Annotated in this window: 41 protein-coding genes, 1 tRNA gene and 1 pseudogene; 15 read left to right on the top strand and 28 right to left on the bottom strand. The window is 36.4% G+C overall.

All coding sequences use genetic code 11. The annotated features are described in order from the left end of the window. Positions 1-232: 232 nt before the first annotated feature. The 9 genes from BLS89_RS08780 to BLS89_RS08740 all read right to left on the bottom strand — a co-directional run bounded on the left by BLS89_RS08780 (position 233) and on the right by BLS89_RS08740 (position 7,356). On the bottom strand, positions 233-541 hold the full coding sequence (locus BLS89_RS08780) for a VanZ family protein (protein WP_092737586.1): 309 nt from the start codon (positions 539-541) through the stop codon (positions 233-235). A 64-nt stretch (positions 542-605) separates the two neighbouring features. After that, on the bottom strand, positions 606-983 hold the full coding sequence (gcvH, locus tag BLS89_RS08775) for a glycine cleavage system protein GcvH (RefSeq protein ID WP_092737584.1): 378 nt from the start codon (positions 981-983) through the stop codon (positions 606-608). A gap of 183 nt (positions 984-1,166) precedes the next feature. Then, on the bottom strand, positions 1,167-2,822 hold the full coding sequence (locus BLS89_RS08770; RefSeq protein ID WP_092737582.1) for a ribonucleoside-diphosphate reductase subunit alpha: 1,656 nt from the start codon (positions 2,820-2,822) through the stop codon (positions 1,167-1,169). A gap of 23 nt (positions 2,823-2,845) precedes the next feature. Beyond that, positions 2,846-3,820, bottom strand: a complete 975-nt coding sequence (locus BLS89_RS08765) for a ribonucleotide-diphosphate reductase subunit beta (RefSeq protein ID WP_092737580.1) — start codon at positions 3,818-3,820, stop codon at positions 2,846-2,848. A 340-nt stretch (positions 3,821-4,160) separates the two neighbouring features. Continuing rightward, positions 4,161-4,703, bottom strand: a complete 543-nt coding sequence (locus BLS89_RS08760) for a threonine/serine exporter family protein (protein WP_092737578.1) — start codon at positions 4,701-4,703, stop codon at positions 4,161-4,163. After that, entirely contained in the window at positions 4,690-5,469 is a 780-nt protein-coding gene (locus BLS89_RS08755) for a threonine/serine exporter family protein (RefSeq protein ID WP_245688960.1), read from the bottom strand. The genes BLS89_RS08760 and BLS89_RS08755 overlap by 14 nt, the downstream gene beginning before the upstream one ends. A 57-nt stretch (positions 5,470-5,526) precedes the next feature. Continuing rightward, positions 5,527-5,892: a preprotein translocase subunit YajC gene (gene yajC, locus BLS89_RS08750; protein ID WP_092737588.1), complete on the bottom strand. Its 366-nt coding sequence runs from the start codon at positions 5,890-5,892 to the stop codon at positions 5,527-5,529. A gap of 15 nt (positions 5,893-5,907) precedes the next feature. Continuing rightward, positions 5,908-6,438, bottom strand: a complete 531-nt coding sequence (locus BLS89_RS08745; RefSeq protein ID WP_092737574.1) for a DUF1573 domain-containing protein — start codon at positions 6,436-6,438, stop codon at positions 5,908-5,910. 12 nt (positions 6,439-6,450) lie between these two features. Further along, positions 6,451-7,356: a transcription antitermination protein NusB gene (locus BLS89_RS08740; RefSeq protein WP_092737573.1), complete on the bottom strand. Its 906-nt coding sequence runs from the start codon at positions 7,354-7,356 to the stop codon at positions 6,451-6,453. 260 nt (positions 7,357-7,616) lie between these two features. Between BLS89_RS08740 and BLS89_RS08735 the strand changes: the two genes are divergently transcribed. Beyond that, positions 7,617-9,275 carry an ABC transporter ATP-binding protein gene (locus BLS89_RS08735; protein WP_092737571.1) on the top strand — a complete coding sequence of 553 codons (1,659 nt, stop codon included), beginning with the start codon at positions 7,617-7,619 and terminating at the stop codon, positions 9,273-9,275. A 104-nt stretch (positions 9,276-9,379) separates the two neighbouring features. Further along, a complete protein-coding gene (locus tag BLS89_RS08730) occupies positions 9,380-9,718 on the top strand; it encodes a DUF3276 family protein (RefSeq protein ID WP_092737569.1) in 339 nt (112 codons plus the stop codon). 54 nt (positions 9,719-9,772) lie between these two features. Here the strand turns inward: BLS89_RS08730 and BLS89_RS08725 are convergent. The 10 genes from BLS89_RS08725 to leuS form a co-directional block, all read right to left on the bottom strand. Continuing rightward, positions 9,773-9,846, bottom strand: a tRNA-His gene (locus tag BLS89_RS08725). A gap of 36 nt (positions 9,847-9,882) precedes the next feature. Next, the gene (bshB1, locus tag BLS89_RS08720) at positions 9,883-10,608 is read right to left on the bottom strand and encodes a bacillithiol biosynthesis deacetylase BshB1 (protein WP_092737568.1); all 726 of its coding nucleotides are present in this window, start codon (positions 10,606-10,608) and stop codon (positions 9,883-9,885) included. Positions 10,609-10,661: 53 nt separating this feature from the next. Next, a complete protein-coding gene (locus BLS89_RS08715) occupies positions 10,662-12,335 on the bottom strand; it encodes a tetratricopeptide repeat protein (RefSeq protein ID WP_092737566.1) in 1,674 nt (557 codons plus the stop codon). A gap of 104 nt (positions 12,336-12,439) precedes the next feature. After that, a complete protein-coding gene (locus BLS89_RS08710; protein ID WP_092737564.1) occupies positions 12,440-13,318 on the bottom strand; it encodes a PstS family phosphate ABC transporter substrate-binding protein in 879 nt (292 codons plus the stop codon). Continuing rightward, complete coding sequence (locus BLS89_RS08705; protein WP_092737587.1) at positions 13,308-13,505, bottom strand: C4-dicarboxylate ABC transporter; 198 nt, start codon at positions 13,503-13,505, stop codon at positions 13,308-13,310. The genes BLS89_RS08710 and BLS89_RS08705 overlap by 11 nt, the downstream gene beginning before the upstream one ends. Positions 13,506-13,570: 65 nt before the next feature. Then, complete coding sequence (locus tag BLS89_RS08700; RefSeq protein WP_092737562.1) at positions 13,571-14,416, bottom strand: energy transducer TonB; 846 nt, start codon at positions 14,414-14,416, stop codon at positions 13,571-13,573. 25 nt (positions 14,417-14,441) lie between these two features. Then, a complete protein-coding gene (locus BLS89_RS08695; RefSeq protein ID WP_092737560.1) occupies positions 14,442-14,987 on the bottom strand; it encodes a biopolymer transporter ExbD in 546 nt (181 codons plus the stop codon). Between the two features lie 7 nt (positions 14,988-14,994). Next, on the bottom strand, positions 14,995-15,600 hold the full coding sequence (locus BLS89_RS08690; protein ID WP_092737559.1) for an ExbD/TolR family protein: 606 nt from the start codon (positions 15,598-15,600) through the stop codon (positions 14,995-14,997). 84 nt (positions 15,601-15,684) lie between these two features. Next, complete coding sequence (locus BLS89_RS08685) at positions 15,685-16,551, bottom strand: MotA/TolQ/ExbB proton channel family protein (protein WP_092737557.1); 867 nt, start codon at positions 16,549-16,551, stop codon at positions 15,685-15,687. 267 nt (positions 16,552-16,818) lie between these two features. After that, a complete protein-coding gene (gene leuS, locus BLS89_RS08680) occupies positions 16,819-19,632 on the bottom strand; it encodes a leucine--tRNA ligase (protein WP_092737555.1) in 2,814 nt (937 codons plus the stop codon). A 234-nt stretch (positions 19,633-19,866) separates the two neighbouring features. Between leuS and BLS89_RS08675 the strand changes: the two genes are divergently transcribed. Beyond that, entirely contained in the window at positions 19,867-20,619 is a 753-nt protein-coding gene (locus BLS89_RS08675) for a glycosyltransferase family 2 protein (RefSeq protein ID WP_092737553.1), read from the top strand. 167 nt (positions 20,620-20,786) lie between these two features. Next, positions 20,787-22,322, top strand: a complete 1,536-nt coding sequence (locus BLS89_RS08670; RefSeq protein ID WP_092737551.1) for a Do family serine endopeptidase — start codon at positions 20,787-20,789, stop codon at positions 22,320-22,322. A gap of 55 nt (positions 22,323-22,377) precedes the next feature. Here the strand turns inward: BLS89_RS08670 and BLS89_RS08665 are convergent, their stop codons facing one another. Genes BLS89_RS08665 through BLS89_RS08645 form a run of 5 tightly spaced genes read right to left on the bottom strand, consistent with a single transcriptional unit; the run spans position 22,378 to position 28,967 of the window. After that, the gene (locus tag BLS89_RS08665; protein ID WP_092737549.1) at positions 22,378-22,998 is read right to left on the bottom strand and encodes a TetR/AcrR family transcriptional regulator; all 621 of its coding nucleotides are present in this window, start codon (positions 22,996-22,998) and stop codon (positions 22,378-22,380) included. 42 nt (positions 22,999-23,040) lie between these two features. Next, on the bottom strand, positions 23,041-23,889 hold the full coding sequence (locus tag BLS89_RS08660; protein WP_092737547.1) for a glycosyltransferase family 2 protein: 849 nt from the start codon (positions 23,887-23,889) through the stop codon (positions 23,041-23,043). 13 nt (positions 23,890-23,902) lie between these two features. Further along, positions 23,903-25,789, bottom strand: coding sequence for a M1 family metallopeptidase (locus tag BLS89_RS08655; protein WP_092737545.1), 1,887 nt, complete (start codon positions 25,787-25,789; stop codon positions 23,903-23,905). 37 nt (positions 25,790-25,826) lie between these two features. Beyond that, entirely contained in the window at positions 25,827-28,343 is a 2,517-nt protein-coding gene (gene porW / locus BLS89_RS08650; protein ID WP_092737543.1) for a type IX secretion system periplasmic lipoprotein PorW/SprE, read from the bottom strand. A gap of 57 nt (positions 28,344-28,400) precedes the next feature. Further along, positions 28,401-28,967: a Maf family protein gene (locus BLS89_RS08645; RefSeq protein WP_092737541.1), complete on the bottom strand. Its 567-nt coding sequence runs from the start codon at positions 28,965-28,967 to the stop codon at positions 28,401-28,403. A 1,026-nt stretch (positions 28,968-29,993) separates the two neighbouring features. On the opposite strand from BLS89_RS08645, the gene BLS89_RS08640 reads away from it, so the two are divergent. From BLS89_RS08640 to BLS89_RS08625, 4 genes are all read left to right on the top strand, one after another. Beyond that, the gene (locus tag BLS89_RS08640; protein WP_092737539.1) at positions 29,994-30,536 is read left to right on the top strand and encodes a Riean_0653 family protein; all 543 of its coding nucleotides are present in this window, start codon (positions 29,994-29,996) and stop codon (positions 30,534-30,536) included. 23 nt (positions 30,537-30,559) lie between these two features. Further along, positions 30,560-31,576, top strand: a complete 1,017-nt coding sequence (locus tag BLS89_RS08635) for a hypothetical protein (RefSeq protein ID WP_092737537.1) — start codon at positions 30,560-30,562, stop codon at positions 31,574-31,576. A 9-nt stretch (positions 31,577-31,585) separates the two neighbouring features. Then, positions 31,586-33,754 (top strand): esterase/lipase family protein, encoded by a 2,169-nt coding sequence (locus BLS89_RS08630; protein WP_092737535.1) that lies wholly within the window; start codon positions 31,586-31,588, stop codon positions 33,752-33,754. A gap of 209 nt (positions 33,755-33,963) precedes the next feature. Next, positions 33,964-34,995, top strand: coding sequence for a GDP-mannose 4,6-dehydratase (locus BLS89_RS08625; RefSeq protein WP_092737533.1), 1,032 nt, complete (start codon positions 33,964-33,966; stop codon positions 34,993-34,995). A gap of 322 nt (positions 34,996-35,317) precedes the next feature. Here the strand turns inward: BLS89_RS08625 and BLS89_RS08620 are convergent, their stop codons facing one another. Together BLS89_RS08620 and BLS89_RS11125 are read right to left on the bottom strand one after the other, a co-directional pair. Next, positions 35,318-35,569, bottom strand: coding sequence for a hypothetical protein (locus BLS89_RS08620; RefSeq protein ID WP_092737531.1), 252 nt, complete (start codon positions 35,567-35,569; stop codon positions 35,318-35,320). A gap of 79 nt (positions 35,570-35,648) precedes the next feature. Beyond that, positions 35,649-35,912, bottom strand: a complete 264-nt coding sequence (locus tag BLS89_RS11125) for a DUF2238 domain-containing protein (RefSeq protein WP_245688958.1) — start codon at positions 35,910-35,912, stop codon at positions 35,649-35,651. A gap of 531 nt (positions 35,913-36,443) precedes the next feature. On the opposite strand from BLS89_RS11125, the gene BLS89_RS08610 reads away from it, so the two are divergent. The 7 genes from BLS89_RS08610 to BLS89_RS08580 all read left to right on the top strand — a co-directional run bounded on the left by BLS89_RS08610 (position 36,444) and on the right by BLS89_RS08580 (position 43,190). Beyond that, entirely contained in the window at positions 36,444-38,591 is a 2,148-nt protein-coding gene (locus BLS89_RS08610) for an endonuclease MutS2 (RefSeq protein ID WP_092737530.1), read from the top strand. A gap of 64 nt (positions 38,592-38,655) precedes the next feature. Continuing rightward, positions 38,656-39,639 (top strand): gliding motility lipoprotein GldB, encoded by a 984-nt coding sequence (gene gldB / locus BLS89_RS08605; RefSeq protein ID WP_092737529.1) that lies wholly within the window; start codon positions 38,656-38,658, stop codon positions 39,637-39,639. Between the two features lie 11 nt (positions 39,640-39,650). Then, positions 39,651-39,977: a gliding motility protein GldC gene (gene gldC / locus BLS89_RS08600; protein ID WP_092737527.1), complete on the top strand. Its 327-nt coding sequence runs from the start codon at positions 39,651-39,653 to the stop codon at positions 39,975-39,977. 10 nt (positions 39,978-39,987) lie between these two features. Next, positions 39,988-40,536 carry an L-threonylcarbamoyladenylate synthase gene (locus tag BLS89_RS08595; protein ID WP_092737525.1) on the top strand — a complete coding sequence of 183 codons (549 nt, stop codon included), beginning with the start codon at positions 39,988-39,990 and terminating at the stop codon, positions 40,534-40,536. Positions 40,537-40,557: 21 nt separating this feature from the next. Next, positions 40,558-41,772, top strand: coding sequence for a low temperature requirement protein A (locus tag BLS89_RS08590; RefSeq protein ID WP_092737523.1), 1,215 nt, complete (start codon positions 40,558-40,560; stop codon positions 41,770-41,772). 83 nt (positions 41,773-41,855) lie between these two features. After that, positions 41,856-42,470 (top strand): outer membrane beta-barrel protein, encoded by a 615-nt coding sequence (locus BLS89_RS08585; RefSeq protein WP_092737522.1) that lies wholly within the window; start codon positions 41,856-41,858, stop codon positions 42,468-42,470. Positions 42,471-42,491: 21 nt separating this feature from the next. Next, positions 42,492-43,190 (top strand): 3'-5' exonuclease, encoded by a 699-nt coding sequence (locus BLS89_RS08580; protein ID WP_092737520.1) that lies wholly within the window; start codon positions 42,492-42,494, stop codon positions 43,188-43,190. Here BLS89_RS08580 and BLS89_RS08575 read toward each other — a convergent pair. Further along, complete coding sequence (locus tag BLS89_RS08575; protein WP_092737518.1) at positions 43,187-43,600, bottom strand: hypothetical protein; 414 nt, start codon at positions 43,598-43,600, stop codon at positions 43,187-43,189. The genes BLS89_RS08580 and BLS89_RS08575 overlap by 4 nt on opposite strands. A 209-nt stretch (positions 43,601-43,809) precedes the next feature. Further along, positions 43,810-44,008, bottom strand: a pseudogene (locus tag BLS89_RS11120) (IS1595-like element ISIse1 family transposase); the annotation flags it as partial.

Below are 44,008 nucleotides of genomic sequence, written 5' to 3'. Positions count from 1 at the left end.
CACTACTTCGCCGCTAACCATCCCTGATTTGCGAGTGCAAAAGTATAACCTTTTTCTAAACCTACAAAATATATTACAAACTTTTTTATTATAAATATATTAAACCACTGATTATTAGATTGAAAAATTTTAGACAAAAATATTTTTAACCCTATTCAAAGGTTATTTTAAGACTCAATCAAACTCTTACTTTTCTCTCGGGAGAATATTGACTTAATTCAAAAGCTTTATTCTATGGGATTTTGATCAGATTTTGTTTCCTCATTATATAATATATTATATAGCCTATTGTAATTCCTATTGCATCTGAAACGACATCCATCGCTTCCATTCCTCGCCCTAATTTCATTTCGTCCTGTAGAATTTCGGTAAAAAAACCATAAGAAAGAAGTATCATAAAAAAATAAAAAAAGGTAAATCTGGGGAAGGATAGAATAAAGAGTAACCCCAATGCTGCAAAAATGGAAAAATGAATCAACTTGTCTAAGCCTGAAAACATAAACCAATATTCATGGTTCTCTTCTCCCGGTTTGAGAAGCATATAAGTAAGAAATGCCCAATAAATGGGCAATATCTTACGGGATAACTTTGTTATTTTTAAGTGACTAACCAATTACTTCTAAATATTGATCCGCAGACAACAACTCTGAAAGATCCACATCCGAAGCTACAGAGACCTTTACAATCCAGCCTTTTCCATAAGGATCCGAGTTGAGTAACTCTGGCTCGTCTTGTAGGGCTTCGTTAAATTCTGTAATAGTTCCCGAAACAGGAAGAAATAAATCTGAAACCGTCTTTACTGCCTCTACACTTCCAAAAACATCTCCTGCTGCAAGGCTATCATCTACCGTATCTACATCTACGAAGACTATATCGCCCAGCTCTCCTTGTGCAAAATCTGTAATTCCCACTGTAGCTACATTTCCTTCAATTTTCACCCACTCGTGGTCTTTTGTGTACTTTAATTCTGATGGTGTATTCATTCTTGTAATATTTTTTTTTCAAATTTATGCTAATTTCTGATATAGACAAAATTTTATGCCACTATTTCATCATTATATCATTCAGTATTTTCTCTGATACGCTGAGAATGGGCTGTAAAGACCTCTTTACAGCTCACTCTCCCAATTATATAATCTATTTAATCTCAATTCGAATCAACTTTTTTATGCTTCACAAGAGCTGCAGCTAACGAAATTGACCATTAACTCTTTGGACACCGATGAACTTCTCTGGTAGTATAGAGTCTTGATTCCTTTTTTCCAAGCCTCTATCATCAAATAATTGACATCTTTTATTGGCATTGTACTTGGTATATTTAGGTTAAGCGACTGTGCTTGGTCTATATACTGCTGTCTCTGTGCTGCTTGTGTGATAATTTCCATAGGAGAAATCTCTTTGAATGTTTTAAACACCGCTTTCTCTTCGGCAGTCAACCCTTCCAAATGTTGTACAGAACCGTGATTCAGCATAATGCTCCGCCACACTTCTTCATTATCCATTCCTTTTTCTTTCAGCAGTTTAGCCATATATTTATTTTTACGCATAAAGTTTCCTTTCGCCAAACCCGCCTTGTAGTAATTAGAAGCAAAAGGTTCTATTCCCGGTGAAGTTTGCCCTAAAATAGCAGAGCTTGAAGTGGTAGGAGCTACTGCCATCGTCGTCGTATTCCTTAGCCCATAACCTTTAAGCATCTCCGGCTCTCCATAAATACTTGCTAATTCCCTTGACGCCATTTCCGCTTGTTCCTTAATATGCTTAAATGCTTTAGCATTAAACTGCATAGCTTCGAAACTTTCAAAAGGAATCATATTTTTCTGCAAATAAGAATGGTAGCCTAAAACGCCTAAGCCAAGTGCTCTATGCCTCATCGCAAATTTTCTCGCAGACTGTAAATGATAATTGCCTTCTGTTTTTTCTATAAATTCAGACAATACGGCATCTAAGAAATATATGGCTAATTTAACGGCATTGGTATCTTTCCATTCGTCAAACAGCTCTAAATTCATAGAAGACAGACAACAGATGAACGATTCGTCTATCGTAGAAGGCAGCATAATTTCGCTACAAAGATTAGAGGCGTTAATCATCAGTCCGGCATCTTTGTAAACCTGTGGTTTGTTTCTATTGACATTATCTGTAAAGAAAATATACGGCAATCCTTTTTGCTGACGGCTTTCCAGTACTCTTGCCCAAATTTTTCTCTTCTCTACATCACCATCAATCATATCTTGCATCCAATAATCTGGTACGCAAACACCTATGAACAAATTTTGAATAGAGCTGCCAATGTCTTTTATCTGCAAAAACTCCTCAATATCGCCGTGGTCTATATCCAAGTAGGCGGCAAATGCTCCTCTCCTTACACCACCTTGACTCACTACATCCATAGCGGTATCAAATAATTTCATAAAAGACACAGCTCCCGAAGATTTGCCATTATCGGTAACCGCTGTACCTCTATGACGAAGCTCTCCAAAATATCCGGAAGTCCCCCCTCCTATTTTGGTCTGCATAATCACTTCTCCCAGCTTGTGGGTAATCCCCTCTATACTATCCGGAATGTGAACATTAAAACAAGATATAGGCAACCCTCTCTGCGTCCCCATATTGGCCCATACCGGTGATGAGAAACTAATCCATCCTTTAATAATCATTTCTTGGAAAGCCGGCTGCAGCTCCGGTTTGTATAAACGCTTTGCCGCCGCTGTCGTAATTCTCTCTATGGCTCCGCGAACAGTCTCTCCTTTCAGCAAGTAGCCGCGGTTGAGCATTTGTTCGGATTCCTCATTAAGCCACCATATCTCGTCTTGTTCTTCCATTTTTTATTTTTATATTATCAATATTAAAATAAATCATTTGCCGTAATGCTTTTATCATGTTTGGTATAATCCACAGGTCTTTTGGCAAAAAAGTCGTCTAAGCTGTTAGCAAAAACTTCTTCCTCAAACCAAACCATCGGTTTATACTGTTCCGAAGTAATATTGTATTTAGACTGCATTCCTATTTTCTTAAGAGAATCATCTACTCTGTACTTCATAAAATTCAGCAGATTTTCTTTGGACACTTTGTCTATTTCTCCGAGTTCAAAAATCCAGTCTAAAATATCGTTCTCCAATTCTAAAGACTCATCTACCAATTCATAAATTTTATCAATATCGCTGTCTGTAAGCAGATTTGGCTGCTCTTCTCTTATTTTATTAATTAAGAAAATTCCGGCATTTGCGTGTATTTGTTCATCCACGGAAGTCCAAGCGATAATATTGGAAACATTCTTCATAAAGCCTTTGAATCTCGTAAAAGATAAGATAATGGCAAATTGGCTGAACAAGGAAACATTTTCAATAAGTATTGAAAACAACAACAGCGAAGAAACATACTCTTTCGGCGTTTCGGAATTGGCGTGTTTCAGTACTTCTGTAAGAAAATCTATTCTTCTTTTTACCGCTGGAATTTCCACCACATTCAGGAACTCGTCATTATAGCCTAATACCTCCAGTAAACGGGAATAAGCCTCAGAATGCCTAAACTCACATTCTGCAAAAGTAGCTCCCAATCCATTAAACTCCGGCTTTGGAAGATGGTTGTAAAGATTCCCCCAAAAGGTCTTTACAGAAACCTCTATCTGAGCAATGGCTAAAAGTGCATTCTTTATCGCGTTTTTTTCGTGTGGATAAAGTTGCGAATGAAAATCCTGAATATCCGCAGTAAAATCTACTTCCGAATGCACCCAAAAAGACCTGTTAATAGCCTCTATAAATTGCATAATCTCAGGATACTCAAACGGCTTATAGCTTATTCTTTTATCAAAAATGCCCATAGTTAGTTTTTATTTAAAATTAACGAATTCCTTAGTCAGAACAATGTTCTATTTTCCAAAACAGACCAAGCAAACCATCAAAAAAAACAATGAATAATTTGCCTTTCATTAGGCTTACAAAAGTAGCAAATGAGTCTCAAAGATAAAAACTAAAACCCACATAAATATGCTATAATTTTGGTTTTTAACAGCATAAGTTTTCCACAATAATAAAGTACCCCATCTAATCAAGTTTTATTACATTTCTAATTGTAATAAACAGACTTTAACACAAACCAACACCAAACAACAAAAAGTAAAATAATGAAAAACAAATACTTAAAACCAAACAAATATTTAACTAATGAGATCTGTATTTTCTTTTGACATCAATAACTTTCTTCTTGAGGAACTTGTTCAAATCTTTATTCTTAACCGTATTAGTATTAAATATAAGAATGGGCAATACCACCCCAAATGCCAAAACCAAAAGAACAAAAATAGCATTCAAGCCATTACTTAATGTAACAATAAGACTTTCGAGAGTTGCCTCTACGCCAGCTTTTAACGAAACAATATTGATAATTCCAATCATAAATTCATACCCTAAAGTTCCCGGAATCATATTAATAACAGCGGGTATCGTGAAAACAATAGGCGGCGTATGCACACGATGGGCAAAGTAAATTCCTAAAAGCCCTATTCCAGACGCACCGATCAAAGAAGCCATTACTAACTGGTCTGGAATTAAAAATTTGAGAACAATGGTCTTTAGCCCAAAACCAATTCCGCCCAACAAAGCAACCGCCCACATTGCTCTTTTCGGCGTATTGAACAATACTGCAAAACCGACAGAAACGACCGCAGCCCAGACCACTTTAACAACCATATCAACCTCCTGCATATGAAAAATACTTAAATATAAATACCGCAAAATAATATCCCACAGCAATCATAAATACCAACATACTACCAAGTGCCACCCGGGCCCAGCCGGATACAATATGCCCTTCTAATAAATCTAAACACCCATTGATAAGAGGTACCCCCGGAATCAGCCACAATACACACGCTGTAAGAGCTGCCGCACAAGAACCAAACCCCAAAAGAACAGCCATCTGAACCACAGAAGCAGAAACGAATGCAGACATCAGACATATCATAAACGGGTTATACCGTTTCTTTATCAAAAATAGTTTTACCAAAAAACCTATACTTCCCGCCAAAAAAGCAATAAAAAACTCTTCATAATTGCCGGAAAAAATCATACAAAGCGCTCCCGTAGCCAAGCCTATCCATATCATTTTGGTCCATTCTCCGTAATGAGGCTTTCTTTTAATATCAGCAATCCGAGCCTGTATCTCCTCATACTTCATATTTTTTTTGAAAATATCCCAAGTGAGGATACTTATCTCTGTAATAAGATTGAAATCTACACCATGACTTTTTACTGTTTTTATTACAGTTTCTGAGTTTCCTTCGGCATCCGTAATAGTAAGCATAATGCCCGAAAATGAAAAGAATATTTCCGTATTATATCCATAAGTATCTGTTATTCTCAGTACATTTCTCTGCGTACGCGTAGAGTTAGCCCCGTTGGATATCAGCAAAATAGCAACCTCTGCCACTAGGGAGGCTGCTCGTTTTATGTCTATGTGATGCGTTTTCACGATACATATCTAATTAAAAAAGCAGACCCTCGAAAGCCTGCCGTTAAATAGAAAATTTTATTTCTTAGTTTCTCCCTTTTTAGAATCTTTAGGTGATTTTTCTTCTTTCTTATCGGGAAATCTATTCTGTGTAAATTCTTTGGATATTGCAGCTTTTTCGAATTTCAATTTTCCTGCCATTGTCTCCAGAATAACACCATCATCGGTTACTTGAGAAACCCTACCGTGAATGCCCGAAGTAGTCACCACCATTTTACCGGGTTTAAGGCTGTTCTGAAAGTTTTTTTCTTCTTTCTGCTTTTTCATCTGGGGTCTTATCATAAAGAAATAGAAAAAAACAAACATTACTGCAATCATACCAAAAGTTGGCAACATAGACGGTGCTTCCCCTTGTGCTTGTAGTATTACGAATAAATGAGTCATCATATATAATTTTAATTATTTAATATTAGCTGTGAAAGACAATGTGATAGGTGTTTTCTCTGTATTGGTATAGACCAATGCAAATTTATTTTGTACCCCCAAAAAGCTGCTTGTGTTGAATTTCAGGGTTATTTTCCCTTTCTTTCCAGGCAGTATAGGGGTCTTGGTAAACTCGGAAACAGTACAGCCGCACCCTGGTTTTACTTCTGAAATAATCAAAGGTTTTTTTCCTGTATTACTAATTTCAAAAGTATGAGAAACTATAGATCCCGACTTCACATCCCCAAAATCAAAATTAGGTTCTGACAAAGCTACCATAGTTAATGGCTTGCTCTGAGCCTGTTTCACTAAATTCTGATCGCCTTGCGTCTCTTCTAATGTCGGCATATTAGAGAACAACGGCCCATCTACTCCTCCAACTTGTGTAGAGTCGTGAGTAGCACTATTTTCACTATCTGCCGTATTCTTTGATGATTTTTCACAAGAAAGTAATGCAAACGCACCACATAAAGCAACAGCTCCTATCTTTAGTGATACTTTTCTCATATTTTTATGTTTTTATACTCTATTAATTTCATTTGTATATTTCCCCAACAATCCATTCACAAAGACTTGGCTTTTATCCGTAGAAAAAGCCTTAGCAATCTCTATATACTCATTAATGATAACCCGAGACGGTATAGATGGGAAATAGTCCAACTCCGTAAAAGCGGTAATGATAATCACCCTATCCATCAATGAGACTCTATCCAAATCCCAATTCTGAAGACGGGCTTCTAATTTTTTTTCAGATTCTCCCCAATGAGATATCCCATAAAACAGCAGATTTCTCGCGAAATCTCTATCCTCTTGATTTTTAACCACCCTTATAAGTGTGTGGGTAGGCTCGTTTTCTTTCATAAAGCCTATGGTTTTTTGTATCATAGAATTGGCAATATGAAAATCATCAGCCCAATTCATATCTATGTCTTCTAAAAGCTCGTGGAAAGCCTCGTTTTCTGCAATGAATTTTAAGAAAAGCTTACCTATAAACTTCTGGTCTTCATCAAAAGAATTTTCCTGAGAGGCCATATAGTCTTGATACCTTTTGCTGGCAATAATTCTTTGAAATGTTTTCACTAAAAAATCATCGTACAAGCTCCACTTAAGGTCTTGATGCTTCGAGGTAAAAGACAACCTTTCCTGATTACTCTCTATCCTCTCTAAAATCCGATTCTGAATAAACTTCAGATTGGGATTGATATCCTTTTCTGTTTTTATGTATTTTTCTTTGGCAATTTCTACCTGCTGCTCTGCCAAATCTCTGAGCGCCACCAAAAAATTGAGCTGATAAATATAGAGATTATAAATTTTCTCAATATTTCTAAACATTTCCCTCTCCACCTCTACATTATCACGAGGGTTTTGGCAATATGCGTATAAGGTCTGTACTACTTTTTCGCGTATTTGTCTTCTTCCTAACATTTCAAAGATCTTTTTCGGGGCAAATATAATCATTTTAGCCCTAAATAAATAATATTCTCCATTAAAAATACTACAAAAATTCTATATAGCCATCACTCTATCGTATAAGAAGTTTTCAAAACAAAAAAATCAAAAAATCAAAACACATACAGAAGCACATTAAAACCCAATAAACCTTGGTAAAACAACAAATGATATGATAAAATTTCAAACTAATTCTAAGATATTTTTAAGGTAATTTTTACTACTTTTGCCACAGAATGAAATCTCTAAAAACTTTAAATCCTTATTTTTGGAAATATAGAGTTCTCTTATTTTGGGGACTTGTCTTTATCATAGCAAGTAACTTTTTTGCTATCTACCAAGTACAATTCATTGGAAAGACAGTAAATGTTATTCAAGATGTCTTGTCTGACAAAAACATCAAAAAAAATGCTCTTTTCAGAATATTGCTAATCAATGGCGGTATTATTGTGGGAGCATCTGTACTATCGGGGTTCTTTAGATTTATGATGAGGCAAACTATCATCGTTTCGTCAAGAAGAATAGAATACGAACTGAAAAACACCATCTACAAACACTATCAAACACTCTCCCTTACCCAATACAAAGAAACTACCGTAGGAGACCTTCTCAATAGACTGAGCGAAGATGTCGTAGCGGTAAGAATGTATCTGGGACCCGGAGTAATGTATATCGTAAACCTATCCGTATTACTGATTATCACTTCTATATATATGATAAAAACGGATATCCAAATGACCGTCTGGACACTTATCCCACTTCCTATATTATCTTTTTTAATTTACAAAGTAAGTTCCATCATCAACAAAAAATCTAAAATCAAACAAAAAAGTCAATCTGATGTTTCAGCTTTCGTGCAAGATAGTTTTTCCGGAATAAGAGTTATAAAATTTTTTAACAAAGAAAAATACATAGAAAAACAATACGGTATAAAAGTAAAAGATTATCAAGATAAATCTTTGGACCTTGCAAAAACAGAGGCTTATTTCTTTACCATAGTATTATTTGTAATAGGTTTACTCAATGTAGTAATTCTCTACATAGGAGGACACAAATATATCAACAACGAAATGAGCGTGGGAACTATCGCTGACTTCTTTATGTACATCAACATACTCATATGGCCATTTTCGATGGTCGGATGGGTAACCTCTGTAAATCAAAGAGCTGCCGCTTCTATGCAGAGAATCAACGAATTTCTGGATAAAAAATCAGAAATAAAAAACACCAACCACAGCCGCTACGATATAAAAGGAGATATTGAGTTTAAAAATGTTAGCTACACCTATCCCAATACAGGCATCAAGGCTTTGGACAATATAAGTTTTAAGGTAAAAGCCGGCGACTCCCTTGCCGTAATGGGAAAAACAGGAAGCGGAAAATCTACAATAGCGCAATTGCTGTGCAGACTCATAGACCCCGATGAAGGCGAAATCCTAATCGATGGAAAAAATCTTAAAGAACATAATCTGGAAGCATACAGAGACTTCATAGGCTATGTCCCTCAAGAAAGCTATCTATTTTCTGACACCATCAAAAACAATATAGGCTTCGCAGTAGAATCTCCTACAAATACTCTAATAGAAGAGTATGCAAAAAAAGCAGACATCCACAAAAATATTGTAGAGTTTAAGCTGAAATACGATACAATGGTAGGCGAAAGAGGCGTAATGCTCTCCGGCGGACAAAAACAAAGAATCTGCATCGCAAGGGCTTTAATCAAAAAGCCCAAAATCATCATTTTTGATGACAGTCTCTCGGCATTAGATACAGAAACTGAAAAAAATATTTTGAATAATATCGCTTCAGATATGGATAAAAGTACTTGCATTATCATCACTCACAGACCTTCAAGTGCTCAAAATGCCAAACAAATACTCAATCTTAGTGATTGATTATAAGCACAAAAACCACTTTTTATAAAAAATAAAATATTTTGTTTTGAGATTAACAAAAATATTCTATATTTGTTACTTGATATTTCTTAAATTTTGATGAAATGAATGATTACAATGACAAGCACCGCGAAAATGAAATTTTCACTAAGGTATTAAAAGCAGGAAGGAGAACATATTTTTTTGATGTTCGCGAAACCAAAGCAGGAGATTACTATCTTACTATCACTGAAAGTAAAAAACACATAGGTGATTCCGGAGATGTAAGTTTTGAAAAACACAAAATCTATCTTTATAAGGAAGATTTTAATAACTTCTCTGCAATGTTTAATGAAGCTGCCGAGTTTATCATTAAAGAAAAAGGGGAAGATGTGATTTCTGAGAAGCATAATAAAGATTTCAATAACAAATCTTTTACTATAGAAAACGGCAACGAATTATAACACTTCCTTTGAGAACAAAAAAAGCATCTCGATGAGATGCTTTTTTTGTTTTAGGGTGACTGATCGGGATCGAACCGACGACCTTCAGGACCACAATCTGACGCTCTAACCAACTGAGCTACAATCACCGTTTTGAGTGTGCAAATATAATACTTTTTAACAAACTACCAAACTATTCCGTCAAAATTTTTCATTGCTATCAGTTTTTCTGTAGTAAAGCCCTCTGCATAAGTAACTCCCGATAATCTTCCTAAATCTTGAGCTCTATAAGTAAGACTTTCCAAAAAATCCTTTGTTGCAATAGGCGTAACCGGTTCTGTAGACTTAGGATCATAGAACTGTGTTTTATAAGCCAGACAAGCTTCTATTTTTTTGTCCAAAAATGACGAAATATCAATTACAAAATCTGGCTCTATATGTTTCCACTGAATATAATGAAAGACCAATTTAGGACACCAAGGCTCTTGTGCTTCTCCCCCACTCTTCGTTTCAATTTTTCTCAACCCTGAAAGGAAACAAGCGTCTGAAATCAGCTTAGCTGCTTTGGCATGATCCGGATGCCTATCGTCAATTGCATTGGCAAAAACTATTTCCGGGCGGTACTTTCTTATTTTTTCTACTATTCTCATTTGGTACTCCTCTGAGTTTGTCAAGAAGCCATCTTTCATTTTTAAATTTACACGCTCTTTTACCCCAAGAATTTCGGCTGCCTTTTTTGCCTCCTCAGCACGCGTTTCCGCAGTTCCTCTTGTACCAAGCTCACCCTGCGTAAGATCTGCAATCGCAACGGTTTTTCCTTCCGAAATCAGCTTTGCAAGCGTACCTCCACAGCCCAATTCTACATCATCAGGATGTGCACCTATGGCTAAAATATCTATTTTATCATTCATAATTTAAAATTAAAAAACTTCCTAAGCAGAAAACTTAGGAAGCAAAATACTTTCTATTTGGCAGTGCCTTGCTGGGCATCTCCGGTATCAATATTGGCATTTATATATTTTAATAAATTTTGAGCTTCGCTGTAATCCGGATTTATTTGGAGAGACTTTATAACATAGTCCTTTGCTTTTACCCTGTCTGTATCTCTTTCATAATAAGCTACTACAAAGTAAGCATAGGATATCATATCTTTATTTTTGTCTTGCTCGTCTTGCGGCTGCGTACTCATCATATCTATATATTTTTGATATGCCATTTTTGCAAAATCATCTTTTTTAGCTTGTTGGTAAGCATAGCCTTGGCTATAATATGCAGGTGCCCAAGTAGGTAATAAAACAATCATTTTTTGCCAGGTAGAAGCTGCCCCATTCCAATTTTTAGCCTCTTGGTAAGCTATAGCCAATTTATACAAGTTATCCGAATTTTTAGGGTCTGCGGCTATTTGTTTTTTCAAGGCTTCAATTGCCGGATTGGTAGGCCCTTCATCTGAATCCATATTAGCACCGCTTACTTTTGCTAATTCCTCATCCCAATTGAGCGTAGTATCTTTGGCTGCTTTTGCTATATTTATTTTTTGTAAAGCCTGTTGCATCATTTGGTTTTTCACAGACTGGTCTTGTGCCTTTTGAGCTTGTGCGGCATATATAAGCCCCACCAAACCTTGATCCGCCGATAATACTCTGTCTGCTGAAGCTTTACTTACAAATATATCTATATTTTGCTTAGCTTCATCATATTTACCTTCATTATAGAGGATATAGGCTTTCAGCTTATATTTGATAGAATCATCTACCTTGTCAAATACTTTATCTAATATTTGATTAGACTCTTGATAATTGCCATTTGCAAAATATAATTTAGCGACAGACAAGAGCGTCTGCGGATCTTCATCTGCATATTTTAAATAATTTAGCAAATCTGCAGCGGCTTCATCGTGCTTTTGGTATATGATATGGTAGTTTGCCAACGCTTGATAAACAGGTGCGTAAGTAGGATCTACGGAAACCGCTTTCTGCATATTTTCCATAGCTAATTTCCACTGGCTCGCCGCCATCCAAAGAGTTGCCATTCTGGTATATACGGAAGCTTTGTTTTTGGCTACCATAGCAGCATTGTCATAGGCTGTCATCGCATCTCCGGCTTTTTTCTTCAATCGGTATGCATCTCCCAAAGAATAGTAATAATAGTCAGGAACTTTACCCTCTTTATCTTTAGCTCTTTCTATGGCTTGGTTTATATATTGAATTGCTAAATCGGGATTATTATTCTCCGGAAATAGAGTGAGTGCTTCTCCGGCACGAAATAGAACTTCGGCGTCTTTACCTCTGGATTTCTGCACAATTTCTTGTATATCCGTAAGCCCTGATTTATCTCCTTTTCCCAATTTCACGGAAGCCAGCCCAATCATATCCAAATAAGGTTTTTTATCTGCTTCCGCACCTTTTTGAAAGTACGATTTTGCTTTATCTAAATCGGGATAATTCTGTGTAATATACACATTTCCAAGATAAAAATAATTTTCTGATGAAGGTGATTTCTGAACTAACTGATTAAATACCTCTTTCGCCTTAGTATATTTATGTGCATCTGCATAGCTCAAACCTTCTTCTACTGTCTGAGCTCCTAAAGAGGCAAAAAATAAAACACCTATACTCCCTAAAAACAATTTCTTTTTCATACTATTTTAATATTCTTAATTATACTTATTCTTTAATGTAATACAACTTCACAATTATTAGACCAAAATACGAATTATTTTAATCTTAATAAAAAAATCAAACATTATCTCATTTGAACTTCTCTTTTATAAATATTATAAGGCTGCAGTCCATCGTGGGCCACCACAATCTGACCAAGCTGAGTACACGAAAAACGGATCAATCCATTTCCCACTCCAAAAAAGCCTTCATTGGTAATAAAATACAAAACCCGAGAGAAAGGATATTCAAAATACCTCATAGTCACAAGATTGGGTTCGTAGGCTTTCCCATTATTTTGAGAAATTTTTAATACCTTGACCATCTCTTTTAACTTTTGAGTAAGCGGAAAATGCTCCCTACTTAAGGTATTATAGCTTACCACTCCTATTTTGCCAGGGTATTTGGACAATTCTTCTATTATTTTCACATCTCCCCCTTTTATTGTTCCATAGCTAATTTGGTCTCTATTGAGTTTTAATTTTTGAGTAACCAAAGAAAAGTTAGCCCCATTGGAACTATCAAAAATAAAATCTTGATGACCATTAACCAACTTATTTCTAATCTCTTCCACAGAAAGAGAATCAAGTTCAGAATCTTTAGGCACTACAAAAACAGCACCATCCAAAGCAAAATTAGCGGGCTCTAATTTCATATCTACTTTCTGTTTGTAGGCTTCTTTCTCATCACTGCTTAGAGTTTTAGACATTACAGCCACCTGAGCTTTATCATCAAGTAAATCCAAAAATCCTTCATTTTCTTTTTTGTATTTTACAATAATTTTTGCTTCTGGATAAAGTGCCATATAGCGTTCGGTAAGGGCTCCCGTAACATTGGCAAAAGTAGAATCTGCCACCAAAGTAATTGTCCCATGCTGAGGCGTATCTGCTTCCTTTGCTTTTTTACAAGACGACAAGAATACAGATATTAAAACAAAACATAATATGATTTTTCTAAAAGCCATCTTCTCTACTTTTTTTTATTCTATAAATTGCTCTCGCAATTCTGAAAAAACCATACAATACCATAAGCCCTCCCAAAGGATAAGCCTCCATATCATCAAGCTTTATTGCAAAAAACTTATAGATAAGCACCTCCGCACCGAATGCGATATACATAATTCCTGCTAATATAGATAGATAATTAAACATAGCAACAAATATAATAAAAAAAGAGAAGCCTGAAAAGACTTCTCTCATAATGTTTGTTATTTTTTTTAAGACTCAAACTGCATCTTAACCGGCAATCTAATTCTATAACGAACCGGATGCCCATTAATTTTCGCTGGAGTCCACTTGGTTTTAATAGATCTCACCGTTCTCTCAGCTTCTCTATTAAAGTCACTGTTAGAACCTGTAGCTTTCACCTGAGTAACGCTGCCATCTATCTCTACAATAAAAGTTACCACAGTAGAAATAACACCATCCTCACCGTCCATTACATCACGATCAAAATCTTCCTGAAATCTATTTCTAAAACCTTCTATACCTCCTTTACCAAAGCTAGGCTCTTGGTCAACAGCAGTATAAACCTCTGTTTTACTCGGAGTAACCTCTGCAATCGCCCCTTTACCTGTGGAAGGTGGTGCAGGTGGCGGCGTATAAGCTGGAGCTTTTACCCCTTTTTGATCCACCAATCCCGTAGTAGTCTTTAACTGTTCACTAATAGGTGGTGGCGGTGTTTCTACCTCAGGAACCTTTGTAGGCTGTGGTACAACATTTTTGATAACCTCTATTTTAGGCTCCTCCTTTTTAGGCGGAGGTGGTGGTGGAGGCGGTTCCTTTTCTTTAGGCTGCTCTACTATAGGGTCTGGCTCATGCACATCCAAAAGTTTAATATCCACAACTTGTTTCTTTGGAGCGTTCATCTGCTTTATCTTCAGAATAATCAATGGAAATAAAGCAATGATTAAAAATATAATAGTCCCTATAATAAAAGACTTGGTAAGAATATATCTATAGCTTTTTCTTAAATCGTAAGCCCCATATTCTTTATTTCTGTGTTCAAACACAATTTCATCAAAATCAAATTTAGATTTGTGTTCTAAATATTCCTCACTCATTTTCTTTATTATTTAAGATTAGCTATTATTTTCCTCCTGATTTCTGTTCGTAAACGGCTTTTTCCCAAGGTTTGATATCGGTAACCCCATATCTTTCATTCTTAAGTACTGCCATATCGTCCAAAATATCAACGAAATTCTTATACACTGCATCATCAGTAGGCTCTATAATCACCGTAAATTTACTTTGATCTTTTGCTCTACTTTTAGCATCCTCGATTACCTTAGTAATCCCCTCTCTATCATAGTTAGATTCTTGTAAGCTACTTACATTAAGCCCGTCTTTGTCTGTTTGATGATAGTAGATTTTATTATTCTTACCTATAATTACAGTAATTGAGTTGGTAAGGTCAATCTCTGTAGGAGGTGGTTTCGGCTGATTTTTTTTAGGTTTTGCCGGAAGACCAAGATCCATTACATTAGGTTTAGAGAAAGTCGTCGTAAACATAAAGAATGTAATCAATAGAAAACCCAAATCCACCATAGGTGTCATATCCACCCTTGTATTCTGCTTCTTGGAACGGACTTTGCCGCCCTTTTCGCCTTTGTCTTGTACTTGTACTTCTGCCATTTTTCTATTATTTTCCTCCTGCTTCCTGAGTTGTGATTAACCAAAATTTATAAAAATCAATATCTCTCAATCCTTCAAATAAGTCTTTCACTTTAGAATATTGGGTTGCACCGTCTCCTTTTATAGCAAGTTTATACTCCGGATTGATAGCTAAACTCTGCTGCACCCAATCAATGACTTGCTTATTTGCACTGTCCATAGGAATCCCTGTAGGACTCTTATACGCTTTTTGCTCATCTTCAGGTAAATCTAAGAAACTCTTCAATTGGTTCATTGGGACACCAATACTTTGAACTTTGGCAAATGCCACTCTTTCTTCACTGTTAAATGAAATCCCATATTTTTTACCCATTGCTTCCAACAGCTGTATTCTCTCTGTCCCGTTTTCTACAGGCTGAAAAAAGAATCTACCGTCTTGAGTTACATCTACCGTCATCAGACTTGTTTCCGGTAGTAATTTATCAGATATAGAAGATGGCGGCTGTATCTTTTCCACATCCGGTTTTTTAAAGTTTGTGGTCAAGATAAAGAAGGTAAGTAGTAGGAAGGCAACATCACACATCGCCGTCATATCTGTTACTACACCATGTCTTTTTGGTTTGACTCTCGCCATTTTTTTCTGTTTTTATTCATTAAACTTCTTATACTTTTCGCAATACGAATATTGCTAAAATCTTGAGCTGTTATTCTACTACTATTAGTGGAATTCAGCGAAAGACTGCTGGATAGACATTCCTATTTCGTCTATTTTGAATGTTAATCCATCTATTCTGGAAGTAAAGTAGTTATAAAGGATAATCGCGATAGCCGATGTACTAATACCTAATGCTGTATTGATCAACGCTTCTGAGATACCGATTGATAGAGCTGCAGCATCCGGTGTACCACCACCAGATCCAAGTGCAAAGAACGCCTTGATCATACCAATTACTGTACCAAGTAAGGCTACCAATGTAGCTACTGTACCAAGTGTAGAAAGAATCATCATATTTCTTTCAAGCATAGGCATTTCTAATGTTGTAGCTTCTTCTAATGCTTTAGTAAGTGCAGCCATTTTTTGCTCTTTGTTAAGCGTTGTATCCTTAGCCAATGCTTTATAAGTAAGCAACCCTTCTTTTACCACATTCCCTACAGAACCTCTCTGAGAATCGCATAATTCTATAGCTTCGTCTATTTTATTTTGATTCAATAATCTTCTGATTTCAAGAACGAAGCTGTCTAAGTTTCCTTTTCCTGATGCTTTCCCGATTACGAAGAAACGCTCAAAAGAGAATATAATAACCGTAATCATAAACAAAATCAAAATGTGTACAATAGGACCACCCATATAGATAATCCCCATAAAGGTCTCTGGATGGATTTCCTTTAATGGCACATCCGAAATTGCCACTGATAAAGATTTCGCTATCCTTTCATCCACTTTAAAGTTACTTGGATTACCCAATATAAAAATATAAATCCCCAATGCTATAACATATAGAATTGGCAATACAAAAGCTGGGTTTAGCCCACTCTTCTTTTTAGCAATTACTTGCTCCTCTGTGTTTGAAACATTCATTTCCATACTAAACTAAATTATTAAGTTATTGTTATTTCTTTCAGGTCGTAAAATAAAGTTAAAATATTTAAAAATGCAAGAAATATTTTCACGAATCTCAAAATTTATTTTTTTGAGCGAAAATACGCCTTACATTTAAAATATTTTTTTTTATGATTTTTATCACTTTCACCTCCTTTATTAAAGTTTATTATTGTTTAAAAAATTTTACAGCTGTTTTTATCAAGATTTATTATCTTATTTTTTTTATTAAATTAAGCTCATTAAATCTTCTTAACACACGATATTGATGATTTTTTTGGGCACTACAATGATTTTTTTGGGCTTTTGGTCTCCCAAATATTGCACTACGCGATCATCTTTAAGTGCTATTTCTTCTATTTCTTCTTTTGACAATGATGCCGAGAGCGGTAATTTGAATCTCATTTTACCATTAAAACTCACCGGATATTCTATCTCATCTTCCACCAAATAGCTTTCGTCAAGCATAGGAAAAGGCTCGTATTCCACTGAAGTTTTATGCCCTGAGAGATGCCATAGCTCCTCGCAAATATGCGGTGCATAAGGCGATATAATAACAGCTAATGGTTCTAAAATTTTACGCTTGTTGCATTTCAGCTTCTGAAATTCATTTACAGCAATCATAAATGAAGCTACCGAAGTATTGAATGAAAAATGGTCTATATCAAAAAGCACCTTCTTTATAAGGGTATGAAGGACTTTATATTCCTCTTTACTTGGCTCCTCCTCCGAAAGCATAAAATCGTCTCCGTCAAAATAAAGATTATAAAACTTTTTCAAAAAACCATAGACCCCAGAAAGTCCCTGTGTATTCCAAGGTTTACTTTGCTCCAGAGGTCCTAAAAACATTTCGTACAAACGAAGGCAGTCCGCACCGTACTCTTCGCATATATCATCCGGATTTACCACATTGTACTTAGACTTAGACATTTTTTCTACCTCTCTCTCCGTTATGTACTTATCGTTTTCTAAAATAAATGTAGCTTCCTTAAACTCGGGTCTCCAATTCTTGAATGCCTCTGTATCCAGTTCATCCGAAACACCTTTCAATAAGCTTATATCTACATGGATTTTCTGTGTATCGTAATCTTTTGCCAAGCCTTTGGACACAAATTCATTAGTCCCGTTCACACGAAATACAAAAGCACTGGTTCCTAATATCATTCCTTGGTTAATCAATTTTTGAAAAGGTTCTTCCTGAGAAATATAACCTCTATCTTTGAGGAACATATTCCAAAATCTGGCATAGAGCAAATGCCCTGTGGCATGCTCACTTCCTCCTATATAAAGATCCACTTGTCCCCAATAGTCAGCAATACTCTTATCGCAAAGCAAGTCTTGGTTATCTGGGTTCATATACCTTAGGAAATACCAAGAACTACCCGCCCAGCCTGGCATCGTAGAAAGCTCCATTGGGAATACTGTTTTATAATCTATTAAATCAGTAGAGACCACCTTATCGTTTTGTTCGTCCCAAGCAAATTTTTTAGCATTCCCTAAAGGCGGATCTCCGTCTTCCGTAGGTAAATATTTCTCTACCTCTGGTAGTTCCAGCGGCAGTGCAGAGATAGGCAAAGTATATGGCATTTCTTCCTTATAATATACAGGCACCGGCTCTCCCCAATACCTCTGGCGAGAAAATATAGCATCTCTCTGTCGGTAGTTGATAGTACCATAGCCAATACCTCTCGTTTCAAGCTCCGAAATTATTTTAGCCTTAGCCTCTTTATAATTAAGCCCGTCCAAAAACATAGAGTTTACGCAGACACTATTTTTAGAATCAAAGGATTGCTCCTGTACATCTTCGTCTGTTTCTACAACCTTAATAATCTCTAATCCGAATTTTTTTGCAAAGCGGTGGTCTCTATCATCGTGTGCCGGTACTGCCATCACCGCACCGGTACCATAGCCCATCAAAACATAATCCGAGATATAAACCGGTATTTCTTTGTTGGTAAACGGATTAAGGACATACGCACCGATAAAAGCGCCGGAAACCGATTTTACATCTGCCATTCTGTCTCGCTCTGTCTTTTTAGAAGTTGCTTCTATATACAGCTCTACCTCCGCTTTTTGGGCATCTGTGGTAATTTCTTTCACCAATGGATGCTCCGGTGCAAGCACCATAAATGTAGCTCCAAAAATAGTATCTGGGCGCGTAGAAAAAACCTCTATCTCGTGAGCCCCATCATTGGTCTTAAAGGTAATTGACGCCCCTTGGGATTTTCCTATCCAATATTCTTGAGCATCTTTAAGAGGCTGAGGCCAGTCCAAAGTATCCAAACCCTGCAACAAACGCTCCGAATACGCCGTAATACGCATACTCCACTGCATCATTTTTTTCTGAAACACGGGATAGCCTCCTCTTTCGGATTTACCGTCTTTCACCTCATCATTCGCAAGTACTGTTCCCAGTGCAGGACACCAGTTTACAGTAGTTTCAGCCCTATACGCCATTCGGTAATTAAGTAGAATATCTTGTTTATCTGCCTCCGAAGCTTGTTTCCATTCTTCTGCTGTAAAATCCAATGCCTCATTTTGAGCCGTATTCAATCCTTTCGTTCCTTGCGCTTCAAAATGCTTTACCAAAGTATCTATAGGCTCTGCCTTATCATTATCCTTGTTATACCAGGAATGGAATAATTGTATAAAAATCCATTGTGTCCATTTATAGTAAGAAGAATCGGAAGTCCTTATCTCTCTGCTCCAGTCAAATGAAAAACCTATTTTCTTTAATTGCTGCTCATATCTTTGGATATTATTTTCCGTAGTAACAGCAGGATGCTGTCCTGTCTGTATGGCATACTGCTCAGCAGGAAGCCCAAAACTGTCATATCCCACGGGATGCAAAACATTATACCCTTGGTGCCTCTTGAACCTCGCATAAATGTCCGATGCAATATAGCCCAGCGGATGCCCCACATGCAACCCTGCACCCGAAGGATAAGGGAACATATCCAAAACATAAAACTTAGGCTTATCCTTTTGGTCTCCCGTTTTGTAGGTTTGGTTTTCTTCCCAATATTTTTGCCACTTCCTATCTATTTCTTGATGATTATAAAACATAAATAATTCTCATTTTTTAACATTATACACAAATAGCCAGCTACAAATTTAATATTTTGAACATTAACAGACTCACTTATTTTATACTTTTTTTGAATATAAATAATAATATACAATGGAAAGTAATTTTCAAGAATAGACTTTATCAACTATTTTTCAACAACTTAAAATCTCCAACCACGATAATACTCAGAATATTTTAAGAACATCGTATCTTTGCAAAAAAATAGACCTATGCCGGAAGTTTCCATCATCACGCCTTGCTATAATTGTGCTCAATTTATCGAAGAGACGATACATTCGGTTCTCGCACAAAAATTTACCGACTGGGAATGGATTATTACCGATGATAAGTCTAAAGATAATTCTACATCCATCATCAAAAAATACCAAGATCCCCGCATAATCCTTATAGAATCAAAAGAAAATGTAGGGGCAGGACAAGCACGAAACATTGCACTTGAAAGAGCTTCCGGCAGATATATTACTTTTTTGGATGCAGATGATTATTGGACTCCAGACTTCTTAGAAGAGATGGTAGGCTTTATGAAAAAAGAAAAAGCGGAACTCGCCTATTCCAACTATGCAAGATGTGATGAGAACCTCTCTCCCACTATTGCCGACTTCCATGCAGATAAAGTTGTAACTTTCGGCAATCTCCTGAAAACCTGCCGCCTTTCGTTACTCAGCTCTATGTACGACAGCCAAAGAGTGGGCAAAATATTTTTCCCAAAAGGAAGCAAACGCGAAGACCATGTGATGTGGCTAAACCTCTTAAAAAAAATACCGGAAGGCAAACCACTGCCTAAAACAATGGCAAAATACCGTATGCACGCCAGTAGCGTATCCCACAAGAAAACTAACATTATAAAAGACCAATATTTGGTCTATAAAGATTTTATGCATTTTTCTACCCTAAAATCCCTTTACTATACCGCCCACTGGGCATTCAATGGTTTTCTGAAATATTCTAAATGGTTTAATTAGACTGCCAAGACTTCTCCTAAAAAAATGCTAAAGCTCAAAAATCATTAAAAACTGATAATTACTGTTAAATATTAGTTAAATTACACCTAAACAGAAACAAATCAACAAGCAAATACACTAATTTAGCATAATATTTGTTAGTTAATCATCATAAAATTTATAAGAAAATGAAAAGCACACTAAAGAAATTTATTCCATTAGCGGCAGTAGGAATATTCTCTGCGGCTACTACTGTAGGAACATATCAGTATTTTCACAAAGATGAGCACAATAAAATTTCCGACAGCTCGTACTTCACAAGTGCAAATAACGGAACATTGGCATCATTGGGTGCTTATCCCTCTGATAACTCTTTTGTAAATGCTGCAAAAAAAACAGTCCCTGCTGTGGTTACTATTAAAAATTATCAAAATAGGGCAAACTACCAGGCTCCTGATCAAGACTTGTTTGATTTCTTTTTCGGGGATCCTTTTAGAAGAGGCGGACAAACCCAACCAAGGACCGCACCACAACCTCAAAGAGGCGACATTCCAGCAGGTCTTGGCTCCGGAGTTGTCATCTCACCTGACGGCTATATCATTACCAATAACCATGTTATCCAAGGAGCTAATAAATTAACCGTTACTCTTACCAACAGAAAAACCTACACCGCAAAAGTGATTGGTTCTGATCCGTCTTCGGATATTGCCCTCCTTAAAATAGATGAAAACAACCTCCCTTTCTTAGCTTTTGCTGATTCCGACCAGCTGCAAGTAGGACAATGGGTATTGGCGGTAGGAAACCCTCTTGGGCTCAACTCTACCGTCACTGCTGGAATTGTCTCTGCAAAAGGAAGAAGCATCAATATACTCGGAAGACAGTCCAAAACGCCTATCGAGAGCTTTATCCAAACCGATGCCGTCATCAACAGAGGTAATAGTGGCGGAGCATTGGTCAATACCAACGGAGAATTGGTAGGTATCAACTCGGCAATATCTTCCTCTTCCGGTTATTACGAAGGCTACGGCTTTGCAGTACCTTCCAATCTTGCTAAAAAAGTAGTAGAAGACATCAAAAAATACGGTATCGTACAGAGAGGGTTCCTCGGAATAAGTATAGTAGATTTATCCGACTCTATGGGGGTACAGGAATACAACAAACAATACAAAACCAACCTCAAAGCAAACGGCGGTATCTACATTAGAGAGGTACAAAGCAATAGCGGTGCCGCAGATGCAGGATTGAGGAAAGGAGATATCATTACAAATATTAACGATAAAAACATTAACGACTATGCCGATCTCTCTCTTGCAATAGGCAGCGAAAGACCAGGCGATGTAGTAAACATAACCTACCTAAGAAACGGTAAAAAAGAAACAGCAGATGTTACGCTGAAAGACCTAAATGGTAATACAAAAACCAGAACAAAAGACCAGCTAAGCGTTACCGAAAAACTAGGCTCCAAATTCCAACCGCTAAGTGACGACAACAAAGTTTACTACGGGCTAAAAAGCGGCGTTGTCTGCACAGATGTAGATTCAAATGGGCTATTAGCCTCTAAAACAGGTATCGACAATGGTTATATCATCACGGAAGTAAACGGCAAACCCGTAAACTCCCAAAAAGATATTGAAAGTGTTCTAAAAAACTATAAAGGCAATGTATCCATAAAGTACTTAGATGAGTACGGAAGACTTACCAGCAGAGGATTCGTAATGCCATAATACAATTTCCATATACAGAAAAAACCACTTCCTGATTTAGGAAGTGGTTTTTGTTTTATTCATCATAGCCTAAAAGACCAAATATCATTGCCCTCAAATAAACGCTATTCTTATGCTCCAACGCTTCTAAGTATTGTGCATTTTGCGGTAAAAATCCTTGATAAAAATCTTTATTCCAGATAGAAAACATAAGCGTACCAATGATACTTGCCAAAAGCTCTTCTGCCTTGGCTGCTTTCTTAAAATGCCCTGCCGCTATGCCTTTCAGTATAATATCATCTACCCTGTCTACAAACAAAGCATAAAGTACCGTAAGGGTTTCCGCAAGATTGTTCCGGATGCTCACTTCCTGCAGTCCAATATTATGAAAATAACTAAGCCTAAGAATCTGCTTTACCAAAAAAGAAATAATTTCCGAAATCTGTATGGGCGGACCAGCATAGCTTATCGTCTGTATAAACAGACTAAACCTCTCACCTATTTTCTCTGTACAATAACAATACAAAGCCTCCATCATTTTATCCTTAGAACCAAAGTGATAATTAATCATCGCGATGCTTACATTGGCCTCTTTGGCAATATCCCGTACAGAGGCATTCTCTACCCCATCCTTTATAATCAGTTTTTCTGCAGCTTCTAAGATGTTAATTTGTTTTTCATTAAACTTTTCTTGCATTTCATTCAGCTTAAAAAGAAATATATATTGCGAGTACAGGACTCAAGATTTAAGAAATATTTTGTTCAGCATCTGTTTTCGGCGGTATTTTCGGATAAAGGCAATTTCTTCCGAGGTAAGCTCGTGCTGGTGGTTTTGCCGCCAATATGTTTTTATAATGACAAAAAACGCTTTCGGCGAACGATTTTTAAGGGCTGATTTTAATGCAGAAATAATAGCCAACGGAATATCCAACCCTATATTGTAAAAATATTCGCCTAACTTTTCTGCTTTTTTACTTTGGTACTTATATGCTGTAGGTCTTATTTGCTTTACATAGATAGACCGGTCCACAAAAACGCGATAGCCGTACATCTGTGCCAACATCACATCAATATTATCCCAGCCCAATGTCGGGCGGATGCCTTTCATCTTTTGAAAACATTCTTTTCGGTAAGATTTTATCGCTCCTCTGATATGGTTTTTGTTTGCCACCGCCTCGTGCAACCAAACACCATTATGCTCTATATAGAGCAATCCCGATGCCATTCCCACATCATCATTATCGGTATAGATATCGTTCAGCCTCTGCAGATAGTTTTCAGGGAAAATAATATCTGCATCAAATTTACAGATAACCTCAATATCCTCAAGAGACTGCGTATCCAGTCCTTTATAGAAAGTCCTTACCACCTTAGCACCGGGCTGATGCTCCGATGGCTCCAAATGAAGCACAGAGAATCGGTTATGGCATTGTGCAAAATCATCGATTAGCTTTGGGGTATCGTCAGACGAGCCGTCATCTACAAGGACGACTCTGAAATCGCGATAGGTCTGCGCTTCTAATGACTGCACACACGCCAAGATACTCCCTGCCTCATTATGTATCGGAATGACAATCAAAAACCTCATACAAAAACAGGCTTTATTTACCTTGTACCATTACTTGGGGGTTATTATTTCCCACTTCTATAAAATTATCCTGAGGATTGATATCCGCCAATCGCTGCGTGAAATCTATCCCCATTGCTACAAGCTCATCTTTGGTAAAAGGAATATCAAACTGGTAAATCTTGTCCGTCCACCGCCAATCCTTCAACACTTGGAAACTTCCAAAATAGTCATTTACTTTTGGAGTTCTCATCATATTGAGCGGGATATTGTAAGTGACGATTTTCTTGTCCTTAGTAAAGACATTAAAATCAATAGGCATCGGTACGCCGCCCTTGTTCTCTAGAGTAATGGTCGTAGAATTGGCATTATACTGAACATTTTTTATAGCGTAGTCTATCGTCTTCTTGGTGTTAATCCAATAGTGGTAAAACCATTTTAAATCCATACCGGAAACATTCTGAGCAATATGAAGGAAATCTTTACCATTGGGGTGTTTCAGATGCCAAACATCATAATATTTTTTCATTACTTGTTTCAGCATGTTCTCGCCCATTATATAGCCCAATTCTACCAAGAATAATTCCCCTTTGGTATAAGATGCCACGGAATAGGCTCTTTCCGAATCGTGGTGATCTCCAAGCCAGCCGGCAGGTTCTTCTTTTCCTGTTTTCACGAAACTAATGTAAGAATCTACGACACCTGCAAAAGGATTTGGTTCTTTCGTAGGAAACAGCGTATACATTGTATAATCTTCTGCATAGCTGGTAAAGCCTTCGTCCATCCAAGGTCTCATACTTTCATTAGTGGCAAGTATCTGCTGAAACCAAGAGTGTGCCCCCTCGTGAGCCATAAGCCCTACAAGTCTTGATAAACTTGACGCCTCCCCCAAAACCATAGAACACATACCGTACTCCATTCCGCCATCACCGCCTTGTATAAAGGCATAGCTCGGATACAGATATTCTCCAAAAGTACTATTCATAATTTGGTAATATTTGGTAAGGTAAGGCTTCAGCTCTCCCCAATATTTTGTTTTTTCCGATTTTTGATAAACCAAATAAATCTTTGGTCCATCCGGAACGACAAAAGATTCCACGGTATAATCAGGGTCTGCCGACCAAGCAAAATCTAATATGTTTTGAGCTTTCCAGTGCCAAGAAACTTTCCCCTCCGAATCGGGATTTAAGGTATAATTGACATCATAGCCTTTTACCCGCTTAGGATTCTGCAAAGTTCCTCCTGCTCCTATTATGTAGTCTTTGTTTATTTTTATATTGACATCAAAATCTGCAAAAGGCTCGTGAAACTCTCTCCCTACATAGTCGAAAGCCGCCCATCCTTCATAATCGTATTCAGAGACTTTTGGGTACCATTGTGTCATCGTCATTTCTATCCCTTCTTTGTTTCGTCTTCCGGCACGCCTGATTTGTTTAGGAATATTGGCATCCCATTCCATTGAAAACTCCGTAGAAGAATTGGGTTTTATAGGATTATCGAGATAAACTTTCATTATTGTTCCTTGGATTTCAAACTTCAGCGGCACATTGTTTTGTTTGATCCAATGAATATTTTGTACCCCTTCCTCATTGGCCGGAATTGACGACAGACGAGAGATTTTGCTTCCCTTAGCATCCAATGTCGTCAATCGTGAATCTGCTTCATCTCCTTGGTTATGAACTTTAGCATCCATCATAGAACCTGCCTTAAAAGCATTCCAATACAGATGGAAATAAACGACTTTCAGTTCATCCGGAGAGTTATTGGTATATTTAATGTTTTGGTATCCCTTGTAGGTAAAATTTGCCACATCTACATCGATATCCATCTTATAGGAAACATGCTGCTGATAGTAATATGGTAATTGTGCAAAAGAATAAAAAAAGGCACAAAATAATAGTGTAAATAAAAATTTATTCATTTTTTGTATTCTAAAAAATTATATAGTAAAGTAATTATTAATCATTTTCTTTAAAATCATCAGGCGGTCTCGGTGGCTTGAAAGTATTATTTTCGTTATTTTCCAATTCTATAACCTCTTGATCACCCTCATCTACCTCGTATACTTCAGGGGATGTTTGTGTTTCTTTTTTCTTTTCAATCTGACTATTTGACGATTTTATTTTGGCTTCTAAAGGCGTATCCAAATCACTTTTGAGATAATTCAACATTTCTTTAGCCTTTTCTCCTTCGGAGGTATTAGGATAATTGAGAGCTATCTGCTGAAGCTGCAATATCATAACCTCTTTGCCGGCAGTTTTCCCTGTAACAAAGGCTTTCAGTAAAGCAAACTTAGGGATGAGGACATCCTTAGAATAGGTTTTCATTGCAGCGTCTATTGCGGTTCTGCTTTCGTCGTATTTCTCTTCTTCATAGAGATTGTAGGCTTCGGTATAAGTATTCACTACTTCCGGCGAAGATTTCAGAAAATCAGTCCGCTTAGGATTTCGTACAAACTCTGCATAAGGGGTGTAAGGAAATTCGTCGAGAATTATTTTTTTTGCTCTGTCTGCGACCTCTTGATTTTTTTGATAATTAATAGAAAACAGCTGATATAACGCTTGCAGCTTAACCTCTTTTTCCGGATTTTGCCTGACTAAATCCAAAAGCGTTTTATTAGCCATTTTAGTATCTGCAAAAAGACTTTCGTACATTAGCCCAAGTCCTAAAGACGCCGTATCTCTATCCTTTTTCAACTGATGGATTTCTTTCACATCGGTAGGGATTTTTTCAATATAATATGCCGCTTCAAAACGACGTGAGTTTTTCTTTTCGGTGACCCCCATCGCCTTATCTTTCAAGTCTTGGATAGAAGAAATCCTTTTCACAGAATAACGCCAATTATCTGCCAAACTTCTGTCTCCCCATATTTGTTTGAAGTTTGCTTTTCCTTTGGAAACCGTTCCTGCATTTGCAAAATAAAAACCTCTGCTCTTTCCTCCAAAATCCATAAAACCATCTTGTACCTGACTACTGCCAAATATATTACTGAAACTATTGGTCTCTGCGTTTTGGTTTCGCTCTTGTGCCAACTTCATTTTGGCTTCTTCGGCGGCCTCTTCAGCTTTTAGTTTTTCAATATATTTGGTGAAAAATACCTTACGCTCTGCATCTGTCATTTTGGTAAGTGCTAGTATGCTGTCGTTTTTTTTGATTAAATAATAATTTTGAGATAATTTTTTAATGTTTTCCGCTCTCTTTTGCAGTGCTAATTTCTCCGGCTGGTAAGTCATCGCTGCCACCGCACTATCAAAATAAACACCTGCACCAAGATAATCATCATTTTTAAGCCTCCTCTCTCCCATTTCGTAATACACCAATCCCCGAATCTGCGGATCGGATTCTTTGAGCTTTAAAGATTGTTGAAAGAAAGCCTCGGATTCTTTTACTTTACCTGCTTCCTTCGCCATTAGCCCAAGTGCATAGTAAAATTCGTTTTTTCTAGACTTATAGATGCCCTTACTTCCTATCTTTTCGAGGTAACGCTCGGCGGCTTCATAATCATCGGATTGAGCTTTGTAAGATTTTGCTATCTCTATCATAGATTTTACTTCAAACTCAAAATCATTTGCTTTTTTATAAGCTGTCGAAAAACTTTCCCGTGCTTCCTCATTTTTTCCCAAAGCCAATAAAATCTGTCCTCGGAGAAAAGCGATTCTACTTCTCAGTTTACTGTTTTTATTCAATGCATAAGCGGCAGACAATTCATCTGCAGCTTCCTCTTTTTTACCCCAAGCCAAAAGATTTTCGGCGTTAAATATTGATAAAGTACGGGCATATTTATTTTTAAGCTTTTCGGATTCTAATGCTTTAAAAATTTCATCGGCACGGTAGTAATCTTTCATTTTAGTATAGATTTTCGCCTGATAAATCTTTGCCAAAGGCATTCTCTTATCATTCTTCATATGAGAGAAAATATAATTAAGAGCATCTAATGCCTGTAAATATTTGCCTTGATAGAGCCGCGATTTACAAAGGAGGATACTTGCATTAAATATTTCCTTGTTTTTCTCCTCTCCGCGAAAAAGCATAGAGTGCTGGGCGATCGCTTTAAGAGCCTTAGCTTCTGCTATTTGGAGTATCGTTACCGTACGCTTATTGTTTCTTGGCGAAGGGGTTTCATCGGGGGACAAATCTATATCTTTTATTCTCTCTCTTCTCGGAGGTATGAAAGCATTATCTCCGCCATTTTCCTCTGGAGAAAAGTCTGCTGCCTGAGTGTTCCCTCCGTCTTTTTCTTTTCTTGCATCATCTTCGTATGTAAATATCGAAATATAAGGCTCATAGAAATTATCTTTGTGGGTCTTATCTCTATTATTCGTCTCCGTTTCCAAAGCATCTTTGGAGTTAAAGAGCGTATTGTAATAGGTAAAGAAAGGCTGCATCACTCTGCTGGATGCCGCGTTCTTTTTTGCGGAACAGCCTACTGCCAATACCGATATTACCGCTATGAGGTAGTAATCATATTTTTTCATCTATGTCTTAGATAACTATTTTATTTGTTTTTTATTATAAATTTTTGGTAAAAATAATCATTTTTTAGGAATCATATCTTTTAGCACAGAATAAACCAAGTGCGTAGGCAGCCCCATTATCGTATAGAAGCTCCCCTCTATCCTGTTAATCTTCGCCATACCTATCCACTCTTGCACGCCATAAGCCCCCGCCTTGTCGTAAGGCTGAAATTTATCAATATAATAATCTATTTCCTCATCCGAAAATGATGACATAAAGACCTCCGCAACATCGGTTTTTGTGATTGTTCTATCCTTATGCCTAAGACATATCCCCGTATAAACACGATGCACTCTGTCCGACAATCGCCTCAGCATATTCTCTGCCTCCCCACGATTTTTAGGCTTTCCCAAGATCTCATCATCTGCCACCACAATGGTATCCGCCGTGAGAAGTATTTCATCGTCCTCCAAAGCGGTATAAGCATTGGCTTTCAGCTCTGCCAAATATCCCGCTATATCCTGCACCGGCAAGTCCTGGGGATAGACTTCCTCAAGGTTTATAGAAACCACCTCAAAAGGGTAACCTAAAGACTCAAGTAATTCTTTTCTTCGGGGAGACTGCGATGCTAAAAGTATTTTCATAGCTCAACTTAATTATTATTTTGCAAAATAAACGAATTTCAAACCTTTAATCCTATAGTTAGGTAAAATTAGTTAAAAAAATAAAAACAGAGAATTTATTTCACCATTATTCAATCCACATTCCGCAGTAGATTTTTTTATTTTTTTGGGCGTGCCGGCTCTCCTATGCACTTGGCAGCCTCGCCACCGTCGGGCTATCCGCTGCAAGTCCTCGCTCGTACCTCGCTGTGGGCTTTTCGCTTCTATCCCTCATGCGGCCACCCGCCTAAGCCCAAGAGAACATTCCCGTGAAAGAAAAAGTCTGCCAACCGCAGGTTTGCCGTCGGCCTTTCGCCTATATCTTTTTTTTTTCGTTCCTCAAAAAAAAGATGCCGGCTCTATCCCTCACGCAGCCTACGCACAAGCCCACGGAAGCGTATGCATTGAAAAATGAGAGCGAACCATGAAAGAAAAAGTCTACCGACCGCCAAGTCCAACCGTAGGTCAAAATGTTATGTACAAACTTTATACGCACTGTCTTTAGCCTGGGAATCGCAAGCGTTAAAAAACTGAGCACCAAAAGCTAAAAGATTTAGAACTCGCTCGTGCCTCGCTCAAACAGTAAATCTTTCTTAACGCTTTTGGTGCTCAGTTTTAGCTGAGATTCCAAGCCTTGAACTTTTGGTTCTTTTGTTTCAAGACAAAAGAACGAATAAAAATAAATGTCATTTCCTTTTTCCTTAAATCTAACCTAGCGTAGTGGTTCGGCGAAACCGATAAAGCCAACTAAAAAATAATGAGCCAATCCCTCACGCAGGAAAAGCGCTGGTGATAAGATTTTTAGATTTGAGATAGCAAGATTTTGGAGATTACCGAAATCCTTGGGTTCTGTTCCTCTGCTCAACTTGCATTGTCTAAATACCTCGATTACACCGCCAACCAATGCCGGAACTTTGTATATAATATCCGTTACAATATTTAATTCATATATTTATTGCACAGAATATTTAGTTTGTTTAACTTTACCACAAACAAAAATACATTATTATGAAACATTTATTTTTAATGGCATTTGTAAGTCTATTACTTACCGGATGCCGACAGAGAGATGCTAATCCCAACATCCTGCCACCGGCTACTCAGACTGGTGAAAATACTGGCGGATGTTTGGTAGATGGCAAAGTATGGGTTGCGACTAAACATTATAATCAATTGGTTGCAACGAGAGTGAGTGTTAGCAGAGGCTATTCTGATATTTATATTTATTTACAAAGTGTAAGAGGTGGAGTTGGCGAAAAAAGTGATATAATTATAAAGCTAAAAAAAATCAATTTAGAATTAAATAAAGAATATAGCCTTACACAAATTAATGACTCGATAAATGCAGAGGGAGGATCGGCAGAATACGAAAATAATATTCTTACTGGACCATATTATAGAACTAATAATAAAAACTATACCGGTAAAATAAAAATTACTCGTTTAGATACCGAAAAACAGATTGTATCAGGACTATTTGAGTTTGATGCTATAGATGAAGATGGAAATGTTGTCCATATTAAAGACGGTAGGTTTGATCACAGATTCTAATTACTATTATAATTCTTATAATTATGAAAACAAAACTATTTATTGCATTAGGAATTGCCATATCTACTGTCTCTAATGCACAAGTTAGAGATGTATATTCTACGAGAAGTCTTTCATTACCACAAGAGGCTGTCGTAGAAGAAAATACTATACAAAATGTATTTAGAAATTTGGACAAATCTAAAATACAGACAGGCTTATTATTAGATGCGGCTATAGAATTTGCTGATTTAAAGAAATACAATGGAACTCCTACCGATAGTTCATATACAAATGCTAAAATAGTAGGAGATATATACAATACCATTGTGATGAGTAAGATATCATCTAATAGAGGAACAATGAAACCTCCGGCTGATTTTCATAACGAATGGTTTAATTCTCAAAGTATTGATATACTTCCTGTTGCAGGGGTATATTATAAATATAACAAATTCTCAGAAAGTAATAACGATCAATTTTTGATAAAATCAAAATCGTCAGAAAATAGAACTGCTAATGTTTCTACAAGAACACTCACAATAACTTCTGATAAGACGGTAAAAGATTTATATGTTAATGGGGTGTGGCAAAATCCTTATGAGATAGAAAAGGTATTTGCTATGGCACCTATAGCCAATTCGCATAACAAACTTAAGTTTAAAGTAACTTTTCCTGAGGAATTATTCCAAAGTAATTATGCTAATGAAATTTCTAAATTAGAAGTAAAGTTTTCCGATAACGAAAATTTTAAAACAGTAAACGCTGAACAGCCAATGCTTGTAAGCTATCCTGCTATAGGAGAATATACTTGGACTTACAAACTTACATTAACTAATGGACAAATATTATACTCCAAAAATAAATTTTCAATTACGGATGATTTGGGGAAATATGTGTTAGATGAAAATAATGACACTACTTCAAGAACAATGTATAGGTATAAAAGGATACAATTAGAAAACTTCCAGTATTTCATTCCTTTTCCTCCTATGGTAGTTAATAGACCCAAATTAACACTATACATAAAATATCGTACAGGACAAAATAAAATAAAATAACCATTTATAGTGGTAGAAGGTTTTGATTCGGGGCATATTACAGCACCAAGAAAAGATGGAGGAGAAAATACTATTAATAGCTTTTTTATTAGTGTTAAAAATGGTTCAACACCTTTAAAATATAAACTAGAAGACTATGATGTTATTTATGTAGATTTCGGTATTGGCACAACCTATATACAGAATAATGCCGAACTTCTAAAAAAAGCTATACGATGGGTAAACCAACATAAAGTGGGAACAGAGAAAAATATCGTATTAGGGCAGAGTATGGGTGGATTAGTGGCAAGATATGCTTTAAAAGATATGGAAGATAAGGGAGAAAATCACGACACAAAACTATTTATTTCTCACGATTCTCCTTATCTTGGAGCTAATACGCCGTTAGGGGTTCAATATATGTTAAGAAATATGTCAAAAACATTTCTTAAATCGCCTATTGTTGCAGGGATAAATTATGTTGTAAGTCCAGTTATTTTTGGTGTTCCTGTAAGTGAAGTATTTACCGTAGCAGATACTCCAGCTTCAAGGCAAATGCTTATTAATTATGTAGATAAAAACTATAACATTGATAACTCTGTTCATAATGCTTGGCAGGCTACCCTTAAAGCCAAAGGCTATCCTCAGAAGACCAGGAATGTAGCCATTTCCAATGGTAGCGAATGTGGTACAGATCAAAACATACAAGACTTAGTAACTATGCACGCTACAAGTAAAGGTTGGTTCATAGACCCTGTGGGAATATTATTAGGAGGTCTTCAGATTGATTTAGGACAAATTATTTTATCTGCATTACCCGGAAGATCTAGATATCACTATGATTTTGTGGTAAGACCTATGACAAAACTTAATGAAAACAAAGAATTGTATAATGGTAAAATTGTATATAGAAAAGATATTCTTTGGTTTATCAAAGCACAAAATACTTTGCTATCAGGAAGTAACTATCAACCAAGAGGTATCTTGTCAATAGATAAGTATGGAGGAGGGAAGTTTAAATTTCCAAAGATAGCTTTACCTAAGTTTATTAAAGGGGATTTTAATACAAATTATTTTTCATTTGTTCCAACCCCTAGTGCTTTAGATTATAAAAAAGGGAATAAAATACTTACAGAAGAAGATTATCAGAAATCATTTTCACCAGTTGATGACATTAATGACACTCCTTTTGCGAATTTTGTAGCAGAGCGAGTAGTAAATAGTGAAGAATTTGATCACGAGAATAAAAACAATAATTTTCATATTAATTTCAGCGATAGAAACGGTCAGTTTATTATCAACCAACTTTCGGAAGATCCTGTTCTACAGGATAAAAAACTAACAGCTAGTTATCTATGTGGTAGTAAAATAAAAATTGGAGGAGAAGATATTCAATGTGAAAATAAAAATGCCGTATATACGACTGGTTTTGCTCCATATATATATTGGTCAGTAAATAAAGGTTCTAATCTTATTGATATCACAAGTCCTACTAATCAACCTCAAATTAGTTTTACACCAAAACCGAGAGTTAGCGGATTAGTAGAATTACAAGCCCGTTTATATGGAGATAATGAAAGTAATACTATCAAAAAAAGAATATGGATAGGAAATCCTCGTATTACTATTGTGGATGAGCCGGATAATACAAATTATGTTACTTATAATGTAGAATCCCTAGATAGAGAGGCTAGTTTAGAAGATCAAGGTTTAACATCAGAGAATGTTATATGGAAAAGAATGGACACGGGAGCAATGAGATATGGATATGATTACTTTACTATATTTCCTAATTATAATAGTAAAGGTTTTAGAGTAGAAGTAGAGGCAACAAATAAATGTGGAAAAGATTTTGAAGCAACGCATATACATCCAACAAAAAAAAGATGTAATGATTTTTATATGATTACAAAGGTTAGAGGTAATGATTATACTGTTTCAAGAAGAATAATTGATGATCCACATTGCCCAATAGATAGAAATCCTTTTCCTTATATGAGAGGCTCTAATATTAATAGAACTAACGCAGTTGATACTGATTATAATTACTATATTATTGTAACAAATAGTTTAGGAAATATCATAATTAATAAAAGAGGGAAAGATTTTAGTCTATCAAGTGTCCCTATGGGAAGTTATTTTGTAAAAATTGTCAAAGATGGTAAAATAATTGCCAGTCAAACTCTTATAAAAAAATAATAAGTAATTTTAATAAAAACTGTGTCTATAAATTTTATGGACACAGTTTTTTAATAAATACTATAACATTTTTTTGAATTAGTAAAACTCTATTAAGTCTTAATAATTTTTACCGCCTTAAAATCTTAAATTTTAGAACATATTGGCACTTCTATTTTACTTTATATGATTATATTTGCTAAATTATTTTTTTCAAGTAAGTCATTAAAATGAAATATTTAGTTACAGGAGGAAGCGGATTTATTGGTTCACACTTGGTGGAACAACTATTGAAAAAAGGACATACCGTTATTAATATTGATAACTTCGACGACTTTTATTCCTATAAAATAAAGATAAGAAACACTTTAGAGTCCTTAGGACAAAACCCCGATTTTCAATACCACTCCAAAGACGAAGACATCGAAAAGATAGTATCAGAAACGGCATCAGACACTTACCGATTATACCGTCAGGATTTAAGAGACAGAGAAGGTTTGGAAGAAATTTTCCGCAAACACCAGCCCGATACCATCATCCACCTCGCAGCGTTAGCGGGGGTTCGTCCATCTATCGCCCGCCCTATGGAGTACGAAGCGGTAAATATACAAGGAACTATGAACCTGTGGGAACTCTGCAAAACCCTTGGCATTAAAAAATTTATTTGTGCATCATCATCAAGCGTGTATGGCAACAATGAGAAAATTCCTTTTTCCGAAACGGATTTTGTGGACAATCCTATTTCTCCTTACGCCGCTACAAAAAAATGCGGCGAAATCATAGGGCACACTTATCATCATCTTTATGATATTGATATGATTCAGCTGAGGTTTTTCACCGTGTACGGACCGAGACAGCGTCCGGACTTAGCAATACATAAATTCACCAAACTGATTTTCGAAAATCAAGAAATTCCATTCTATGGTGATGGTAATACAGCACGAGATTACACTTATATAGATGATATTATTGACGGAATTTTAAAATCAATCGACTATATAGAAAAGAATTTCGGTGTTTATGAGATTATCAATCTGGGGGAAAACGAAGTTATTTCGCTCAACGAGATGGTATCTACAATAGAATCTGTACTCAATAAAAAAGCCATCAAAAAAAGACTCCCTATGCAGCCCGGCGATGTCCAAAGAACCAATGCCGATATCTCAAAAGCAAAGAATCTTATAGGCTACGCCCCTAAAACTAATTTTCTAACAGGCATCAAAAAATTTGTGGAATGGTTTGCTAAGCAGTCTCCCCGCTAAATAGAAAGCCGTATATTTTCACTAAATACAGATTTCGTAATCTAAGATTACTATGCCCAAACCAATCGTAATTCTATTATCAGAGTATATTTTCATAAGTATATACTTTCTGCTGTTTTAGCACTAAAAATAGCCCGCTATTTGGGCTAACCCGAGAGATAATTTTCATCTTGGAAGAAGGATATTCGTTTTTCATATTAATCACACGAAATTAATTCTTTCAAGTATTGGGTTGTATTTGGCTTTTACGCTTCGTGTAGTATTTAGCCCGATATATCTATTCCAAAAATACCACTTCTCTACAAAGTAGCATTTTTGTTGGTTATTTTGCCGCGGGTTGTCTTCTCGCATTTAATAGATAGAATGCACCTGTCAGTATCAACAAGAATACTAATGACTCCTTAATACCATAGCCTAATTGCTGATGATTGAGGTAAAAAACGCTATTTTTGAATGCAAAATGATTGATTTTCTCTTCCATAGAGCATAGACTTACCAATAATTGAAATACACTAATACCAATGTAAGCCAACACACTAAACTTTATATTTTTGAATATCAAATTTTTATTCATACGATATCTATTTATACCTATTACAAGAGCTCAATGTAAAAAATATAAGATTAATTATATCACAAATATATACAATATATCAATTAATATATTTATCTTGATATTTACCACAAAAAATAAGCGCCAAAACCGCACCTATAAAAGCCATCAGTATATCCGACTGAGTATCCCAAATGTAGCCTTGAGTTCCTAAAAAATAAGCACCTCGCTCTCCTGTATTTACAGAGATAAACCATTCTAAAATTTCATATAAAGCACTCATCCCACCCATGGACAAAACGATAATCCAAAATCGCCATTTTACTTTATTTACCACATTTTTTCTGATAAAAATTTCACGCATAATAAGAGCAGGCACAAAACCCTGTGCAAGATGTCCTAATTTGTCATAATTATTTCTATCATGATACCCTGCCTCCTTTTAACCATTGAAAAAAAGGAGCCTCACCGTGTGTGTAATGTCCTCCTACAAGTAACTACAAGTAATATCAAAAAATGTAAAAGTATAAAAACATAGGTGAAATTAGAAAACTTAAAATTTTTATAATTTAATGTTAAAATAAAAAAAACAATCAATGCAGGAAAAACTTCTAAAACCCAAGTGAAATAATCTTTAGGATTAATTCCTGAAAGAATGAACGAAAACCCAAAAACAAATATCCATAATGTAAGCATTTGTTATGATATGCGAAAATAATAAATTTTATTTTTTCGCTCAATAATATCTTTCTTTAGGCTTTTTTATCAAGATCAAGATTTTGGACATCCTCTATGGCTGTTTTATCATAATGTGAGATTCGATGGCTAAATCTACCCGATTATATTTTCATACATTTGACCTAATTTTTCCAAAAATTCTCAGTAATTTTGCAGGGTGCAGATTACACAAGACAGTTTAGAAGAATTGGAATTTCCGCGACTACTCGCGGAAATTTCGCCGTATGCATTCTCCGAGAAAACCATAGAAAGAATTTCAAGTCTAAGACCGACAGTCCCTTCTAAGGCTATTTTGGCATTAAAAAAAACTTCGGAATTTCTAAGCAGCTTCGAGAGCGAAAACGCCATTCCTTTCAATGAATTTGAGGACATAGACCAAGAGTTGAAATGGATGCTCATAGAGAATTTCCGACTGGAAAATAAAGCTTTCATCAAAATAAAAAACCTGACCGAGCAAATCGGAAGACTCCAAAAATTCTTTCCTCAGTTTTCGGATATATTCCCCTCTCTAACTACGGAGGTAATGACTCTGGACTTTCAAAAAGTAATCATTGAAAAGATAGACCGTGTTTTCAATCGTTTTGGAGAGGTGAAAAACGAGGCTTCCCCTACCCTAAAACTACTAAGAGACAATATTCAGATCGCTAAAAAGAACATCGATGAAAACTTCAACAGAGCATTGAATGCTTATGCCCAGAGCGATTTTTTAGATGAAATCCGAGAGACCATTTTGGAAGACCAAAGGGTATTAGCGGTAAAATCGGGATTCAAGAAGCGTGTTTCCGGACGAATTTTAGGCGTGTCCAAAACCGGCTCTATCACTTACATTCAGCCGGATTCTGTCGTGAAACATTATTTCAAACTTAGAGAAAACTTAGAGGAAGAAAAAAAAGAAATTGATAAAATTCTAAGAACCCTTACGGCAGAAATTAGCATTTTCCAACCTCAACTATCTGATTATCAAGATTATATATTTAACTTGGATATAACGAGGGCAAAAGCAAAATTTGCCGAAAAAATAGGTGGAGTATTACCAAAAATCAACAGACACCAAACACTTAAACTGATAGATGCCTACCATCCCCTACTTTGGATTAAAAACCACGAACAGCAGAAATCCATCTATCCGCAGACTTTAATCCTTAACGAACACAACAGAATAATCTGTATATCCGGACCGAATGCCGGTGGAAAATCTATCACCCTAAAAACCTTAGGGCTGTTGCAGCTGATGATACAGAGCGGAATTTTAGTGCCCGTCCATCCAAAGTCGGAGATGTTTTTCTTTAGAAAAATAATGACGGATATCGGCGACAATCAATCTATTGAAAACCATCTTTCTACTTATTCATCAAGGTTAAAAAAAATGTCTCGTATTATTCGTAAAGCAGATCCGCATACGCTTTTACTCATAGATGAGTTTGGTACCGGTTCAGACCCCGAATTGGGAGGGGCTTTGGCGGAGAGCTTTTTAGAATTTTTCTACGGAAAACAGTCTTTTGCCATCATTACTACGCATTACACCAATATCAAATTGGTAGTGGAGCAATTGCCTCACGCTCAGAATGCCGCGATGCTCTTTGATGAAAAAACCTTAGAGCCGCTCTATAAATTAGAGGTAGGGCAGGCGGGTAGCTCGTTTACCTTCGAGGTGGCAGAGAAAAATAAGATCCCTTGGTTCATCATTAAATCGGCTAAGAAAAAAGTGGAAAAAGATGTGGTAAATCTGGATAAAACCATTGTAAAACTACAACAAGAAAAATTTGAAGTAGAAAAGTTAAAAACCGACCTTTCTCAAAAAAAAGAATCTGTAGAGGATAAACGGGAAAACCTACAAAAACTCAACGAACAACTGGAGCAAAAGCTATTCAATTTCCAAAAACTCTACGAAGAAGAGCATAGAAAACTCCAGTTTGGGAATAAAATAGAAGCTTTCATAGACAGCTATGTGAAAGGAAAATCTCGGAAGGATATTGTAAAAGATTTTGTGAAAATTCTCGAGCAAGAAAAATATAGAAAATTAGGCACCGACAAAGACGAAAACAAAAAACTAAAAATCGTAAAAAGAAAAATCACCCAGCAGCTGAAACGCGAAGACATCAAAGAAAAAATAGCCGAAACCAATGAAAAAATAGAAGAAAAAAGAAGAAAAGAAAGAGCCGTATGGCTGAAAGAAGGACAACGCGTGCGAATAATAGGAAGTACAAGCGTGGGAACGATAGAAAAAGTATCTAAAAACAGAGCCATAGTAAACTACGGTACCTTCAAAACCCAAATAAATACCGATGAATTGGAACGCGTATGATGACCATATTGATTTTTAATCTTATTAATTCTTACTTTTGCAAAATAAATTTTCTACTAAAACAATGAAACCAAAGTTTTTTCTTTTACTTTTGTATATGTTGTTATTTGTGTTTTCTTGTAGCAAGAAAAATGAAAACCCTTGGAATATAGAACTAAAACACCCCGTAGAAAAAGTAGAAATCACAGATATATCAAAATCATTTTACGACCAAGATTATCCGTTGCAATCGTTCAAACAGGAATATCCTTGGTTTCAGGGCACTGTTTCTGATGAGGATTTTGTAAAACGCCGCAAAGACTCTACAGAAATAGCAATCTATAAAGAAGCTGCAGGAAAAATCAATCAAAAAAAATTAAGTACAGATCTGGCTAATCTTTTTGCCCATATAAAATATTACTTCCCAAAATTCAAAAATCCGAAAGTATTCCTTTATTCTTCTGGGCTTCAAGGAATTGATATACCGGTGTTTTATCAGCGGGAAGAGAACTTTTTATTTATAGACTTATCTGCATTTTTGGGAGATAGAAACCACTTTTATAACGGATTAGAGCGTTATCTTCAAAAATCAATGAATCCGCAAAATATTATCCCAAAAGTAACTTTTGTAATGGCAGAACAGACCGTCCCAATGGAAACACAGCACCAGAAATTCCTAAACCTTTTAATCTATGAAGGAAAACTAATGCTCTTGCAAGACGCATTCCTTCCGGATACCCCGGATTATCTTAAAATCAATTATACAAAAGAACAATACCAATGGGCTAAAGCCAATGAACAAGATATTTGGAATTTTTTTGTAGAAAAAGATCTGGTTTTTAGCGATGATACTCTTCTTTACAACAGATTCATTGCCCCAGGACCTTTTTCAAAATTTTATACAGAGGTAGACAATGAGTCCTCACCACAGCTGGGCGTTTTCATAGGCTGGCAAATTTGTAAAAAGTTTTATAAAATAAAACCACAAATTCCGATAAAGAAATTCCTAAGGATGAATGCCAAAGATATTTTCAACACCTCTGAATATAGAGCAGAACAAAATGACTAACACCCCATAATATGCGAAAAACAAATATCACAATCAGTGTAGAGTTAGATGAAAATCATATCCCCGAAAAAATCACTTGGAATGCCGAAGACGGTGGCGTAAAAGATAATGAAACAAAAGCGACAATGATTTCCGTTTGGGATGACAAAACAATGGAAGCCCTAAGAATAGACCTTTGGACTAAGGATATGCCGGTAGACCATATGAAAAGATTTTTCCATCAGATATTCATCTCCCTGGGGCAAACCTACCAAAGAGCTACGGGAGAAGATGATGTAGCAGAATGGATAGAACAAATGGCTGAAGAATTTGCAGACAAATCTGCCATCAAAATGTAAAAATATCCCAATGGATGAGCTTCTAAAAACTCTAAAATCCGGAGGTACCATTCTCTACCCTACAGACACCATCTGGGGAATAGGCTGTGATGCGACTAATCCCCAAGCAGTGGAAAAAGTCTATCAAATCAAAAAAAGAGAAGCGTCTAAGCCCATGATAGTTTTGGTAGATACGGAAAAGCGTTTACAAGAATTGGTAAATGTTCCCGAAATGGCTTGGGAAATCATAGACCTTAGCGAAAAACCCGTGACACTCATCTACGACACCCCGAAAGGGATAGCCGAAAATCTATTAGCGAAAGATGGCAGCATAGGGATACGCTTGGTAAAAGACCACTTTTGCTGCCAAATAATCCAAAAAATAAATGTCCCTTTGGTATCTACTTCAGCTAATTTTTCCGGTGATAAAAGCCCGCTGAAGTTTGCTGACATTAGTGAAGAACTGAAAAATAAAGTTGATTATATTGTTGCTAATAATACCGACAAAATCTCCCAATGGAGCTGCTCTTCGGTCATTAGAATATGGGAAGATAATAGAATAAAAATACTAAGAGAATAATAAATTTACATAATGTGAACTATGAAAATAGGAATACACAGGGTAATGTCCGGCAGGGATTTTAACGAAAAGCACAGAGCTTCTACACCGCTGGAGCTGTTGTTTGATTTGGTCTATGTGATTGCCATTGCCGCCGCAGTGGAAGGACTGCATCACTCTTTGGCGGAACACCATATGACTACAGGCATTATACTGTATTTTCAGGGATTCTTTTTCCTCTGGTGGGCTTGGATAAACTTTACATGGTTTGCCTCTGCCTATGACACCGATGACACAAAATACCGGCTTCTCACGATGGTACAGATGCTCGGTTCCTTGATTTTTGCGGCAGGGCTCAGCTATCAGTTTTCGGAGCATCCTATTTACAGTCTGGGGCTTGTCGGATTTATCATTATGCGTATCGCGATGATTTTCCAATGGCTGAGAGCGGCGAAAGAAGATAAAAAATACAGAAAAGCCTGTAAACGATACGCTTTAGGAATTTCTGTAGTCCAGATTTGTTGGATAGGTTTTTTCCTCTCGCCGATAGAAATCCAACAATGGCTGATATATGTTCTTATTTTTGCGGAAATATATGTGCCTTATTGGGCGGAAGGCAAGCAGCTGACCACCACATGGCACCCTCACCATATTGCAGAGCGCTACGGCCTGCTGCTGATTATCGTATTGGGAGAAGGGCTGATGGGGATTAGCAACACACTAAAAGTATTGGTGGAGGGTGGCGAGAGCTGGATGAATGTCATCATTCCAATAGGGTTTAGCACCGTGATGATTGTTTTTCTGCTTTGGTGGATTTATTTCCAAACCCCTTGGGGAAAAATATTAGAAAAAAAGCGGGCACAAAATATTGCTTTTATTTTCGGCTATGGGCATTACTTTATATTTACTTCCGTAGCGGCCGTAGGTGCCGGACTGGAGTTGGTGGCAGATGCATTGCGACACACCGATGGTTCCTCACATGCTGTTTCGCCGTACCTTGCCATTACTGTTCTGAGTCTCTCTATCGGGGTATTCTTATTTTTCAATACGCTATCCAGATTATTGATTTTGGGTAAAAGTATTTCTCTTTTTTATACACTTCTTGTGGCATTTACCATTACCGCCATTCCTATTTTATCCATACACAACGGGCTTAATATCCTGCCTACCTTATTGCTGAATTTGGCAGGAGTAGTCGTATATCTTTTGATTAACAGCTGGCATTTGTGTAAAAATGAGCTGCATACGAAATATTAACCCAAAGCTATCATTAAGCACTTTGAAATAGAAAACCATATGCTTAAAAACATTAAATTTGCATCTGAAATAATTTATATACAATGAAAAAATTAGCATTAATATTAGCTGTCGGAGCCTCTTCTTTGATGATGGCTCAGGTAGGTTTTGGTTTTAGAACCAATGCTGTACTTAATGCAAGTTCCTCGAGTTGGAAAGCATTAAAAAGTTCAGTAAATGAAAGCATTAGCGAAAAAGGGCAAAATCTTTCCGGATTTAATGTAGGACTCTCTGCAAAAGTGGATTTGCCTGTAACTTCCCTTTTCGTAATGCCGGAGGTGTACTTTACCCATTTTACAAACAAAACGAAAGTAGGTGATGTGGAGCTTAAAGCCCAATACAATCGTTTTGATGTACCTGTGCTATTGGGTTACAACATTGTAGGAAGTACTCTTACCGCATTTACCGGATCTGTGGCGTCTTACAACATTACCTCCGATAGTAAATTCAGCGATTTCCAAGAAAAAAAATCCAAAGCATTTACGATGGGATATCAGTTCGGGGTTAATGTAAAACTATCAAACTATGTCTTAAACGCTCGCTATGAAGGCGCTTTTTCTAAAGACCAAAGAAAATACATAGACGAAGTAGCCAACCAAGAAATCCAATACGACAACAGGCCAAGCCTATTCACCGTAGGTTTAGGATATCAGTTTTAAGAACTTTAAGCATAGTGAGCGATGATACAGCACATTCCCATAGAACGTATACTTTTCTTGGATATCGAGACGGTTCCAATGGCTGAGAACTGGGAAGAACTGTCGGACACCGAAAAAAAACTTTGGGATAAAAAAACCAAAAACCAAAGAAAGGAAGAATTTTCCGAAGCGGAATTCTATACCCAGCGTGCGGGAGTGATGGCAGAGTTTGGGAAAATCATCTGCATATCCGTGGGAATGATAGAAAGCAATGGAAGACTTAAAATAAAAAGTTTTGCCGGGGATAATGAATACCAGCTGCTTCACGATTTTGGGGCAATATTCAATAGCAGCCGGCTGCAGAATGTACTCATCTGTGCTCACAACGGTAAAGAATTTGATTTTCCGTGGATTGCCCGAAGGTTTCTTATCAACGGAATGATGCCGCCCGTGCCGTTCCAAATGTTCGGTAAAAAACCTTGGGAAATTCCTCACATAGATACTATGGAACTTTGGAAATTCGGGGATTACAAATCTTTTATCTCTCTGGAACTGATGGCTCATCTCTTCGGAGTACCTACGCCCAAAGATGATATAGATGGCTCTATGGTGGCAAAAGTTTACTACAAAGACAGAGATATAGCACGCATCACCGCCTACTGTGAAAAAGATGTGCTTACACTTGCCAATATTTTCCGAAAACTACGCCAAGAAGATTTACTAAAACGATACGAAGATTAGTTCATGGCTTTCATTTCAATTTTTTTATGCATCTGATTATTCGAAAAAATCAGAATATTATCTTTCAAAGTATAATAGTTCATTATTGCTAATTCTTTAATAAAAGTAGAAATTTCGGTATGGCGGCTTTCGTCGTTCCTCACAAGAATTATGTTTTTTATTTCAAAATGATGTCCCTTGCCGAATATTGCCGTAAAAATAATCTTAGATGAAGCAATATATCCCGAATACTGATTGGCATTGGTCATAGTAGGGCTAAGGTCTATGTCGTTATATTTAATAGAATATCCGTCTATCCCCTCAACTTTGATAACCGACCAACGCCTATGCAATTCCTGAAAAGCAGGCATACCCGATGAGCAGCTTGCAATACCCAATAAAACACTAAATAAAAAAACAAAAACTCTCATAATATAATATTCTCCAAAAATCAGACACGGGTTAAGTTGAAAAAACAGAAAAAATTCAGTGTAGCTTTCAAAGCTTAAGTAGCCCTACTATTTAGGGATGATATATACTTTGTCAAACTCTTCTATTTTGTATCTATAAATAGAAAACATATTGCTGTTGATAAAGTTTTAGTTCAACATAATTTAAGCGGCTTTTTTGTATCAATTTTTTACAGACAAAAATACAATTTTTTATCTCTGTTATTGTACCTAAATTTATATTCCTTTAGGTAGTAAAATTTGTGTTTATGAATGCCTCTAAACCGAGACAACCGCACCTTACAAAGCCTCCAAAGTTTTCTATTCGATTGATATAATTTCATCCCAAAGCAAATTCATTATCATTATACTTAATATGATAATGCTTCT

Origin of the sequence: Riemerella columbipharyngis (assembly GCF_900101995.1) — a bacterium.
In the GTDB taxonomy this organism is placed as follows: domain Bacteria; phylum Bacteroidota; class Bacteroidia; order Flavobacteriales; family Weeksellaceae; genus Riemerella; species Riemerella columbipharyngis.
The sequence above is the reverse complement of the archived record's forward strand: the minus strand, read 5'-3'. Positions and strand labels throughout refer to the sequence as shown.

Bases quoted from the DNA above. Each gene is read 5' to 3' on its own strand.
- BLS89_RS08780 (WP_092737586.1), bottom strand. From the start codon at position 541: ATGCTTCTCAAACCGGGAGAAGAGAACCATGAATATTGGTTTATGTTT.
- gcvH (WP_092737584.1), bottom strand. From the start codon at position 983: ATGAATACACCATCAGAATTAAAGTACACAAAAGACCACGAGTGGGTG.
- BLS89_RS08770 (WP_092737582.1), bottom strand. From the start codon at position 2,822: ATGGAAGAACAAGACGAGATATGGTGGCTTAATGAGGAATCCGAACAA.
- BLS89_RS08765 (WP_092737580.1), bottom strand. From the start codon at position 3,820: ATGGGCATTTTTGATAAAAGAATAAGCTATAAGCCGTTTGAGTATCCT.
- BLS89_RS08760 (WP_092737578.1), bottom strand. From the start codon at position 4,703: ATGCAGGAGGTTGATATGGTTGTTAAAGTGGTCTGGGCTGCGGTCGTT.
- yajC (WP_092737588.1), bottom strand. From the start codon at position 5,892: ATGACTCATTTATTCGTAATACTACAAGCACAAGGGGAAGCACCGTCT.
- BLS89_RS08745 (WP_092737574.1), bottom strand. From the start codon at position 6,438: ATGAGAAAAGTATCACTAAAGATAGGAGCTGTTGCTTTATGTGGTGCG.
- BLS89_RS08740 (WP_092737573.1), bottom strand. From the start codon at position 7,356: ATGTTAGGAAGAAGACAAATACGCGAAAAAGTAGTACAGACCTTATAC.
- BLS89_RS08735 (WP_092737571.1), top strand. From the start codon at position 7,617: ATGAAATCTCTAAAAACTTTAAATCCTTATTTTTGGAAATATAGAGTT.
- BLS89_RS08730 (WP_092737569.1), top strand. From the start codon at position 9,380: ATGAATGATTACAATGACAAGCACCGCGAAAATGAAATTTTCACTAAG.
- bshB1 (WP_092737568.1), bottom strand. From the start codon at position 10,608: ATGAATGATAAAATAGATATTTTAGCCATAGGTGCACATCCTGATGAT.
- BLS89_RS08715 (WP_092737566.1), bottom strand. From the start codon at position 12,335: ATGAAAAAGAAATTGTTTTTAGGGAGTATAGGTGTTTTATTTTTTGCC.
- BLS89_RS08710 (WP_092737564.1), bottom strand. From the start codon at position 13,318: ATGGCTTTTAGAAAAATCATATTATGTTTTGTTTTAATATCTGTATTC.
- BLS89_RS08705 (WP_092737587.1), bottom strand. From the start codon at position 13,505: ATGTTTAATTATCTATCTATATTAGCAGGAATTATGTATATCGCATTC.
- BLS89_RS08700 (WP_092737562.1), bottom strand. From the start codon at position 14,416: ATGAGTGAGGAATATTTAGAACACAAATCTAAATTTGATTTTGATGAA.
- BLS89_RS08695 (WP_092737560.1), bottom strand. From the start codon at position 14,987: ATGGCAGAAGTACAAGTACAAGACAAAGGCGAAAAGGGCGGCAAAGTC.
- BLS89_RS08690 (WP_092737559.1), bottom strand. From the start codon at position 15,600: ATGGCGAGAGTCAAACCAAAAAGACATGGTGTAGTAACAGATATGACG.
- BLS89_RS08685 (WP_092737557.1), bottom strand. From the start codon at position 16,551: ATGGAAATGAATGTTTCAAACACAGAGGAGCAAGTAATTGCTAAAAAG.
- leuS (WP_092737555.1), bottom strand. From the start codon at position 19,632: ATGTTTTATAATCATCAAGAAATAGATAGGAAGTGGCAAAAATATTGG.
- BLS89_RS08675 (WP_092737553.1), top strand. From the start codon at position 19,867: ATGCCGGAAGTTTCCATCATCACGCCTTGCTATAATTGTGCTCAATTT.
- BLS89_RS08670 (WP_092737551.1), top strand. From the start codon at position 20,787: ATGAAAAGCACACTAAAGAAATTTATTCCATTAGCGGCAGTAGGAATA.
- BLS89_RS08665 (WP_092737549.1), bottom strand. From the start codon at position 22,998: ATGCAAGAAAAGTTTAATGAAAAACAAATTAACATCTTAGAAGCTGCA.
- BLS89_RS08660 (WP_092737547.1), bottom strand. From the start codon at position 23,889: ATGAGGTTTTTGATTGTCATTCCGATACATAATGAGGCAGGGAGTATC.
- BLS89_RS08655 (WP_092737545.1), bottom strand. From the start codon at position 25,789: ATGAATAAATTTTTATTTACACTATTATTTTGTGCCTTTTTTTATTCT.
- porW (WP_092737543.1), bottom strand. From the start codon at position 28,343: ATGAAAAAATATGATTACTACCTCATAGCGGTAATATCGGTATTGGCA.
- BLS89_RS08645 (WP_092737541.1), bottom strand. From the start codon at position 28,967: ATGAAAATACTTTTAGCATCGCAGTCTCCCCGAAGAAAAGAATTACTT.
- BLS89_RS08640 (WP_092737539.1), top strand. From the start codon at position 29,994: ATGAAACATTTATTTTTAATGGCATTTGTAAGTCTATTACTTACCGGA.
- BLS89_RS08635 (WP_092737537.1), top strand. From the start codon at position 30,560: ATGAAAACAAAACTATTTATTGCATTAGGAATTGCCATATCTACTGTC.
- BLS89_RS08625 (WP_092737533.1), top strand. From the start codon at position 33,964: ATGAAATATTTAGTTACAGGAGGAAGCGGATTTATTGGTTCACACTTG.
- BLS89_RS08620 (WP_092737531.1), bottom strand. From the start codon at position 35,569: ATGAATAAAAATTTGATATTCAAAAATATAAAGTTTAGTGTGTTGGCT.
- BLS89_RS11125 (WP_245688958.1), bottom strand. From the start codon at position 35,912: ATGCGTGAAATTTTTATCAGAAAAAATGTGGTAAATAAAGTAAAATGG.
- gldB (WP_092737529.1), top strand. From the start codon at position 38,656: ATGAAACCAAAGTTTTTTCTTTTACTTTTGTATATGTTGTTATTTGTG.
- gldC (WP_092737527.1), top strand. From the start codon at position 39,651: ATGCGAAAAACAAATATCACAATCAGTGTAGAGTTAGATGAAAATCAT.
- BLS89_RS08595 (WP_092737525.1), top strand. From the start codon at position 39,988: ATGGATGAGCTTCTAAAAACTCTAAAATCCGGAGGTACCATTCTCTAC.
- BLS89_RS08590 (WP_092737523.1), top strand. From the start codon at position 40,558: ATGAAAATAGGAATACACAGGGTAATGTCCGGCAGGGATTTTAACGAA.
- BLS89_RS08585 (WP_092737522.1), top strand. From the start codon at position 41,856: ATGAAAAAATTAGCATTAATATTAGCTGTCGGAGCCTCTTCTTTGATG.
- BLS89_RS08580 (WP_092737520.1), top strand. From the start codon at position 42,492: ATGATACAGCACATTCCCATAGAACGTATACTTTTCTTGGATATCGAG.
- BLS89_RS08575 (WP_092737518.1), bottom strand. From the start codon at position 43,600: ATGAGAGTTTTTGTTTTTTTATTTAGTGTTTTATTGGGTATTGCAAGC.